We start from the raw sequence: 57,671 nt of genomic DNA, 5'->3' as shown, positions 1-57,671 counted from the left end.
CCTCGCGCGGCACCGCAATGCCCCAGGCGAGATCGCGCGTGATGCAGCGCTCGCGCAAATCGGCATTGAGCCAGCCCTTCGCGGTCGAGACCACGAAAGGCGGCCATCCGCTGCGGCTGTCGATCCATGCGCCGATCTTCTCCACGAGTTGCGACTGGCGCAGGAACAGATGATGGCTGTCACGGATCTCGAGCGCGCGGTCGCCTGACAGCGCCGAGCGCGCATCGATCAGCTCCGACGGATCAAGCAGCGTGCCGCAATGGTCGCATTGATCGCCGCGCGCCGAAGCGTCGCCGCAATGCGGGCAGGTGCCGAGCACGTAGCGATCGGGCAGGAAGCGCCGGTCGGTCGGTGAGAACACCTGCTGCGTCGTGCGCGCTTCGATCAGCCCGGTTGCGTCGAGCCGGCGATAGAAGTGCTGCGTCAGCGCATGATTGTGCGGCGAGCTGGTGCGGCCGAAATGATCAAAGGACAGACCAAAGCGCCGGTAGATGTCGGCCTGGATGGCGTGCTGCGCATCGCAAAACGCGCGGACATCCTGTCCTGCCTCCAGCGCACCGAGCTCGGCCGGCGTGCCGTGCTCGTCGGTCGCGCAGATGAACAGCACGTCGCAGCCGATCTGGCGGCGGAAGCGGGCGTGGACGTCGGCGGGCAGCAGCGAGCCGACAAGATTGCCGAGATGCTTGACGCCGTTGACGTAAGGCAGTGCGCTGGTGATGAGAATCTTGGTCATGGGTTGAGGTCTTTCGCGTTCGGTGATGCCGACCCCGGACCGTCAAAAAATCAAAAAGCCCTCCCGCATGATCGGAAGGGCTTGGGGCCGGCTCATGCCTGGCGCGCAGGCGCACTATCCCGTCCGGTCAGACTCCTTGCGGTCGGGCCGGGGCATTCGCGTCAGATGTTGCGCGCACACGAAAGTCACTGCAAATTCTCCTGTACAACGACATTTACCATCTCTGGACGGATGACGCCAGATCACATCGCCGGGAGGACACATGCCGATTGAGGATGAGGACCGGCCGCGGAAGAAAATCAGCCACGAGATCGGACAGGATCTCTCGCTGCTGTCGGTCGAGGAATTGACCGAGCGCATTGCGCTGCTCACTGCCGAAGTCGATCGCCTGAAAGAGGCGATGACGAAGAAGCGCGCCTCGAAGGATGCCGCGAACGCGTTCTTCAAGTCGTAGCCAGAGCGACATCAGCTCGTCGTCCCGGACAAGCGAGCAAAGCGAGCGCGATCCGGGACCCATAACCACCGCTGTTCTTCGTTGCGTAGGGTTGGCCCACAGCCACGCGCAGCGCGGGCACCGATGGTTATGGGTCCCGGCCTTCGCCGGGACGACGCGTGGGGACAAGCAAGGGCCCCTGTCCCAAACTAGGTCAATGGCCGACATGGCAAACAAAGCCTGAAGAAAACCGTTCATTTACGATCGGTTAAGCTTTCTCGATTATGACTGCATTGTCCTCGTTTGGACACCGAGTGGCTCCTGTCCACTCTGTTTGACGCCTCCCTGTTATCAACTTCAAAAGCCGCCGGAAACGGCGGCTCTTTTTTGTTGCGTCCGCGGCTGGAAACCATAAATCCGGTTGCGGCTGGACTCTTCGGCGCGCCCGCGCAATGATTTGTTCATCATAAGCTGGCGCGTGAGATGCCAGCGGGCGTTAAGATGGTGTGAGGGCGTTAACCATGGCCGATCGTTCCCAGAACGAAGCCGGGCTTGTGCTGTTCAGTGAACGGCTGACCAATTCTGCGGCATTCGGCGTGCTGTTCCGGGAAGGCATGGACCTGGTCGAGCAGACCGCCGCCTATCTCGACGGCGACGGACGTGCCGAGGCCAAGGTGCTGGAGCGGTCCGTGAGCCTGACCTATGCCACCGAAAGCATGCGCCTGACCACGCGGTTGATGCAGCTCGCGTCCTGGCTGCTGCTACATCGCGCGGTCAAGGAAGGCGAGATGACGCTGACCCAGGCCAATCGCGAGAAGACCAAGGTGAAGCTGTCGGCCGCCGATCCCGGCCCCGCCGACATGGTCGTGAAGCTTCCCGAGCAATTGCAGCAGCTGATCGCCCGCTCGATGGATCTGCAGGCGCGCGTCCGCCGGCTCGACACCACGATCCACGCACCGGCGCCCGATCGCTCCTCGATCGGCAACCCCCTGGTGCCGCAGCTCAACCGCCTCAAGGCCGCGTTCGAGCAGTAGGAATCGAACAGTCAAATCAGCATGACGCGCGGCGCGGCTTGGCCCGCCGCTGCAATCTGTGTTGATCGAACACGCGTCGCAGCCGTATCGCGGCTGCCTCCAACTCCTCCGGCTCGAAGCCGCCGAAGCCGAGCATCAGGCCCGACCGTGGCTCACTCTTGTACATCGGCGAGATCGGCCGCACGACGATGCCGTCGGCGAGCGCGACCTTCGCCAGTTGCACGTCGTCGAAGCGCTGCGGCAACCACAGCAGCAGATGCATGCCCTGATCGCTCGGCTGCAGCGTGACGTCGTCGGGCATGTGACGCGCAAGCGCCGCGATCAGTGTCGCGCGCCGGGCGGCGTAGACGCCGCGAATTCGCCGGATATGCGCTTCGAACAGGCCTTCGCGCATATGGGCCGCGAGCACATGCTGATCGGCGGTCGGCGAGTGCCGGTCGAGCAAGGCCCGCGCGCCGGCGAAGGCGTCGACCAGCGGCAGAGGCGCCACGACATAGCCGAGCCGCAGCGAGGGAAACAGCACCTTGCTCATCGTGCCCAGATAGATCACGCGCGATGGGGCGAGGCCCTGCATCGAGGGGAAGGGATGCCCGGCATAGCGCAGCTCGCTGTCGTAATCGTCCTCGACGATCCAGGCATTGCTGCGCCGCGCCCATGCCACCAACGCGTTGCGGCGGGCCATGCTCATCGGCATGCCCAGCGGATATTGATGCGACGGCGTCACGAAAGCCGCGCGCGCATTGGGACATGCCGCGATCGCGGCATCGACGTCGATGCCTTGCGCATCGACGCCAACGCGCGTGGTGACGAGATCGAGATCGTCGAGTACGGAGGTCATGCCGGGATAGGCGGGATCCTCGGCCCACACCCGATCGCCCGATGACAGCAGCACACGGCCGGCGAGATAGAGACCCTGTTGCGTGCCGGCGGTGATCACGACCTGCTCGGGCTCGCAATGCACCGCGCGGGATTTGCGCACGTAGTCGGCGATCGCCTGCCGCAGTTCCATCAGTCCGCGCGGATCGCCATAGCTCGCAGGCGCCGCCGCGCGCGATGCGCGCACCCGGTTGCCGAGCCGGCGCCAATTGTCGTCGGGGGCGACCGCGCCACCGGGGACCGCGATCGCAAACGGGATTTCGGGCATCGGCGTGAAGGCTGCCACCACTTTGGCGAGCCGCGCCGCGCGGGCAGGCAGCTGGATCGGCGCGGATTTTCTCGGGCTGCGATCGACGGCGACAGGCCGCGTCTGTTCGGCAAGCGTCGGGGCGACGCGGGTGCCGGCACCGACCTGCGATTCCAGATAGCCCTCGGCCTGCAGTTGCTCGAACGCTTCCGTGACCGTGCCGCGCGCAACGCCGAGCGAGGCCGACAGCGCGCGCGTCGACGGCAGCAATTCCCCGGCCTTCAATTCGCCCTTGGCGATCGCGGCGCGCAGGGCCTGCGCGAGTTGACGTCCGACCTGCCCGGCGGCGCGGTCGATCGCGCCGAGCGAGGGGATGCTGATGGTGGCGCGCAGGCGCGGCATAGTGGACCAATAATTATGATCGAAAGTGGCTCTTATCATAGGCCACTTCGGCGCTATGGTGCGAGCAGCAATTGATGAGGACGACCAAGAGGTCTGCCAAGAGGTCTGCAATGTACCTGCCGCCGCATTTCAAGATGGATGAGCTCGCCCCGATCCACGCCGCGATGCGGGCCTCGAAGCTCGCGACGCTGGTCACCGCGACCGCGGACGGCCTGATCGGCACGCCGCTGCCGCTGATCCTCAACGAAAACGAGGGCGATTACGGCACGCTGTACGGTCACGTCGCGCGGCCCAATCCGCAGTGGAAGCTGCCTGCCGCGGGCGAAGCGATGGCGATCTTCATGGGGCCCGACGCCTATGTGACGCCGTCCTGGTATGTGACCAAGGCCGAGCACGGCAAGGTGGTGCCGACCTGGAATTACGTCGCCGTCCACGCCTATGGCCCGGCCGAGTTCTTCGAGGACGCCGACCGCCTGCTTGACGTCGTGACCCGGCTGACCAGATTGCACGAGAGTTCGCGCAAGGAGGTCTGGCAGGTCAGCGATGCGCCCGACGATTTCATCAAGGCGCAGCTGCGCGGCATCGTCGGCTTCCGGATGCCGATCACGCGGATCGACGCCAAGAAGAAGATGAGCCAGAATCGCAAGCTTGAGGATCGCGCCGGCGTCATCGCGGGGCTCGGCGAAAGCGGCAATCCGGTCGACGACGCGGTCGCGGCGATGATCCCGGCGAACTGAGATGCTTGAACAAATGCAGCCCGTCATTGCGAGGAGCGGCAGCGACGAAGCAATCCATCTCTCCGTGCATGCGGTACGATGGATTGCTTCGCTACGCTCGCAATGACGGGTAGAGAGAGCGGCGCCTCGGATGGAATTGTACCTCGCCTTCGCAATCACGACCGCGACCTTCGCGCTGATCCCAGGTCCCGCCATGCTCTATGCCGCGGCCCGCACCTTGGCGGGCGGCCGGCGCGCGGGGCTGATGGCCTCGCTTGGGCTACATCTCGGCGGCTACGTCCATGTCATCGCCGCGGCCGCCGGGCTCGCTCTGCTGTTTCACGCGGTGCCGCCGCTATTCACGGCGATGAAGCTCGCCGGCGCGGCCTATCTGGTCTGGCTCGGGCTGTCGCTGTTTCGCGATCGAGATAACACCAAGCGCCCCGAGCTTGCGCCGCTCTCCGCAGAGCGCGCTTTCGCGCAAAGCATCGTCGTCGAGGTGCTCAATCCGAAGACTGCAATCTTCTTCCTGGCGTTCCTGCCGCAGTTCGTCGATACGTCGGCGAGCCTGCCGGTCTGGGCCCAGCTGTTCCTGCTCGGCACAACGGTCAATTTGACCTTCTCGGCGGTCGATATCGTCTGCGTGGTCTTCGCCAGCGCCGTGATGGCGAAGCTGCGGCGCTCCCGGAGGTCGCAGCGGATCATGCAGCGGATCGGCGGCAGCATCCTGGTCGCGCTCGGCGCGCGGCTGGCGTTCGGGGATCGCTAGCGGTACGGCGGTCTCGCTGCCAATGTTCGCTTTTCGCGAGAACGCGAAGTTGTATCGCAACCTCAACTGTCATCGCCCGGCTCGACCGGGCGATCCAGTACGCCGCGGCCTATCGATTCAATAACGACTGCCTCTGGAATACTGGATCACCCGCCTTCGCGGGTGATGACGCCGAACAACCGAGCGTGCCACACATTCAGTGTCGTCCCGGGCTCGACCCGGGACCCATAACCACAAATGGCAGTTGGTGCCCGACGCTGGGGCCACAGCCCTCTTCAACAATACAACCCTGTGATTATGGGTCCCTGCTTTCGCAGGGACGACGATTGTGGGTGCGACCGTGCCACATGTTCTCTGTCGTCCCAGAGCCGCCCGCCAAAAACAAAAACGCCCCCGCGAGGGAGGCGTTTTGCGTTCGATCGCGCGGACGATCCCGAAGCGGACTTTAGTCCTTCTTGAGGAAGCCCGAAAACTTCTTCTGGAAGCGCGAGACGCGGCCGCCGCGGTCCATCAGCTGCTGGGTGCCGCCGGTCCAGGCCGGATGCGACTTGGGGTCGATGTCGAGGTTCAGCGTGTCGCCTTCCTTGCCCCAGGTGGAGCGGGTCAGGTACTCGGTGCCGTCGGTCATGACGACCTTAATCGTATGATAATTCGGATGAATATCGGCTTTCATGACAGTTCCTTTGGCGCGCCGGCGCCCATCTCAAGACATTCAGGTACGGGATTTGGGCGGCTCTATAACCCATGGAGCCCCCCAAAACAAGCCAGGAAAGGGCTTAAGCCCATCACCGGATTGGGACTTTACCGGATTTGCCAGCCGGGGGTCGGCGGGCCTATGTGGGGGGCGATAGAACCGGTCTAGATTGATGAGCGTAGCTGAACAGCTTGAGACCCCTCGCGGCGCCCCGCAGCCTCCGCGCGACGCGTTGCTCGATGAGGAAGCCTTCATCGAGAGCCAGATCACGGAGCCGGCCAAGAGCCGTGCCCGCCTGCGCCCCCTGCTTGCGCTCGCGCCCTATGTCGCGCGCTACAAGGGGCGGGCGATCCTTGCGCTGATCTCGCTGACGATCGCGGCGATCACCACGCTGATCGTGCCGGTCGCGGTGCGGCGGATGATCGACCTCGGCTTCACGCCCGAAGGCATCGCGATGATCAACAGCTATTTCAGCGTGATGATCGCGGTCGTCGCGGTGCTCGCCGGTGCCAGCGCCTCGCGCTATTACCTCGTGATGACGATCGGCGAGCGCATCGTCGCCGATCTCCGGCGCGACGTGTTCGCGCATCTGATCTCGTTGTCGCCCTCGTTCTTCGATTCCGCGCGGTCGGGCGAACTGGTATCGCGGCTCACCGCCGACACCACGCAGATCAAGTCCGCGGTCGGCGCCTCGGTGTCGATCGCGCTGCGCAACCTGATGCTGTTCTTCGGCGCCGCCGCGATGATGGTGATCACGAGCCCGCGGCTCTCCGGCTTCGTGCTGCTGGCGATTCCGATCATCGTGATTCCGCTGGTCGCGTTCGGCCGCTGGGTACGGCGGCTGTCGCGCACCGCCCAGGATACGCTGGCCGATGCCAGCGCCTATGCGAGCGAGCTGGTCAACGCGATCCGCACCGTGCAGGCCTATACCGGCGAACGGCTCGCCAGGACGCGTTTTGCCGGCGAGGTGGAACAGGCCTATCAGGCCGCGCGCAGTTCGACCAAGGCGCGCGCGGTGCTGACGCTGATCGTCATCTTCATCGTGTTCGCCAGCGTCGTCGTAATCCTGTGGGTCGGCTCGCACGACGTGCTGGTCGGAACCATCAGCCCCGGCCGGCTCGGCCAGTTCATTCTCTATACGGCGTTCGCCGCGAGTGGCCTCGGCCAGCTCAGCGAAGTCTGGGGCGAAGTCTCGGCCGCATCGGGCGCCGCCGAACGGCTGTTCGAGATCCTGCGCGTCAGGCCGCAGATCGCAGCTCCCGCTTCGCCGCGCGCGCTGCCGCAGCCTGCGCGCGGCGATGTCGGCTTCGACGATGTCAGCTTCGCCTATCCGACCCGGCCCAATGCGCTCGCAGTCGACGGCGTGTCGCTGAAGGTCGGCTCGGGCGAGAAGGTTGCGATCGTCGGCCCCTCCGGCGCCGGCAAGAGCACGCTGTTCCATTTGCTGCTGCGCTTCTACGATCCGAAATCGGGCACCATCTCGCTCGACGGCGTGCCGATCCGGCAGGCCGATCCGGCCGACGTGCGCGCACGGATCGCGCTGGTGCCGCAGGATTCGGTGGTGTTCGCCGCCTCAGCCCGCGAGAACATCCGGTTCGGCCGGCCCGATGCCACCGATGCTGAGGTCGAGCGCGCTGCCGATCTCGCGCATGCCACCGAATTCCTGCGCCGTCTGCCGGAAGGCTTCGACGCCCAACTCGGCGAGCGCGGCGTGACGCTATCAGGCGGCCAGCGCCAGCGCATCGCGATCGCGCGCGCGATCCTGCGCGATGCGCCGCTGCTGCTGCTGGATGAAGCGACCTCGGCGCTCGACGCCGAGAGCGAGACGCTGGTGCAGACCGCGCTCGAGGAATTGATGCGCCATCGCACCACGCTCGTCATCGCGCATCGGCTGGCGACCGTGCTGTCCTGCGACCGCATCCTGGTCATGGACCAGGGCAGGATCGTCGAGCAGGGCACCCATGCCGAGCTGGTCGCCGCGGGCGGCCTCTATGCGCGGCTGGCGCGCCTGCAGTTCGAGGGGATCTGAACGAATCGGGACGCTGTGCGCGCCGCCTATGCAATTCCTATGCGATCGGGCGCGCGCTCCCCTCGAAAACCTATTCCCGCGCAGGAATAGTCGCGCCGCGCCGGACCTCGCTCGACAGCCGAAGGAGGTCAGTCGCGCGGGGTGTTCGACTGATGCGCGAGGACGCGACTGAACCCGAGAGCAAGCTGCTCCGTGCCTGGCAGCTTGCCGTGCTGCGCTTCGCAGTGACGCTCGACGACGACGACCGGATACACGCGCTCGGTGTCGCCGGCGAGGTCGACCGGCTGGGCGGCGCGGCCGATGACGCATTCAACTTCTTCCGCAGGACGACTGCGGAACTCTGCCGTGTCATCACCGGCAGCGGCGCACAAGCCGAGGCCATTGTCCTGCGCTTCCTGACACAGATCGACAATCCCAGACTGCGGCGCGCATTCGAGGCGGCGATCGCGAACGACCGGACTCCACCGAAGATCGTCTCCAGCCGAAGCAGGCCGAACGTCGACCTCTGGCGCGGGCTGCCGTCGCGGCGTGCAACCGGAACGTAGCGAGGAGCTCTCTGCAATCGGCAGCATGGCGCGGCGGATATTCCGCCAGAGCATGTCGCCACAACCCTGACCGGGTTGCCGCGATGCGTGCGATGCGCTTCTCTGTGCCCGAAAAGAGACCGGTTGGTTTCGGAATGCGGGGAGTGGCGAGATGGGCGGTTTGGTGATCAGCGGCGGCCGAGTGGTGGATCCGGCCAGCGGGATGGATGCGGTCGGCGACGTCGCCGTCGTCGACGGCAAGATCGCCGCGGTCGGCGCCGGGCTCGGCGGCGCCGAGCGGCAGATCGACGCCACCGGGCTCGTGGTGGCGCCCGGCTTCATCGACCTGCACGCGCATGGCCAGACCATTCCGGCCGATCGGATGCAAGCGTTCGACGGCGTGACGACATCGCTCGACCTCGAGGCCGGCGTGTTGCCGGTGGCGTCCTGGTACAAGCGCCAGGCCGAGAAGGGGCGGGTGCTGAACTACGGCGCGGCCGCCAACTGGGCGTTCGCGCGGATCGGCGCGATGACCGGCTCGAATTCGGAAAGCTCGCTGGAATCGTTCGGTGCAGCGATGCGCGATCGCCGCTGGATCGAGAACGTGGCGACCGAGGGTGAGGTCGGCGGCATCCTCGAGCGCCTTGCCAATGGATTGAACGAGGGCGGCATTGGCATCGGCATTCTCAACGCCTATGCGCCCGGCGCCGGCGTGCAGGAATTGACCGCGGTGTGCCAGCTCGCGGCTAATCATGCGGTGCCGACCTTCACCCACGTCGCCTACATGTCGCGCATCGATCCGGAGAGCGCGGCCGAGGCCTATATCCGCCTGATCGGCTATGCCGGCGCCACCGGCGCACACATGCACATCTGCCACTTCAACTCGTCGAGCAAGACCGATATCGAACGCTGCGTTGCGCTGATCGCGAAAGCGCAGGCGCAGGGCCTGCCAATCACGGTGGAAGCCTATCCCTACGGCACCGGCTCGACGGTGCTGGCGGCGACCTTCTTCAGCGATCCGAAATTCGAGGAGCGTAACGGCCTCGGCTATGATTCGGTGCAGCGGGTGACCGACGGTCATCGCTTCGGCAGCCGCGAGGAGCTGCTGGCGGCGCAGGCCGCGGAGCCCTCGACGCTGGTGCTGTGGCATGTGCTCGACATCGAGAACAACGCGCATCATCGCGACCTGCTCGACATGGCGGTGCTGTATCCGGGCGGTGCGATCGCGTCCGACGCGATGCCATGGACGCTATCGGATGGCCGCCCCTACACCGGCGACGCCTGGCCGTTGCCTGACGATGCCACCTCGCATCCGCGCTCGGCAGGCTGCTTCACCCGCTTCATCCGCGAATGGGTGCGCGAGCGCAAGAAGGTGTCGCTGCTCGAGGGCATCCGCAAATGCGCGCTGATCCCGGCGGAGATCCTGTCGGCGAGCACGCCGGCGATGCGCGCCAAGGGCAGGCTGCAGGCGGGCGCCGATGCCGACGTCGTGGTGTTCGACTTCGAGACGCTGAGCGACCGCGCGACCTTCTCGACGATGAATCGTCCGGCGGAAGGCGTACGCCACCTCGTGGTCAGCGGCCAGCCGCTGATCAATGATGGTGTCCTCGACGTTGCGGCACGTCCCGGCCGGCCGGTGCGCCGGCCCGTCGCTGGGGGCTGAGGTGCCGGTCCCGATCCTGCTGGTCGCGGGCTTTCTCGGGGCGGGCAAGACCACGGTCGTCAACCATCTGCTGGCGCATGCGCAAGGCAAACGCATCGCCGCCGTGGTCAATGATTTCGGCGCGATCAATATCGATGCCGAGCTGATCGCCGGCGCCGGTGACGGCGTGGTCAGTCTGAGCAATGGCTGCATCTGCTGCACGCTGGAGGGTGACCTGCTGCGCACGCTCGCGACACTGTTGCGGCGTGATCCGTGTCCCGAATTCATCGTGATCGAGACCAGCGGGATCGCCGATCCCGCCGATATCGTCCGCAACCTGATGGATCCGGTGATCTGGAAGGAGGCGCCGCTGGAGACGGTGCTGTGCGTCGTCGACGCAACGCAGCCGGTGGCCGCGCTGGATGATGCGTTGCTGCGCTCGCAGCTGCGGGCGGCCGATGTGGTGGCGCTGAGCAAGGTGGATCTCGCCGATGCAGCCGCGTGCGCCGCGATCCGCGATGCCGTGCGAGCGATGCGTCCGGCGGCGGTGATCGTCGATGCCCTCCATGGCGAGGTGCCGGCCGAACTGCTGTTTCCTGCTGATCTCGATCATGTGCCGGCGCCGCGTGAGACCGCGCCGCGACGGCCAGCGACCGATCGCTTCGAGACGCTGAGCTGGACCTCGGAGCATCCGGTGCGGCTGCCGCGCCTGCAGCAGGCGATCGGCAAACTGGCGCCGAAGCTGGCGCGGGCGAAGGGATTGTTCGAGACGGTGGAGCAGCCCGGGCGGCTGACGGTATTTCAACTCGCCGGCGGCCGCGCGACCTTGGCTGCGGGCGGCGTGCTGGTACCCGGCGTGCCGCGCACGCGGCTAGTGTTCATCGCCGAGATGGGCGTGTTGTCGCGCGCCGAGATCGACGAGATCATGGAGGGATGTGTCGAAGCAGAGTAATGCCAAGGTTCTCCGTCATCCTGAGGTGCGAGCCTCTTCGGCGAGCCTCGAAGGATGCACGGCCTGGCTAGTGGCCGTCGATCCTTCGAGGCTCGCTACGCTCGCACCTCAGGATGACGGGACAAGCATTCGAGTCGGACGCTGTGTCCCGATCGCAGCACAATCGCACAAAGCATGCGTGCGACAATCGCATCGAATTGACAGCTCTGCGTCCACCACCTATCGTTTTTCGCGACGGTTCCCTTCGGGGATCAAAAGGGAATGCGGTGCGAGAGTACTCTCAACGCCGCAGCTGTCCCCGCAACTGTAAACGGCGAGCCTTTCGTCAATTTGCCACTGGGCTATTCAGCTCGGGAAGGCGTCGACAGGCGATGACCCGTGAGCCAGGAGACCTGCCGTCAGTCGTGGTCACACGCGAGCACATCGGGCGGGGGCGTCCTGGTGGGATCGGAGCACTGCCTTTTGGGCAATGCGCCAGTCCGCGTTCGCGGTGACGTGCCACGTTACCGCGAGTCGTTTCATGTCCTCGTCTTCTTCCGTTGCGCGCAACTGGCGCCTCGGCCTCGTCTGCTCCCTGTCATCATTGCTGCTGCCGGCCGAAGCCGGCGCGCAAACAGCTCCACCCACCACGCTCGATCCGATCGAGGTCGCACCCTCGGCATCCGCGAAGCCCAAACCCGCGGCGCGAAGCAGCAACGTCGCGACGGCGCGGCAACGCGCCAGGCCGGCAACGGCCGCCGCCGCGCCCGGCGCGCCGCGTGCCGCAGCGTCGGGTGCATCGGGAGCGGCTTCGCCAACACTCAATGCCACCACGCCGGGCGGCACCGGCAGCCGCCTCAACCTGACGCCGCTGCAGACGCCGGCCAGCGTCGAGATCATCACGGCGCAGACCATCGCCGAACGCGGCCAGCACAATGTGCTCGATGCCGTCACCCAGAACGCGGCTGGGTTCATCGCAACGCCGGCGCCGGGCAATGGCGGCCTGTCGTTCAGCACCCGCGGCTTTGCCGGCAGCAACTCGGTGATGACGCTCTATGACGGCACGCGCTTCTACATCGGCTCCGGCACCCTGACGTTCCCCTACGACACCTGGTCGACGCAACGCATCGAGGTGCTGCGCGGCCCGGCCTCGGTGCTGTACGGCGAAGGCGCGATTGGCGGCGTCATCAACGTCGTTCCGAAGAAGCCGTTAGCCACGCCCTACAACGAGGCCGAGGTCTCGCTCGACAGCAACATGACGCGGCGGCTTTCGGTGGACAGCACCGGTCCGATCAATCCCAATGTGTCCTACCGCATCAACGCCACCGGCAACATGTCGGACGGCTGGGTCGATCGCGACAAGACCTCGAATGCGGTGGTCTCCGCCGCCGTGCGCGTGCAGGCTTCGGACAATCTCGCCTTCACGCTGTCCGAGGACTACGGCGATCGCAGCCCGTCGCGCTACTTCGGCACGCCGCTGATCAACGGCGCGATCCAGGACGCGCTGCGCTTCAAGAACTACAACGCATCCGACAGCGCGATCCGCTATCAGGACAGCTGGACCCAGTTCAAGTCCGAATGGGATGTCGCCGACGGCGTCAAGGTCAATAACACGCTGTATTATCTGACCAGCGAGCGGCACTGGCGCGACATCGAGAACTACACCTGGAATCCAAAGACCCAGCTGATCGATCGGTCGAGTTATATCGAGATCTTCCATGACCAGAAACAGGTCGGCAACCGGATGGATGCGACCTTCAGCGGTCATGTGTTCGGACTTGCAAACCAGTTCGTGGCCGGGTTCGACGTCAACCGGATCGATTTCACCCATACCAACAACTCGCCTTACGGCGGCGCGTCGTCGGTCAATCCTTACGTGTTCGATCCCGGATCGTTCTTCGCGACGACGACAGTGACCACGCCGGGCTTCAACGCGATCGTCAATCAATATGCGCTGTTCGCCGAAGATCGCCTGTCGCTGACCGATCAGTTGTCGCTCGTCACCGGCGTCAGGTACGATCGTCCCGAAGTCGATCGCACCGATTACAAGACGCCGGCGAACAGTTTTGAAACGACGCTGTCGGGCACCAGCTGGCGTACCGGGTTGGTCTATGAGCCGATCAAGAACCTCGCGTTCTATGGTCAGTACGCGGTCGGCGTCGATCCGGTCAGCAATTTGATCTCGCTGTCGACCTCGCAGAAGACCTTCCAGCTCGCGACCGGCAAGCAGACCGAGGTCGGGGTCAAGCAGTCGTTCTGGGGTGGCCGCGGCGAGTGGACGCTGGCTGCTTACGAGATCGTCAAGACCGGCCTGACGATTCCCGATCCCGGCAATCCCACCGCTGGCCTGGCATTGCAGATCGGCCAGCAGTCATCGCGCGGGGTCGAAGGATCGGTCGGACTTGCGCTGAACGATGGCTGGCGCGTCGACGCCAATCTTGCGCTGCTGCGCGCCCGCTATGACAACAACAGCCAGGTGGTCGGCGGCAAGATCGTCAGCTACAACGGCAATGTCCCGGTCAACGTACCGCAGCAGGTTGCGAACGTCTGGCTGACCTGGGATTTCGCGTCGAACTGGTCGGCCTATGGCGGCGTGCAGATCGTCGGCGCGATGTATTCGGATCTGGCCAACACCCAGTTGCGGCCGGGCTACAATGTGGTCAATGGCGGCATCAAGTGGAAGCCGGATGACCGCACCACGGTCGCGTTCCGCGTCTACAATCTGTTCGACAAGGTTTACGCTGTGACCTCGAACGGCACGGGGCAGTGGCTGCTGGGCATGCCGCGCACCGCCGAACTGTCCGTCAACGTGAAGTTCTGATCATGCGCAGGGCTCTGATCCGGCGAGGGCGGCGATGGCTCTATGTCGTCCATCGCTGGATCGGCATTGCGACGTGTCTCTTGTTCGCGATGTGGTTCATCTCCGGCCTCGTCATGATGTACGTGGCGTTTCCGCGCCTCACCGACGGCGAGCGCCTCGCTGCGCTCCCCGTCATCCTCTGGAACAAGGTGCAGGTCGCGCCTGACCGCGCGATGGCGATTGCGGGCGCAGAGCATTATCCGCGCGATCTCCGGCTCTCGATGATGGACGACGTTCCGGTCTATCGCGTGACCGGCTGGAAGGGAGCCGCCGTCACCATTTCAGCAATCGATGGTGGCGTGATCAACGGCATCACGCCGGATCAGGCGCTGACGATCGCCGCTCATCATCCGCACGCGGTGCGGCCGCAATTGCTCGACACTGTGACGCGAGACCAGTGGTCGGTCACCGCGCGGTTCGATCCGCTGCGGCCGCTTTATCTGATCGGCCTTGGCGATGCTGACGGCACCGAGCTCTACGTCTCCTCGCGCACCGGCGAGATTGCGCTCGACACCACGCGGCGCGAGCGCATCTGGAATTGGCTCGGATCGATCCCGCACTGGATCTATCCGACCGTGCTGCGCAAGGACGGCCCGTTGTGGCGGGACGTGGTGCTGTGGATCTCGGGCGTCTGCCTCGTCGTCGCCGTCACCGGCTTCTGGATCGGCATTCTCCGCCTGCGGCTGACGCGCCGTTATGCGACTGGCGCCGTCTCGCCCTATCGCGGCTGGATGGCCTGGCACCACATCGCCGGTCTGATCGGCAGCATCTTCGTCTTCACCTGGATGTTCAGCGGCTGGCTGTCGCTCAATCCCGGCGGCGCGTTCTCCGGCCGCGGGATCACGCGCGAAATCGCGACCGGTTATAGCGGCCACGACACGCCCGATATCGCGGCTGGCTTGCAGTCGCCGCCGTCGGTATCAGCCGTGGAGGCGCGCTTCGTCTGGATCGGCGGACACTCCCTGATGGTGCTCGACGACCGCAGAAGCCGTCGCAGCCTCGCCGATCCCGCGACCGGCGCGCCCGTGACGCTCTCGCAGGACGAGATCGTCGCGGCCACGCGGGGCGCGATGCCGGGAGCTGCGATGACATCGGTGCGACAGCTCGATGAGCCGGACGCCTACTGGTACACGCTGCACCAGCTGCGCGAGCTTCCGGTGCTGCGGATCGGCTTCGACGATCCCGCCGACACCTGGCTGCATATTTCTCCGGTTACCGCCGAAATCCTCGACCGCAGCGACGACAGCCGCCGGTCCTATCGCTGGTTGTTCAACGCCCTGCACAGCCTCGACTTCCCGCTGCTGCTGCGCATCTGGCCGGCGCGCGACGTCGTGGTGTGGCTGCTGTCGGTGGTCGGCACGGTCGTCTCGATCAGCGGTATCGTGATCGGCTGGCGCCGGCTGCGGCGGCGGAAGGTGCGATCCACGCTCGCCGCGCGTGTTAGCAGATTGTCATAATCTCTTTCTATGTTGCGCCTGCCGCTGACTTGACGAACGGCTGTATCGATCACCGATGGATCGTGCTGTTCCGCCGGGCTTGAGGATCAAGGCGGCGCCTCATGCACTTTGTTCAATGGGTCGGAAGATTGGGCTGCGCGCGAAGCATGATCGGATGTGGCAGCGCTTTCTCGCCCTGGTCATAGGCACTCTCGTTGCCGGGAATATCCAGACGGTAACGATGGCCGGGAGCCCTGAATCAGTTCGCACGCCGGCAACGGTCGATTTCGATATTGGGGGGCAACCCCTGGTCTCGGCGCTCGATGCCTACAGCGCGGCCACCGGCCTGCAGGTGGTGTACGACGCCACATTGGCCGGAGGACGCCGCGCGCAGGCCGTCAAGGGATCGATGACGCCGGACATGGCGTTGCAGGTTCTGCTCGAAGGAACCGGCCTGGTCGCGGTCTATGCCGCAGCGAACACCTTCACGATTGTGCCTGCGGCTGCTCCGCCGCAGACGGCGTCGATGCGCAGCTTCATGCCGTATCTGGCGGCCGTCCAGAGCAGCGTCGAGGAGGCGTTCTGCCGCTCCGCGCTGACCGCACCGGGGGGCTATCGGATCAAATTCAGGTTCTGGATCGGGCATGCCGGCGAAGTGCTGCAGCCCCAACTGCTTGGTTCGACCGACGACGGCGCGCGTGACCAGGCGATCGCCGCCATGTTGCGCGCTGTGGTGATCGGCCGGCCGCCGCCACCGGACATGCCGCAGCCCGTCATGATGGCGGTTACGCCGCGGCCGCCTTCCGAGACCGGCGACTGTGCTGCCCGGGATCCGCGGCGCCAGGGACTGGTTGCGCGATGACGGAGACCACCTGGACGACGCTTCGGCAGGTGCTCGTTGAGCGCTACGACGAGCTTCGCCGCCGCCTCGCAAGGCGCCTCGGCGACGAAAAGGCGCGCGAGACCCTGCACGAGACGTGGCTGCATCTGCGCGACAAGAACGGCCCGGGCGTGGTGGACAGCCCGATCGGCTACCTGTTGCGCAGCGCGCTCAATCTTGCGATCAGCCGGGAGCGCCAGGAGACGCGCCGGATCAAGCGGTTCGAGGTGCAGCCGATGCTCGAGATCGTCGACGCGGCGCCCGGGCCGGAACGGGAGGTCGAATCGCGCGAGCAGATTGCGCATCTGGAGCAGGTGCTCGAGGAGCTCACGCCGCGCCGCCGGACGATCCTGCTGGCATCCCGCCTGGAAGGCACCCCGCTGCGGGAAATCGCCGAGCGTCTCGGGGTTTCCCAGCGGTTGGTGGAGCTTGAGCTGAAAGCCGCGCTCGAGCATTGCGCCAGGCGGTTTGGTAAAAAAGTCACAAGGCGTTTCGGTCCGGCACCGCGAGAAACGTCTTGATAGGAGAGAGTCAGAGTGTTGCGCAGTTGGATGGAAATGGTGCCGAGAGAAACGCCCGATCGATGACCCGTAGCGACGAACCGCCGGAGGAGCTGACCGCGATCGAGAGCGAGGCGCTTGCGCGCGTCCAGCGGCTCGGTTCGGGGCAGGCCACCCGGCGGGACATCGAGGACACCAAGCGCTGGGGCAGCCAGAGCAGCGCGCATTCGGAGGCGCTGGCGCAAGCCAGCCTGCTGTGGGATCAACTCGGCCCGGCCGGCGCCAACCTGTTGAGGCGGCGCGGCGATTCCATCCTGGCCGCGGTCAGGCCGCAGCCGCGAATGACGCGGCGGGCGATGCTCGGCGGCGCGCTTGCGACCTCGGCTGCCGCCTATCTCGTGGTGTCGCCACCCCTGCAGCTGTGGCCGTCGCTGCGTGACGTCATGGCGGACTACCGCACCGCTGCCGGCGAGCAGCGCAAGCTCACGATCGATGGCGACGTCAAGGTGACGCTGAACACCGGAACCAGCGTCAACGTTCAGTCGGGCGAAGCCAGCCAGGATCGTATCGAGATCCTGACCGGGGAAGCGGTGATCGCGGCGGTCTCCGCGAGCCGCGAGGTGCGTGTCGTTGCCGGCGACGGTGAGATGCGCGCGCGCCAGGCCCAATTCAACGTCCGCCACGAACCGCGCAGCACCTGCGTGACCTGCCTCGATGGCGAGGTGCAGGTCAGCCGTCACAGCGCGGTCGCGCTGCTGCGCGCCGGGCAGCAGGTCAGCTATGCGGCGCTTGGCCTCGCCGCGCCGATGGCGGTCGATCCCACCGAGGTGACGGCGTGGCGCGACGGAATGCTGATCTTTCATGACGCGCCGCTTGGCAACGTCGTGACGGAGATCAATCGCTATCGGCCGGGCAAGGTCATGGTGACGAATGCCGACTTGGAACGCCGTCTCGTCAACGGCCGGTTCCGCATCGACAATGTCGACGGTATCCTCAACATGTTCCAGCAAATTTTCGGCGCGAAGGCGCGACACCTGCCCGGCGGCATCGTGCTGCTGAGCTGATGTCGGGCGAGCCATGAAAGCGTGCATCGCGTGTGCGCGGGGATTGTGATGCAGCGTGCGATTTTGTTGTTCGGTCCCGCCGATCAAATGGCGTCCTTGGGGACGAGAAGCCCGGCATACGGTCTCGCCGTGTGACGAGCGCCTGCGCAGATCCGATCTGCGCAGCTTTCCGTCCGTTGTTCCCAGGGGACATCCCATGCCGTCTCGTCAGCGCGTTGCCCGCCGTTCCCGCCTCGATCAGCGCCGGGTCGCGCCGCTTCCTCCGCGCCAGCGGATCGGATTGGCATCCCGCTCCATGCTGCTCGCGGGAACAAGCACGCTGGCGCTGCTGCTGACCGGGCTGGAGGGCGTGTCCGCGCGCCCGTTCGGCAATTTCGCGACGACGACGTCAGCGCCGACGATCGCGAGCGACGCGGCTACCGCCGCGGCCCAGCAGGCGACCGAAGTCGCCCGGCAAAGCCAAGGTGCATTGACGCGCGCGACCCAGGCCATCCAGGCGCTGCAGGCTGCACAATCCGCCGCGCGCAGCGCGGCTGCCGCCTCGCAGCGGTCGACCACGTTGCCGCAGGTGGCGGTGCCGAACGGCCTTGCTGCAGGCGGGCTTCAGGTTGCGCCGGGCGCTGTGCCGGGCTCGGGCCTCTGGCAAGGCGCTGCGCTGCCGAGCCAGACCGCAAGCGGCGGTCAGATCACGGTCACGATCAATCAAACCGCGCCGCAGGCGATCCTCAACTGGCAGAGCTTCAATGTCGGCAGCCAGACCACACTCAACTTCAACCAGCAGGCCGGCAGCTGGACTGCACTGAACCGCGTGGTCGGCAACACCGGCCCGAGCCAGATCCTCGGCCGCATCACCGCTCCCGGTCAGGTGCTGGTGATCAATCAAAACGGCATCATCTTCGGTGGCGCCAGCCAGATCAATGTCGGCTCGCTGATCGCCTCCAGCGCCAATATCGCCGACAATCAGTTCCTCAGCAACGGCATCTACTCGACCACGACCGGCAGCGGCGCACAAATCGTCTATGCGCCGAGCTTCACCGGCGCCGGCGGCAAGATCGTGATCGAAAGCGGTGCGCTGATCACCACCAATGCGCCATCCTCAGTGACGGCGGGCGGCGGCTTCGTGCTGTTGATGGGCACCGAGGTCAACAACGCCGGCGCCATCACCACGCCGAAGGGGCAGACCCAGTTCGCGGCCAGCGACGATTTCATCCTGCGCGCCGGCTACGGCACCAACGCCAACCAGAACTCGACCACGCGCGGCAATGAGATCGCGCCACTGCTGCGCAGCGGAAGCACCAGCGGCACGGTCACCAATACGGGTCTGGTGCTGGCCCAGCAGGGCGACATCACGCTGGCCGGCCATGCCGTCACTCAGGACGGCATCCTCGTCTCCACCACCTCGGTCAATCAGCGCGGCACCATTCACCTGCTCAACTCGGCGTCCGATGCCACCGGCAGCGTCACGCTGACCAATAACGGCATCAGCCTGATCCTGCCGGAGACCGATGCCGCCGCTGCGCTGATCTCGGGCATCGATCCGAACGCGACCGCGTTCAATTCGCAGCGCGATGCGCTGATCGCGTCGGCCGGGCCCAATCTGCTAGCGACCGGCCAGTTCGATAACCTCTCGACGCTGTCCGATCGTCCCGACCAGTCGCGGATCGAGATCGTCACCGGCGGCACGGTCGACTTCAGGAACGGCTCGCTGACCATGGCGCAGGGCGGCCAGGTGTCCGCTTCCGCCGGCAAGCGGGTGTTCGCCGAAACCGGCTCGGTGATCGACGTCTCCGGCACGGTCGGCACCGTGCTGCCGGTGTCGGCGAATGCGATCAAGGTCAACGTCCAGGGCAACGAGCTGCGCGACAGTCCGCAGAACCGCGACAGCGGCACGCTGCTCAACAGCAACATGTGGATCGATGCCCGTGATCTGACATTGGTGCCGGCCGGCACCGGCGGCTATGCGACCGATCGCTACTACACCGCGGGCGGCCTGCTCGAGGTCTCGGGCTATCTCAACAACACCGGTCACAAGATCGGCGAATGGACCGCGGTCGGCGGCACCATCACGCTGTCGGCGCCGGAAGTGGTGGCGCAGCAGGGCGCGCTCTTCAACATTTCCGGCGGCGCCGTGCAATATCAGAGCGGCTATGTGCGGCAGACGCTGCTGCTTGGCAATGACGGCCGCATCTACAGTGCCGACAATGCGCCGGCCTATCTGACCTACGTCGCGGTGGCGAACGGCTTCATCGTTAATCACGCGCATTGGGGCGTCGTCGAGGTCTATCTCAGCCCGTTCGGCAAGGGCAGCAGCCGCTGGGAGAACGGCTACACCGTGGGGCGCGATGCAGGCAGCCTCATTCTCGCGACCCCGACCTCGGTGTTCGAGGGTGCGATCCTCGCCAATGTGATCGACGGCGAAGCCCAGCTCGCCAAGCGCCCGGCTGCCGTCACCGACGGCTACAAGCTGACACAGAACACCGCGCCGCTCGCCGGCACGCTGGCGCTCGGGCAGTACACCCGCTATGGCCTCGCCGGCGCCTACAACACCGATGTGACGTTCGGCAATGTGGCGCCGGTGTCGGGCAATCTCGGTTTGACGTCCGCGCTGCCATCCGACCGCACCAACACGGCCTGGTTCGATGCGCCGACGCTAAACAGCTTTGGCCTCGGCGGCTTCAACATCAACACCGCCAACAAGATCTCCGTCAACGCGCCGCTGCAATTTGCGCCGGGCGCGCAGGTCAAGCTGACCGCTCCGACCGTCGATATCGCGGCCGACATCACCGCGCGCTCCGGCAGCGTCACGGTCAGCAACATTCTCAATACGGCAAATGGCACGGTTACGTTGACGAACGCGACTGGAGGCGCGTCGCTGACGCTGGAGTCCGGCGCTGTCATCGATACGCGCGGCCTGTGGGTCAACGCGCTCGTCGATCCGAAGGATGCATCGGGCCTTGCCTTCATCGACGGCGGCAACGTCACCTTCAATTCCTTGCAGAACGTCACGCTCGCTGCCGGCAGCGTGATCGACGTGTCCTCCGGCGGAGCCATTCTTGCCAATGGCAAGACGCAGGGCGGCAAGGGCGGCAACGTCACGATCACCGCGGGTCAGACCCAGCAGGACGCCGGAACGCCGGGCGACGGGACTCTCGTTCTCGACGGTACGATCCGCGCCTGGGGCGTCACGGGCGGCGGTACGCTGACGATCTCGACGCCCGGCAATATCCTGATCGGTGACAACGCCGAATTGGCGGGCGGCATCTTGCCTGCCGGCATGCCGGCGCCGCTTGCCGTGAAGCTCAAGCAATCGCTCACAATTCCTGCAGGCCAGCCGCTGCCGACGGCGCTGACGCTGAACTTCACCACGCTGCTGTACGACGTGCCGATACCGGTTGACGTCAACATATCAGCCGTGCCGACGGTGCCGACCGGTGCGGATTGGGCGCTGCCGCAGGGCATGGATGGTCTCCAAAGCCGGGACAGCAATGGCCAGACCCATTATTGGGGTACAGGCGATGTGATCCCGGCCGGCACGGTCATCACCGGCTGGAGCGGTTCGGGCCACATTTCGGCGGGAATCGTGATTCCTTCCAATGTCTTCCCCGCCGGCCTTCCGATTACGCCCTATCAAGTCACCTACGCAGCAGGATCAATCCAATCCACGCCGATGACTTATCCGGTCGGAGCCGTCATTCCGGCCGGCGTGGTGCTGCCGCAGACCGCTCAGATCGTGCCGGCATCGGCGCTCAATCCTTCGTTCTTCACCGCCGGCTTCTCCAATTACGACATCAATGGCGGGCTCGGTGTCTTGGTGGCGAACAATACCGTGGTTGCGGCCGCGATGCCGGTCTACCGGTTCACGGCGAGCAGTTATACCGCAGCGACCGGCAGCGATCCATCGTCGGCGTTGACACCGTGGACTCCACCGCTGTTCACGGCGGATTCCGTCAAGGCTGCCCTGACCCAGCGCGGCGGTGCGAGCCTCACGCTGCGCTCGCTCATCAGATCCGGCACTGGTCCGCTCACGAGCGGCGGCGCGATCGTGGTTGGCGACGGCGCCTCGGTCAGCGTCGATCCGGGCCAGAGTATCAAGCTCGATGCCTTCGGTCAGATCAGCGTGTTCGGCAACCTCACCGCGCATGGCGGCAGCATCACTTTGGTCAATGATGCGTATGGTGCGCAAGTTCTGGCGGGTCTCAACTTCGACCTGAACGGCAACGGCCGCGGCGTTTCGATCTGGGTCGATGCCGCCGCCAAGCTCGATGTCTCGGGCCTTTCCTATCAGGCGTCCGATACGGCCGGACGTCTATTCGGGCGAGCGACCGACGGCGGCTCGATCACCATCGACGGCGGCGGTGCCTTCGTGATCGTGCGACCGGGCGCCGAGCTCAATGCCGACGGTACCCAGGTTGCGATCGATCTCGCGGCGGGCGGCGCGGCTCCGTCGAGCCGCCCTCAGATGGTCACAACGAATGGCGGCTTCGTTACGCTGGCATCGCAAAGCGGTCTCTATCTCGACGGTGATGTCCACGCCTTCTCCGGCGGTGCCGGTGCGTCCGGCGGCAACCTCTCGATCGCGCTCACCACGCCGAACTTCAAGGGGAACATCTTCCCCACTGGCTTCGCGCCGTCCAATGTGGTCGTTCCAAGCGTGATGACCGTGGTGCAGGGGCGTCCGGATTCCGCGTTGCCGGCGGATATCGCTCCCGGGACGGGTGCGTCGCATCTGGCGTTCGGCCAAGCGACCGTGAGCGCCGACATGGTCAAGGCCGGCGGGTTCGACAGCCTCACCCTCACGTCCGGCGACTACATGCAGTTCTCGGGCAATGTCTCGCTGGCGCTGGGCCGCAGCCTGACGCTGACGGCGGCAGCGTTCACCTCGGGTGCGCCGGTTTCCGGGCCGGTCGACTCCTCGATGCCAAGCACCATTGGCAGCGTGAAGTTGTCGGCGCCGTACATCTTGTTCACCGAACCGGCAGCCAATATCCCTGACGGCATCATCAGCGGCAGCATCCGCAATCCCGCCGGCGCAGCGTTGCCAACCACGGCCACGTTCGAGGCCGACGCAAATGAGATCGACATCCAGGGCCTCATTGGATTTTCGGCGCGCTCGCCGAACAACATGTATGCGCCGGGATTCCTGACGACCAAGCTCGTCAGCCAGGGCGACATCCGCTTCCTGTCGATGCCTGGAGCGGTCGCGACCCAGCTGTCGACCAGCGGCAATCTGGAACTGCTCGCCGCGCAGATTTATCCCGCGACCAATGCCGTGGCCACCGTCATCGCAGGCAGTGGAAATCCCGACCCGACGACCACGCTGACCATCGGACGCACCACCGGCGGCGTTCCGGATGCGCCGCTGTCCGTGTTCGGCCAGCTCGCATTCCAGGCGCCGGTGATCGAGCAAGGCGGCATCGTCCGTGCGCCGCTCGGGCTCCTCACCTTCGGCCTGGGCTATCCCGTCTTCACGCCCCAGCTCGATCTGCTGCCGGGCAGCCTGACTTCGGTCTCGATGGCAGGCCTGACCATTCCCTATGGCGGCACGATCGACGGCGTTACCTACAGCTATAACGGCAGCGCCATTCGTGCGGTCAGCCTGACCAACTTCAACAACAACGGGCCGCAAGCGGGCATCATCCTGGATGGCCAGTCGATCAGCGTCGCGAACGGCGCGATCCTGGATTTGTCGGGGGGCGGCACGCTCACTGGTGCGGGCTTCGTCTCCGGACGCGGCGGCTCGGTCAACGTGATCAACACGCCGCTCGTCAACGCGAACCCGGCCACTCCTGTCAGCAAGGCGACCGACAAGGTCTACGCCATCCTACCCGGCTATGGTTCATCCTACGCGCCGATTGCGCCCGAAAACGGTGCCGGCGATCCCGTGATTGGCCAGCAGGTCACCATTCCGTCCGGTGTCCCGGGACTGCCGGCGGGGACATATACGCTGCTGCCGTCAAACTACGCGCTGCTGCCCGGCGCATACCGCGTCGAGCTCGGGGCCAGCACCACGACCCCGGTTGGCAGCCCGATCACGATCGGCAACGGCACCTACGCCGCTGCGGTCACCACCGGCATCGCCAACACCGCGATCCAGGGCAGCCTGCCGGTGACGGCGCTGATCACCGCGGGCACGTCCGTTCGCAAATATTCGCAATTCAACGAGCAGAATTACAGCGACTTCCTGCTTGCCAACGTGACGCAATTCGGCGGCGTGCGTCCGCTGCTGCCGAGCGACGGCAAGACGCTCGAGATCCAGTTCGAGATGCCGAACGCCACCTCGATCGGAGCCGCGCTCACATTCGACGGCACCGCGCTGTTCCAGGGCGCGCAGGGCGGCAATGCCGGTCAGGTGGCGTTGATGAACGTCGGCGAGATCTATGCCGATGTGCCGACGCCAGGCTTCACCCATACCTCGGTCGGTGCCGCCGACATCAATGCGCTCAAGGCCCCGCGCCTGCTGGTCAACGGAACCGTCACGATCGCCAACGGCACGCTGTTCCTCAATCAGCCCTACAGCCTGTCAGGATATGACCTGTTCATCCGCGACGGTGTCTCGCTCTCCGCCGGCGAAATGTTCTTCATCGGCGGCAATATCAACGTCGGCAACAACGTGATGCTCAGCACGATCGGACAGGGCGCAGTCCCGTTCGATTCCGCATCCACCGGCATGAGCTATACGTCGAGCCAGCTCACGGTTCTGGCGCTGTCCAACGGCGACATCAACTTCCTGCCCTCCAATGTCGGCAGCGGCTCGATCACCGTCGGCGCCGGCGCGTCGCTCTACTCCGAGGGGACGCTGGCGCTGTCCACCAACGGCGCTTCGACGATCGATCCGACCGCCCACTTCGGATCGACCAACATCGCGCTCGCGGTCGGCACCATCAATATCGGCGACGCCGCCACGATTGCCGCGACCGGCGCACCGGCCGGCTTGCTGTTCGATCAGGCGCTGTTCAACACGCTGGTCCACGGTGATCCCCTGCATTACGCGCCGCCGTTGAAGGCCATCACGCTTGCCGCGGCGAACTCGATCAACCTGTTCGGCGGCGCCGGCCTCGACGCCACCGGCAGCGGCGTCAATTTGGTGCTGAATACGTCGGCGATCTACGGCTATGGTGCGGCCGGTGACAGCTCCATGATCGCCGCCAGCAAGATCACGTGGAACGGCATCAGCGGTGCGACGCCGCCGGCCATCGCGGCGGGCGGGCCGGGAAGCGGAGCCGGCACGCTCAACCTCGTCGCCGATGAGATCGATTTCGGCAGGTTTACTTCGCTCGACACCTCGACTGCGAGCCGCGTGATCTACGGCTTCGGCAATGTCAACATCACCGGCAACGCCCGGATTATCTCGGCCGGCAACAGCAAGCTGTTCGTCTATCAGTCGCCGAGCTCGGATCCCGCAGCCGTATTCGGCCAGAGCGGCACCGGCGGCAACCTGACGCTGACGACGCCGCTTCTCACCGGCACGCAGAAGTCGATCATGGCCTATGCCGCGGGCGGCACGCTCAATGTGGTTGCGCCTGCGGGTCTTGCCGCTAGCACGGCGAGCTCCACGGTGGCCGGCGCCGAGATCGACCTGACCGGCGGCAGTGTCGGGATCGGCAGCACGATCCTGCTGCCGAGCGGCAAGCTCGTCGTCAATGCGACTGATGATATCGTGCTCGGGCCCACAAGCCGTGTCGATCTGGCTGGTCGGCCGTCCACGATCCAGCGGGCAACCGTCTATGGCTTCGGCGGTACCGCGATCTTCAACAGCGCGCAGGGCGGTCTGACGCAGCTTGCCGGCTCCGTGATCGATGTTTCCGCGACCAACGCCGGTGCCGGGTCGATCAGCATCGCTGCGGCGAATGGACCTGTCGCGCTCGGCGGCGCGCTCAATGGTGCCACGACAAATGGCTACGCCAGCGGCGATTTCAGCGTGACGGCCGGCCGACTGTCCAGCACAGATTTCGCCGCGCTCAATGCGCTGCTGACCCAGGGCGGATTCTTTGATGCCCGCGGCTTTGATATCAGGAATGGCGACCTGGTCGTCGGCGACGGCGTGAGGGCCAGCAACGTCGCGATTGCCGTCGACAATGGCAGCCTGTTCGTCGCCGGTCGCATCGATGCGTCGGGCGCCGCGCCGGGCACCATCCGGCTCTCGGCCGACAACGGGCTCGCGCTTGCGCCGACCGCCGTTCTCGACGTTCACGGCACGGTGCGGCAGGTCGACAGCTACGGCCAGCCGATCGAGGCGAAGAACCGCGGCCATATCGAATTGACCGCGGCGGGCGGCGTGCTCACGCTGTCGCCGGGCGCGACCATGGATCTCTCGGCGCCGAACGGTGTTGCCTATGGCGATGTGGTGCTGAACGCGCAGCGCACCGGCGAGACCTCGGGCGATATCGCCATCAACGCGGCGGCTCCGCTCAACATCAGGGGCGCATACAGCATCGCGCTCAACGCATTCTGGACCTACGACCTGCCGGGCGGCAGCACCATCAGTCAGACGACGCTCGACGGCTACGACACCGCGAGCACGGCCTTCATCAACGCTGCGTTGGGCAACGCCGGGTTGGCGACGCGTGTTGCGGGCCTGTCTGCTTACGGCAGCGCCTACCACCTGCGGCCGGGCGTCCAGATCACGTCGAGCGGTGACCTGTCGACATCAGGCGACATCGACCTTGCTAAGTATCGCTACGGTGCGCGCGCGGATCGCGATCCGAGCTCTGCGAGCTACGGCGCCGGTGAACCGATGGCCCTGGTAATCCGCGCCGGCGGCAATGTGACGGTCAACGGAAGCATCTCGGACGGGTTCAAGTCGTCACCGGGAACGCCAGGGGTCTACAAGCTGATCGACATCCCTCATGATCCCAACGCGCAGCTGTGGTCGCCCAGCGATACCGGCCTGAACAATTCCAGTTACGTCTATTCCAACAGTGTGACACTGATGAATGACTGGACGGTACCGGACGATCAGTTCTACCAGTCTATGGTCTCGCTGTATGGGATCCCATTCGTCGACGTCAATGGCCATCAATATGGGCCGGGTAACACGATCCCGGCCGGCACGACGCTGAATCCCGGACCTTCGTTAGGTGGGAACGGCTTCTTGATCTTCGATATTGCTACGTTACCTCCGCTCGGAGCGGTGGTCACGCCTGGAATTCCCAGCGCAGCTGCCACGTCGGCTGCAGCGCCAATGCTCGCGCCCGGCTCGCTTTCCGCATCGATTCGGCTCGTGAGCGGTGCAGATCTTGTCGGCGCCGACCAGCGCGCCTTGCAGACAACGCAGGCGCTGCGCGGCAACCTGACCCTGAGCGATCCGGCCTACGATGCGTCGCGCAATGGCACCTTCTTCAGCGTCCTGCGCACGGGTACCGGCAGCCTCGATCTGATAGCCGGCGGCAGCTTCAGCGAGGCCACGCCATATGGCGTCTACACGGCCGGCACGCAGGCGAAGCCGATCCTGGCCGCTGACGGCAGCAATCCCTACGATCTCGTCGGGGTCACCAGCAGCGGCAACTCGCACGCATGGTACACCGAGCATGGCGGCGACCTCCTGCTCACCGCGCAACGGGATATCACCGGCAACATCCAGATCGCGGACAACAACACCCGCTTCGTCGATTCCAACCTCACCGCCAATTGGCTCCGCCTGCAAGGGGGCGGCGCCTCGGCCGATCCGGTCGCGTGGTGGATCAATTTCGGTACGCTCGCGAAGACCTACGCATGGAGCAGCGGCCAGCAGCTGATCGGCTTCCAGGGGATCGGCACGCTCGGCGGCGGCAACCTGACCGTGATCGCGGGCGGCAATGCCGGCGTCACCGGCAACGGCTCGACCGGCCTTGATCTGGCAGTCGCCTCGACCGGCCGCGTGCTGCCGGACGGCACGCTGGTGCAAACCGGCGGCGGCAATCTTGTCGTGAAGGTCGGCGGCGGACTCAATCCGGTGGCAGCGACCACGCCTTTCGGACCGGTGCCGGACTATTACGGCTCGATCACCAATCTGCGCGGCGACGTCACCGTCAGCGCCGGAGCCGTCGGTGCATTGGCCCCGAACACCTGGGCCTCCTATCTGGTGTCCTACGATCCGCGCGCCGTCGATCCCACTGTCTTCAAGCGCTCGCTCAAGACGCCGGGCCCGCTCGTCATACCGGGTGACGGTAGCGTCAGCATCGTGACGCGCGGCGACCTCGTGCTCGGCGGCGCAGGCGACGCCGGAATGGCGACGCCGGTCGATCTGAACGGGATCGCTTACACGGTCCGCAACGCGGACGGCACCACAATGCTCAGGAGCGGAGGGCAATCGAACTTCACGTTGTGGACGCCGCGAACCGCGATCGGTCTTTACGCCGCGGGCGGCGATGCAGCCGTGTTGGCCGGAATTTCCTTCAACAGCACCGGTTTCTTTCCAGGCACGCTGACTGTCGTGGCCGCCAATGGCGACATCCGGTTTGCAGAGCCTGGAGCTGGTGGAGGTAGTCCGGCCATTGAACTGATGCCGTCGCCATTCGGCCAACTCGCGCTGCTGGCGGCTGGCTCGATCTACGGGACGGATCAGGTGGTGGCGATGTCCGGCGCGGACATGAGCACGTTGGCGACGCCGTTCAATGCTGTCTTCAGCACCGGCACGGGTGGGGGTGGTGACAGCAATGCCTGGGCCAACGCCGCTTTCCGGGACAATTCGCTAAGTCCAATCGCCTTTGGCGAGGATCTGCCGATCTCCAATCTGCATGCCGGCGACAGCCAGCCGGCCCTGGTCTACGCCGGTGTCGACATCGCCGATCTGACGCTTGGACAGGCACCGCCAAAGACGCGAACGTTCTCCTCAGGTTTCACTCCCACCCACAGCATCTGGTACACCGCGGCCAAGCCGTTCGAGGTGATCGCCGGACGCGATATCGTCGGCACCGGTCCCGTGGCCAGCGTATTCCTGAACAACAGGCCGAACGACATCTCTTTGATGCAGGCCGGCCGCGATATCTTCTATCAATCGGTCATCGTTGCCGGCCCAGGTCTGCTGCAGCTGCAGGCCGGCCGCAACCTGTACCAGGGCTACTACGGCTCGCTGGTCAGCGTTGGCGATATCGTCAATCAATCCAACACCACGGGCGGCGCGGGCATCGTCACGATCGCCGGCGTCGGCGCCAGCGGCCCCGACTACACCGATTTCGCCAAGCTGTATTTCAATGCCGCGAACCAGCTCCCCGGCGACGGCCGGCCGCTCGCAGGCAGCGGCAAGGTGGCAAAGACCTACGCCGACGAATTGTACGACTGGCTGCGTGACCGCTTCGCGCCCAGCCGGAACTATTCGCATGACGGCCAGCTCTACGTCTTCACAGGCACGAAGGACGATGCGCTCAGCTTCTTCCTGGCGCTGCCGATTGAGCAGCAGGGCGTGTTTGTCCGCCAAGTCTACTACGCGGAGTTGAGGGAAGGCGGCCGCGAGTACAACAACAGGGATAGCAGTCGCCATGGCAGCTATCTGCGTGGCCGTCAGGCGATCGCCACACTGTTCCCGGATCAGGATGCGTCAGGCAATCCGGTCCCGTACTCGGGCAACATCACCCTGTTCAGCGGCGTCGCCAAGAAGAGCGACGGCACGACGTATCTGGCCGATGCCGGCATTCAAACGCAGTTCGGCGGCGACATCCAGATCCTCAATCCCGGCGGACAGATGATCATCGGGGTCGAGGGCGTTACGCCGGGGCCCGGCGCGGGCCTGATCACGCAAGGGCAAGGCGATATCGACGTCTATTCGCTCGGCAGCGTGCTGCTTGGCCAGAGCCGCATCATGACGACGTTCGGCGGCAACATCATCGCGTGGTCGGCGACCGGCGATATCAACGCCGGCCGCGGCTCGAAGACGACGACGATCTTCACGCCGCCCAAGCGCACTTACGATCCCTACGGCAGCGTCAAGCTGTCGCCGAGCGTGCCGTCGACGGGCGCGGGCATCGCGACGCTCAATCCGATTCCCGAAGTCCCGCCCGGAAACATCGACCTGATCGCGCCGCTCGGTACCATCGATGCAGGCGAAGCCGGCATCCGCGTCTCGGGCAACGTCAACCTCGCGGCGCTGCAGGTGGTCAACGCCGCCAACATCCAGGTGCAGGGCACGTCCACCGGCATTCCGACGGTACAGGGGCCGCCCGTTGGCGCACTGACGGCCGCGTCGAACACCACTGCCGCCAGCCAGCAGGCGGTGCCGCCACCGCCGAAGAACAACGACCAGCCCTCGATCATCATCGTCGAAGTCATGGGCTACGGCGGCGGCAGTGGCAATGACGAGACCCAGCCGGAGGAGACGCCGGAGCAGAAGCGCAAGCGGCGTGAGAAGCGGACCTACAACGAGAACAGCGCTTTCCAGGTCATCGGCCTCGGCGACGCGACGGGCTCGTCCGGCAGGTGATGGCAAGGGGCGGGATCGCGGCGGGGGAAGATCGGCAGCGCGATGCAAATCTCGCTGTCGCGGGACCGCAACGGCTCGCGCGCAGCGCGGGCTTGCGATCGCTGATTACTTGACCGTCAGGCGCACATCCGGCGCCGGCCGGTCCGGGACCCATTCCAATGCAAAGCGCTGGCCGGCAATGATCTCATAGGTCGAGAGTTTCGATGCGACGGCATCGCGGAACCTGAGATAGGCGTCACGCTGCCGCCCGCCAGCGCGGGCCGCCGCCAGATTGAGCCATTTGTAGGCCAGCACAAAATCGGTCGGGACGCCGTGGCCCTTGTCATAGATCAGGCCGAGCTGGGCCTGCGCGAACGGATCGCCCTGCACGGCGCCGCGATAATAGAGGTCGGCGGCAGCGGCGTAGGCCTGCGGGACGCCGAAGCCGTGCTCATACATGAAGCCGAGCAAGCCGAGCGCTCTTGGGTTGCCGCGCTCGGCGGCGGGCTCGAGCTCCCGAGCCGCCCTGACATAGTCGCCGCGATGAAAGGCGGCCGCGCCGCGCGCGACGCCGTCGGCGCTCGCGACGGATGCGGTCATCGCCCAAAGCGCGACAGCAAGCGAGGCGCAGAGCGGCCTGCGCGATGTGAAAAGGCTGCGTGCGCTCATGCCCGGCTCAGTGATAGCTGGTGGTGATCGGCGCATTGGTCGTTGTCGTGGCGATGCTGCCGCGCAATTTCGAGCGAAGCTCCTCGGCCACGGTCTGGGCGTCGGAACCGTTGCGGATGATCTGCGGGCGGATGAAGATGATCAGCTCGGTGCGCTGGGTGCCGTTGCTCTGATGCCCGAAGGCGTCGCCGAGGCCGGGGATCTGGTCGAGCACCGGAAGCGCGTTGCGGGCGCCGCTCTGCTGTTCGCTGATCAGGCCCGCCAGCAGCACGGTCTGGCCGTTGGCGACCGAGATCTGGCTCTTGACCCGCCGCTCAGACACGGTCGGCGTCAGGTTCACCGTGCTGCTCTGCGGAACGTTGCTGATCTCCTGCTCGATGTCGAGCCGCACGGTGCCGTTGACACTGACGCGCGGCGAGACCTTCAGGATGATGCCGGTGTTGCGATAGTCGATGGTGTTGACCACCGTATTGCTGGTGGTCAGCACCGTCGCGCTGCCGGTCGACACCGGGACGACGTCGCCGACCTGCAGGGTCGCGACCTGGTTGTTGATCACGACCAGCGACGGATTGGAGAGCACCTTGACGCTGGTGACGGCATGCAGCGCATCCAGGATGAAGCTCGGCTGCGTCTCGGACCCGACCAGGAAGTTGAAGCCCGGGAAGGCCCGGTTGATGAAGGCGTTGGTGACCGAGCCGGCGACGGAGGCGACGCCGGTGGTCGCGTCCGTGGTGGTCGCGGGCGCCGTGGTGGCCTGGGTGCCCGTGAACGAGCCCATGTTCGGCTTCAGGCCGAGGCTCCGGCTGGTGAGATAGGTCTGCACGCCATAGGACAGGGTGTTGTTGAGCGTGACCTCGGCGATCGTCGCGTCGATCGCGACCTGGAGCTGCGGCTCGTCGATCTGCACCAGCGTCGCCTCGATGATGCGATAATTGGCCTGGTCGGCATAGATCAGGAGATTGTTGTTCACGACATCGGGCGTGATCCGCACGTCCTGCATGACGGGCTGGCCGTTGCCGGAGCCCGACGCGCCGCGTCCGGCATCCAGCGCGGCATTGTTGCCCTGGCCTTGATTGTTGGGATTGTTGGACTGTCCGCCGGCGCCAAATCCCTGGCCGAGGCCCTGGCCCGTCCCCGACGTGCCGCGGTTTGCGAAGCCGTTCATGCCCGAATTCGCGCCGTTGTTGTTGTTGAGCGACAGACGGTCGGCGACGCTTGAGGTCGACGAAGCGCCGGAGCCGGGCGCGAGCTGGCTGTCGGCGCTGTCGAGCAAATTGCCGGACGAGCCGCCGAGGAACATGTCGGTCAGCACCCGCGCGATCTGGCGCGCATCGCCGTATTTGACGCGGTAGACATGGACCGAGGTGCGCGCGGTGTCGTTGCGGTCGAGGCGCTTGATCCAGGTCGCGGCCGTGTGCAGCATCTCCGGCTTCTTGGTCACCACCAGCACCGCGTTGAGGCGCTGGATCGGCATGAACTTGATGACATTCTGGCTGAGGCCGTTCTCGCCGGAATCGACGATCTTCTCCAACTCGGCAATGACGGGCGCGGGCGACCCGCTCGAGATCGGGAAGATGCCGACGGACTGGCCGCGCATCCAGTCGACGTCGAAGCTGAGCACGGTGTCGACGGCGGTGCGGCGCTCGGCGCCGGTGCCCTGGATCAGAAGCAGATTGCGCGTCGTGTCGGCACGGACCGAGCCGGCCCTCGTGGCGAAGCTGTCGGTCAGCTTCAGCAGGGTCTGGGCCGACACATATTGCAGGGGGACCACCGAGACGCCGAATCCGGCCTCGGGATTGGCTGCCGCGGCATCGACGCGGCCGCCGCCGACAGCATCGCCGAGCGGCGTCAGGCGGTAGCCCGACGTATCCTTGAGCAACACGACGCCGCTCAGGCGGAGTGCGTTTTCAAGCACGAAGACCATGTCGGATTTCGGCACCGGGCGGACCGACACCAGGCTCACCGTGCCCTGCACCCGCGGGTCGATGGTGTAGCCGACATGCAGGATGTCGCCGAGCACGACCTTGGCGACGGTCGCAACCGGCGTGCTCTCGAAATTCAGGTCGAAGCCGTTGCCGTTTGACGAGGGTTGCGGCCGCGCATCCGCGATTCCAGTCACTTCGCTTCCGTCATACATCGCCGCGCGGACACTGCCGCTCTGGCTGCTGCCCGTCGCCGCCAGCGCGCTGACCGGTTGCGGCTGGCGCTGCGCCAGATCCAGCGAGCGCACCTTGTCGGTGACGTCGAGTTGAGACGCGTCGACGCTCTCGCCGACCGTCGCGGAATTGCAGGACGCCAGCAACCCCAATGACGTCAAGGCAAAAATGGCTGCGAGGCCGCCACGGATCGTCGGGCAGCGGCCCACTTTGCCTACGCGTTGCATGAAGGCCCTTCGCTCTGACTAACTGAAATTTCGATGGCTTGCGACGATCGGTCCTACCCCGGGAGGACTCTTAGCGATCGAACATGACAGAAATAAATTGGTTACATGATTGTCGTTCGAGGCCTGCCCATCGCATCGCACCAAAATCTGTGCAGCCGACGCCCCGTCGTCGTGTCCGCGAAGCCACGTCAAGGCTTCTTGAGCGAGGCGAACGATGCGGCTTCGCACAGCTGTCACACTTCGGATCGATAACCGCAAAACCGCCGGGAGCCGAACGCGACGGCACGTAGCGGACCTTGGCACGAGCTGATCCAGGATAGTGTGGCGGGATATAAGGAATGGCCAACGACCTGTCCGTTCGGTTCGTGGATTATCTCCGTCAGAACAATCACCTGACGCCGATCGACGGGGCGGCCGACCGGACCGGGCCGGGCGCCGATGTCAGGCAGCTCAAGCTGTGGGAGGTCACCAGTCTCTCGCCGACCGAATTCGCCGACGAGGCCGCGCGCTTCTTCGCGCTCGGCCGTCTGACGCTCCAGGATATGACCTCGGCCGAGCCGCTGGTCGGCTCGTTCTCGCCGCGCTTCCTGCGCGAGACCATGGTCTATCCGTGCCGGGCGGCCGATGGGACCACCGTCCTCGCGGTGGTTGACCCGACCGACCAGGCGACGCTGCGGGCGGCGCAGATCGTGCTCGGCGCCGGCATCGATGTGAAGGTGGCCTCATCTGAGGATGTCGCCATCGCGCTGAACAACTCGTCCAGCGCCGAGGAGGTCGAGGCCGCCGATACAACGGCGGCGCTGCCCCGGGAAGACGACATCGAAAGCCTGCGCGATCTGGCTAGCGGCGCCCCGGTGGTCCGCGCGGTCAACGATCTGATCGAGAAGGCGGTCGAGCTTCGCGCCAGCGACATCCATATCGAGCCGTTTTCGGCCGGCCTCATGGTCCGGCTGCGTATCGATGGCCTGCTGCGGCCGGTTGCGGCGCTGTCGGGCGTGCTGCCGCAGGCGGTGGTCTCCCGTATCAAGATCATCGCCAATCTCAACATCGCCGAGCGCCGCCTGCCGCAGGACGGTGCGGCGCGGCTGCGGGCCGGGCGCACCGACATCGATATCCGCGTCGCGATCATGCCGACGCAGCATGGCGAGTCCGCCGTCATCCGCATCCTGCCCAAGGATCGCGGCCTGCTGGTTGTCGAGAAGCTCGGCTTCTCCGCGACCGACGAAGGCAAGCTGCGGCGGCTCTTGAAGCTGCCGCATGGCATGGTCGTGATCACCGGGCCGACCGGCAGCGGCAAGACCACGACGCTGGCGACGATCCTGTCGATCCTCAATGAGCCCAGCCGCAAGATCCTGACCATCGAGGACCCGGTCGAATACGAGCTTCCCGGCGTCAATCAGTCCCAGATCAAGCCGGCGATCGGCCTGACCTTCGCCACCGCGCTGCGGTCCTTCGTTCGCCAGGACCCTGATGTCATCATGGTCGGTGAAATCCGCGATTCCGAGACCGCGCATGTCGCGGTGCATGCGGCGCTGACCGGGCATCTGGTGTTGACGACGCTGCACACCGAGACCGCGGCGGCCGCGGTGCCGCGTTTGCTCGATCTCGGGGTCGAAGGCTATCTGCTGCGCTCGGTGCTGCGCGGCGTGATCGCGCAACGCCTGGTGCGGCAATTATGCGAGCGCTGCAAGACGGCGCGGCCGCTGGCGACGGCTGATTTCACCGAGGATCCCCGGCTCGCCGCGCTTGGCTTCCGCGCCGAGGAGATCATCCAGGAGCCATGCGGCTGCGAGCGCTGCGGCGGGACCGGCTATCGCGGCCGTCTCGGCGTGTTCGAACTGCTCGAACTATCCAATGAATTGCGCGAACTGATCGGAGAGCGAACCGACGGGCTGAAGATCGATACGATGGCGATCCGGGCGGGCATGACCACGATGCTCGATGACGGGGTCGCCAAATGCCGCGCCGGATTGACCTCGCCCGCCGAGATCCTCCGCGTTGCGACGGTGCGGTGACGCCGTGCCGAATTATCGCTATCGCGCTTTGACCCAGGCCGGCGAGATCGTGAACGGCACGATCTCCGCCCCGACCGCGGCCGAGGTGGCGCGGCGGATCGAATATCTCAAGCTGCTGCCGATCGAGACCACCGAGGACAAGCGCGCATCGAGCGCCGCCGGCGGCCGTAGCCTGTTCGGCGGGCCGAGTGCCGCCGAGGTCACCACCTTCACGCGCGACCTCGCGTTGCTACTCAAGGCCGGCGCGCGTCTCGACGATGCGCTGGAGCTTTTGTCCGGCGATGCCGATGTCGGCCGGATGCGCCCGGTGGTGGCCAAGATCCGCGCGGCCCTGCTCACCGGCGAGAGCTTTGCCGATGCGGTGGCGGATCATCCAACCTTGTTCCAGCCGATGTACATCGCGCTGGTCCGGGTCGGCGAAATCTCCGGCACGCTCGACTCGGTGCTGGAGATGCTCGGCACCGAGCGCGCGCGGTCCGAGCAGATGCGGCGCAAGCTGACCGACGCCATGCAGTATCCGGCGTTCGTGCTGGTCGCGGCATCCGGCGTGATGCTGTTTTTCCTGCTGTTCGTGCTGCCGCAATTCTCGACCGTGCTCGGCGATTTCGGCGGCAAGTCGGATACCGCGCTCGCCAGCTTCATCGCGCTGTCGGATTTCCTGCGCGCCAACGCTACGGCGGCAAGCCTGATCAGCGCGGCGACGATCGCGCTGGCATGGTGGCTGCTGCGGCAGGCGCGGGTGCGCGCCGCGCTGGTCAACGCCATCTCGCGGGTGCCGGGCATCAGCAGCGCCTTCCAGTTCTATCGCGCCAGCCTGTTCTGCCGCAATCTGGGCGTCCTGCTCGGCAGCGGCGTCAACCTCACGGCCGCGCTGCGCATCCTCGTCGACATCATGGCGGTGACGGGAAGCGAGGCGAACTGGACCGCGGCCGCGGACCGCGTCCGTCATGGCGGCAAATTATCCGAGGCACTCGCGGTGGCGGACAGCCTGCCGCCGATGGCGGTCCGCATGCTGCGACTCGGCGAAGAGACCGGGCAACTGCCGGTGCTGGCCGGGCGGGTCGCGGAATTCTACGAAGCCAAATTGCAGCGCAGCCTGGACCGTGTCGTCGGCATCGTCGGTCCGCTGGCGATCATCACGATCAGCACCGTGGTCGGCGGGCTGATCGTCTCGGTCATGACGGCGCTGCTCTCGGTCACGCAGCTCGTCGGTTAAAGCAGAGGTCATCGGTCATGATATCGCGCAACAGGATCATCGAAATTCTTTCCATGCGAGCGGGACGCGATCGCGCCCAATCGCAAACGCCAAGGCGTTCGGGCGAGGCGGGCTTCACCCTGGTCGAGATGCTGGTGGTGATTGCGATCATCGGCCTCATCATGGGGCTGATCGGGCCGCGCGTGCTCAACTATCTCAGCGAGTCCAAGGTCAAGACCGCGCGCATTCAGCTGCAGAGCTTCTCCAGCGCGCTCGACCTGTTCTATCTCGACGCCGGGCGCTTCCCGTCCACGGCGGAGGGGCTCGCCGCGCTGGTCCGGCGCACGCCTGGGGTCGCGGCCTGGAACGGCCCGTATCTGAAGGGCGGCAACGTGCCGAACGATCCCTGGAATCACGCCTACATCTATCGCTCACCCGGCGAGCACGGCCCTTATGACATCGTCTCCTACGGTTCTGATGGCCAGGAGGGCGGCAGCGGCACCTCGGCCGATATCTCGCTCGAGAAAACGACAGCCGCCAACACCGACCAGTAAGGATGCATGGCTCGCATGAATGAGGCGGCGCAGCGCGGTTTCACCCTGCTCGAGATGGTGTGCGTGCTCGCCATCATCGCGCTGCTGGCAGCCGTGCTGCTTCCGTTCATTCCGCACCAGACCTCGCGGTCGCGCTTGCAGGCCTATGCGCTGCAGACCGCGACGCTGCTGAAGGCCGATCGCAACGCCGCCATCGAGCGCAGCACCAGCGTCGCGACGCTGGTCGATGCGCCGAGCCGGGTGATCCACTCCGGGGCGTCGCGCATGGCGGTGCGGATCCCCGATGACGTGCGGTTCGACGCCGTGCTGCCGCAGAGCTGTCAGCGCCGCGCGGCCCTGTCGACCATCCGTTTCTTCGCCAATGGCGGTTCCTGCGGCGGCTCCATCGCGCTGACGCGGCTCGATGCGGGATACGAGGTCCGCGTCAACTGGCTCACCGGAAGGGTTGAAATCGTTGCTCGCGACGTCGCCGCCAACTGACCGCGCTGATGCGGGGTTCACCATCATCGAAGTGCTGGTGGCGCTGGCGCTGGTGGCTGTCTCGATCGTTGCGATCGGCGCCGTCATGGGCGTCAAGACGCGCGGCGTCCGCGCCATGGAGCAGCACGTGGCGCTGATACAGGCGGTGCGGACATTGATGACGGTCGGTATTCCGCCGCGCGCCGAGTTGCAGTCGGGCTCGACGACGGGGCAGGCGGAGGGCTATCGCTGGACCATCGAGGTCAGCCCGCTCGGCGGCGACTGGAAAGTCCCTGATGGCAACGCGCCCTGGGCTCCGGAGCTGGTGCGGATTCGCGTCAAATCTCCAGGCGGTGCGCTGTCCGACATTCGCACGGTGCGCCTGATGCCGAGGTCTTCGGAAGGATCCGCGCAGTGACAGCACAGCGAACCAATGAGCGCGGCTTCACGCTGATCGAGATGATCGTCGCGCTGGCGCTGATGGGGCTGTTGCTGTCGGCGCTTGCCGGCATCACGGGGGAATGGCTGCCGACCTGGAACAGGGGGCTCGACCGGATCCAGCGCAGTGAATTGATCGGGATCGCGCTGGAACGGATCGGCGCCGATCTCGCCGCGGCCGAGTTCGTTGCGGCGAACCGCGATACCCACAAGCCGCTGTTCGACGGATCGGAGCTATCCGTGACGTTCGTGCGCACCTCGGTGGGGCCGAATGCGGGCCCGGGGCTCGACGTGGTACGCCTTGGCGAGACCCGCGACCGCGGCGAGTTCGTCACGGTCCGTTCGCAGGCGCGGTTCACGCCGCTCGCCGACGGGGTGTCGCTATCGGAACAGGTGCATCTCGGCAGCCCCGTGGTGCTGCTGCGTGCGCCCTATCGGCTGTCCTTCGCCTATGCCGGTGCCGACCGCGCCTGGAAGAGCGCGTGGAAGGATGCCGACCGGCTGCCGGCGATGATCCGGTTGACCGTGCGTGACGCGGCGAGCCAGCGCGTCCTGTCGGTTTCGACCATCGCGCCGGTCCATGTCCAGATTCCGAGCGACTGCACCAAGCCGGACGGCAATTGCGGCGACAAGGGCAGCTCCAACGTTCCGACCGATCAGGGGAAGACGTGATGGGCGCGCCCGGCAACAGCGGCCGATCGCCGGCCGACCGCGGCTTCGTCATCGTTGCGGTGCTCTGGATCCTGCTGGCACTGTCGTCGCTGGCGATCATCTTCTCGGCCTATCTTGCCGCGTCGGCGCGCGCATTGGCGGCGAGCGACTTGTCGTTGCAGACCGAGGCGCTGGTCTCGGCCGGGCTCGAGCTCACCGCCTATCAGCTGACGCTGACGGATGAGAAGACGCGGCCGCAATACGGGGCGTTTCATTTCGGGCTGGATGATGCCAGCGTCAACGTAGGCTTCACGTCGGAAGCCGGCCGCGTTGACCTGAACTACGCCTCGAAGGAGATGCTGATCGGCCTCTTCGTCGTGCTCGGCGCAAGCAAGGATGCCGCCAGCGAATATGCCGACCGGATCGTCGGGTGGCGGACCCGGCCTGCGCCGGGCAGCGAGAATGTCGAGGCGGCGCGCTACAACGCGCTGGGCTATTCGCCGCGGCAGGCGCTGTTCACCCATGTCAACGAGCTGGCGCTGGTCGCCGGCATCCCCGAGGCCTTTGTCGATCGTGTGCTGCCATTCGTGACGGTGTTTAACGGCAGTCCGGATGTCGATCCGAAAATCGCCGCGCCGGAAGTCGTGCTGGCCATCGATAAGGTATCGGGCAAAGCACAGGACGGTTTCGGGGCGAGTGCTCTTGGATCGAATGTCCTCGGCTCGAATGCTCCCGGCTCGAATGCTGCCGCGCCGAACGGCCTCGCCGCTGCAGCGCAGGCCCCGAACCCGCAAAGTGCGGCTTCGACCGCGCAGAGCCCGTGCTACCGGATCGCGATATCGATCCGATTCCGCAATGGCCACCGCACCACGTCTGAAGCGGTGATCGCGCTCGGCGACAAGGTCGAGCCTTATCGTGTGTTGTCCTGGCAGAACGACCTTGAACCGAGAAGCCCGGTTCTGTTGCGCGGGAGAGGGTGATGGCAATGCTTGCCGAAGCACGGCAATGGTTCGAGCAATGGATCGGCGCGGTCGCGACTGCCGTTGACGGCGTCGCGGGCCGGTTCATGCGCCGGCGCAGGGTCGAGCTCGACGAGAATGGCGACGGCACCTTCACCGCCCGTCTCGCGGTGGCGAAGGATGGCTCGCCCGTGACGCCGGCGTCGTTCCGACTCGATCACGATGCGCCGCAGCCTCCGCTGCCGGCGGACTGGAAGACGGCCCTCGATGGCAGCCGCATCGAGGTGCGATTGCGATCGGATCATGTCGTCAGCCGCGTGCTCGATTTCCCGAACCAGGCAAGCGACTTCCTCGACGGGATGATCCGTGCGCAGGTCGACCGGCTGACGCCATGGACCGCCGCCGATGCAGTCTTCGGTTGGGGTTCGCCGCAGCCGATCTCCAACGACCGCATCGAAGTCGCGTTCAGCGCCACCGCGGCGGCCAAGGTCGATCCGTTGATCCGGATGGCAAGGCAGCTCGGCGCCGCCTCCATTGCGGTCACGGCGCCGGCAGTCGGCAGCGACGCTGCCCCGCAACAGGTGACGCTGCTCGACCGGTCGCTGCGCGGCCTTGCCGGGCCTGCGGTCCCGCGGCTGCTGCGTATCGGCCTGGCTTCGACGGCGGCCGCGGCCGCGGTCTGCCTGCTGCTTAACATCTATGTCGGCGGATGGCTGCAATCCGAGCAGGAGGATCTGCAACACCGCATCTCGCAGCGCCGTGCCGCGCTGCGTCTCGATGCCAATGGCGATACGTCCGGCCTCGGCCTGCTGGCCAAGCGCAAGCAGACGACGCCGTCGAGCGTCATGGTCCTGGAAGCGATCTCGCGCGTGCTGCCCGACACGACCTATGTGACGGAGCTCCGCATCGAGGGCAACAAGGTGCAGGTGGTGGGACTGACCCAGGATGCGCCGTCCCTGATCCGGCTGCTGGAGCAGTCGCCGCAATTCACCCGCGCGACGTTCTTCGCGCCGACGACCCGCGCCGCGAATGAATCGGCGGAGCGGTTCCACGTCGAGGCCAATATCTCTGCTTATTTTGGGTCCGGTTCATGAGCGCAACATCCCGATCGCTGACCGCGGTCAGCACCTCGCCACTGGTCGCGACTGCGAGCTATCTCGGCCTCTTCGTGCTGCTGCTCTTTGTCGTCATCTCGTCGCTCTCGGACATCATCGGCCTGCGCAGCGATGTCGCGGCATCGGCCGGCATGCTGGAGCAGCTGGAGGGACGATCGAAAGCTAAGACCGCGCCCGGAGAGGCGGCCATGCCGACTGGCTCCGCCTATCTCGAAGGGGCGACCGTCACGGTCGCCGGCGCCACGCTGCTGCAGCGCGTGTCGGCCGCGGTGATCAAGGCCGGCGGCAATGTGCTGTCGACGCAGCTCGACGTGCCGAACGCGCCGGCCAAGGCCGGCTTCATCAGCATGGTCGCGAGCAGCGAGATCGAGCAGGCGCAATTGCAGCAGGTGCTTTACGATCTCGAAGCCGGCATGCCGTTCCTGTTCATCGATCAACTCGTGGTGCAACCGGTCGCCGACGAAGCCGCCAAGGGCGGAGATCCCGGCAAGTTGCGCGTGCTGCTTGGTGTCTCCGGACAATGGCGAGGAGCCAAATGATGCGACGCTGCGCTGCGACCATCCTGCTGTTGGCGGTGTCGGCTCAAGCCGCATTGGCTGCCGTGCCTGACCGGTCCGGCGATGCGCTGGATGCCGGCTTGCTCGACGAGACCCGCCTGGGAGGACCGGTGCTGAGTTCGCCGCCGGCCTCCGAGCCGGTGACGTCGGTCCGCGTGGCCCCTGCACCCGTGCCGACGCCGCGGCCGCTCAGCGCAAATCCGCTGTGGGCCATCCCGCTCACCACGCTGTCCAACACCCGCGACCGCCCGGTGTTCTCGCCGTCGCGGCGGCCTCCGCCTGTCGCCGTTGCGGAGCCGGAGGTCAGCAAGCCGCCGCCGCCACCGCCGCGCAAGGTCGCGACCGAGCCGCCGCCGCTGTCGCTGGTCGGCACGATCTCCGGAGATGATGAAAGCTTCGGGATCTTTCTCGATCAATCGAACAAGACTGCGCTGCGGCTGAAGATCGGCGACGATTTCCAGGGCTGGAAGCTGCGGACCATCAAGGCCCGCGAAGCCACCATGGAGAAAGACGAGCACGCCGCGGTGCTCACATTGCCTCAGCCCGGCGGTGATGAGAGCGGCGAGGCCCGCCTCGTTCCGGTCAGCACCGAGCGCAAGCCATTGGCGGCGCGAATCCAGAGGTGATTGTGCGCTAGTTCAACGCGAGCCAACTCTGAAGGGCCGGCGTCAGGAGAAGCCCGAGCGCAAGAAACGGGCCGAACGGAATCGACGTCTGACGCTTCATCTCGTGTCCTGCGAGTTGTAGGCCGCCGGCCACCCCAAGTGCCGCGAGCGCCGCGATCAGCAGCAGGGTCGGGATCCCCGACGCGCCGACCCAGATCGATGCTGCTGCAAGAAACTTGACGTCGCCAAGTCCCAACCCGTCCACGTGCCGTAGCGCAAAGTAAAGGCGCTGCAATAGCCAAAACACGATGCCGACGAGGGCGGCGATCGCCATCGCACTGAAGGCGGCTGTTGCGCTCTCAGTGATGACGACGTTGGCAAGCCCGAGCGCTGCGATCGCAAGATTCAGCCCGTCGGGAATGATGCCGTGACGAAGATCGATCAGCGCAACGCTGCAGCAGAGCACGCAAAGCGCGCCGTAAGATGCAATGAAATAAAGAGCTTCGTGATCGATCTGCATGGTGACGGGACAAGTGTGACGCGTGGACACATTGTGTTGCAACAACTCGCGCGCGTTGAACAGTGCATTTTCATCGATCGGGCAGCCGCATGATGCGTTTGCGGGATTGTGATCGTCATCGCCGAAGACGAAACAGAAAAGATGCGACAAAAAGTCTGCGCTGTCACAAATCCGCATAGGATACCGACAATAGTTCGCACCGTTGCATGCCACGAGCCCTTCGCGGCAGATGAGTGGGTTGACTATGTACAAGATGCGAGTGGCGGCGTGCCTGGCTTTGCTGGCAGCGTCGGCAAACGTGCGCGCCGCGAATGCGGGCGCTCTTGAGGACGGCGCCGAGCATTATCGACCCTACCTGATCGAGGGCGTTGGCAGCGCGCTGGCGGGCGCGCGCGCGTTGCGTGAACGCGCCGCTGCCGCGGATTTGCCCGGTGCAAAGAAGGCCTGGTTGTCGGCGCGCGCCGGCTGGGAGCGCTCGGAAGTGTTCACCGCGGGCTTCGTGCCCGAGCTCGATGCGCAGATCGACGCCTGGCCGAACGCGGACAGCGGGTTTCATGCCATCGAGGCAAAGCTATTCGGCGCTGCCAGCACCGATGTTGCCGCCGATGCGACCGGCCTCGTCGAGCATCTGAACGACCTTCACGGCAAGCTCAAGGACATCAAGCTGACGCCGCAGGGGCTGCTGGACGGCACGGTGCGGCTCGCCTACGAAGTCGGCGAGAGCAAGGCCGATGGCGGCGAGTCGCGCATCAGCGGCACCTCGCTGGACGATATGCGCAACAATATCGCCGGCATCGACTTCGCCTATCACACGATTTTCTCTGCCGCGCTCAACACGGTGGACGGCAAGCTCGACGAGATGGTGACGAACCGCATCGAGCAGTTGCAGGCGATCGTCGCCACGCCCGACCTGCCTCACGTCAATATCGCCGATCTGCGCCGGACCAGCGAGGAACTGGTCGTCGCGTTGCAGAGTGCCTCGGCAAAGCTCGGGTTGCAGCGCCCGACCCTGGAGGCGCAGGCGCGATGACCTTGCCTCACCGGCGTCTGGCCGCGCTGCTCTCCGGCGTCGTCGCCCTTGCGCTGCTCGGACGCGCGGCGGCGTTTCCGGTCGACGGTGACAAGACCGTGCTACCGGTCGCGACCGAGCTGAACGAGGATGCGCTCGACAAGCCGCGCGAGGTGTTCCAGTCGGAGCGGACCGGAGCCAAGTCGTATCTGGTCAACCTCGGTGATCTCGCCTTCAATTCGCCGGGGCTGCTCGGCGAGGTGGCGCGGCAGGCCGGCGTGAGCTGCGGCACCTGCCACGTCAATGGCGCCAACAACGCCAAGTTCTTCATGCCGAAGATGTCGAGCCGGCCCGGCACGTTCGACACCACCGGCCCGCTGTTCAATCCGAAGGCCAATAATCTGGCGTTCGATCCGGTGCGGATCCCGAGCCTGCGCGGCGCGCGCTACCTTGCGCCCTACGGCGCCGACGGCCGGTTCGCCTCGCTGCGCGACTTCGTCCATAACGTCATCACCAACGAGTTCGCAGGACCCGAGCCGTCGCCGGCAACGCTCGATGCGATCGTGGCCTATCTTCACGATATCGATTTCCTGCCCAATCCGAGCCTCGGTCCCGCCGGGCGGCTGGCCGGCAGGATCACCGACGCGGAGCGCCGCGGCGAAGCGCTGTTCGCAAAACCGTTCCCGCACGATCCTGCGCTGAGCTGCGCGGGATGCCATGTTCCGTCGTCCGGCTTTGTCGATCACCAGCAGCACGATGTCGGTTCGGGCGGATTGTTCAAGACGCCGACGCTGCGCAACGCCGACTTCAACGCGCCGTATTTCCACGACGGCCGGTTCGATAATTACAACCAGGTGGTCGACTATTTCGACCGGACCTTTCAGCTCGACCTCTCGGCGCAGGACAAGGGCGACCTCGTCGCCTATCTCACGGCCGTCGGCGACGGCGTGCAGCCTTATGAGCGCGACGGCGCCGGTGCGACGCTGAAGGAGATCAACGATTTTTCGACGGTGCTCGCGACCGCGATTCCTGCCGGTGACAAGGACGTTGTCGCGCTGGCGGTCGATACGATCGGCCGCGAGCTGCGCGAATTGACCGAGCAATATCCCGATCGCAAGAACACCAGCGTGTCGGGCGGCGAGCAGCAGCGCGTGCTTGCGCGCAACGGGCTGAAAGAGCTCGTGCTGACGTTGCGGCGAATCGAGATGGCCGTTGCAGCGGGACGCTATGCGGACGCTGCGACCGAGTTCAGGAATTATCGCAACCTGATGGCTGCTGCGGTGCCTGCGCTGTTGGCCAGCGCCGAGCCGTGGTCGCTGTTCAATCAAGGCGTGCATGACCAGCATTACGCTGCACTTCGCGAGGTGATGCGCTCCAGGCACGTTTCGCATTGATCAGCTTGTATTGCGGTGCACTCGCGCAACGTGCCGTTGCGTGGATTGCGTCGTCAATTTTCGATCTTCAGTTGAAGAGTCGAATCGTGGAGACGCATCGCGCGACGGCAGATGTCTCCACGGGAAAATCTTTGAACGTTTCGAAATTTCTCGCGCGCTTTCACGTAAGCGAAAAGCATGCGTCATACTGTCGCACTAAGCAGGGCGTGTTGCTAACCGCAAACACCCTGAGGTCGACAATGAGTTTGAATTACAAAAAGCACTGGCGAACCAGCACCGCGCTCTGCATCGCGTCATCGGTGCTCGTCGCAACAGCCGCATATGCCGCTCACTATCCGGGCGGTCGCAGTGATTGGGACAAGCGTTCGCATCACAATCATCAGGCGCACGAAGAGGGCGATCGTGCGAAGCATGAGAACCATGGCCATCATGGCGACGGCGATCACGGCGCGAAGACCGCTTCGCCGATCAAGCACGTCATTATTCTGATCGGCGAGAACCGCGGCCTGGATCACACCTTCGGTATCTACAAGCCGAAGGGCAAGGGGCAGACCATCTCCAACCTGTTGTCGAAGGGTATCGTCAACGAGGACGGAACGCCGGGACCGAACTTCGCGCAGGCGCAGCAGGCCTCGGTCGCTGGCCAGCCGTTGTATTACATCGGTGCGCCGGCGATTTCGAAGTCGCCCTACAACGCGACCAACCTGATGCCGCAGCCGAACACCAACGGCACGCCGACCGCGCAGAGCGACACGGCGCCCCCCTTCAAGACGATCACTGAGGCCAACATCGAGACGGACATGGATCCGGCCGATCTCGACATCCTCACCACCGGCTTCAGCGGCCTGCCGACCGGTGTGCTGGATACCCGCGTTCCCGGCGCCGGCGGTCTGAACGGACCGTTCCCGCTGCAGGGTGAGCAGATCAGCGACGACGATTACACCGGCGACTCGACCCATCGCTTCTATCAGGATTGGCAGCAGGAAGACTGCAGCGCCGCCAACGCCACCAAGAAGAACAATTCGGGCTGCCTGAACGACCTGTTCCCGTTCGTGATGGCGACCTATTCGTCGTCGAACAAGAGCATGGCCAACTCGATGGGCTTCTACAACGCCCAGCAGGGTCAGGCCCCGGTCCTGAAGATGCTCGCCGACCGCTTCACCCTGAGCGACAATTTCCACCAGTCGTTCCACGGCGGCACCGGCGCGAACCACTTCATGCTCGGCACCGGCGACGCGGCCTTCTGGAGCGACGGCAAGGGCAATCCGGTGACGCCGCCGGCGAACCTGATCGCCAACCCGAACCCGGCCACGGGCTCGGTCAACCGCTACACCGTCGACGGCAACTGGAGCAACTGCTCGGACGTGTTCCAGCCAGGCGTGAAGCCGATCGTTACCTATCTCAACAATCTGCCGTACGCGGCGGAGCCGAACTGCAAGCCCAACCACTACTACATGCTCAACAACGTCAATCCGGGCTATCTGCCGAACGGCGCGCTGTCGGGCGGCAACAACGTTCCGCCGTCGTCGGTTCGCACGATCGGCGATGCGCTGATGGAGAAGAACATCTCCTGGGCGTTCTATGGTGGCGCGTTCAACGACGCCGTGGCGCTTGCCAATGCCGCGGTTGCCGCCAATCCGTCGAACCCCAACCTCAGCGCCGCTGCGCTCGCCGATCCGGCGCATGCTCTCGGCGTTGCCTACTGCCAGATCTGCAATCCGTTCCAGTATGCGACCTCGATCATGGCCAATCCGGCCGTGCGTCAGGCTCACATGAAGGACACTGCCGATCTGATCACGGCGATCCAGAACAACACGCTGCCCTCGGTGTCGTTCGGCAAGCCGGACGGTCTGCTCGACGGTCACCCGCAGAGCTCGAAGGTTGACCTGTTCGAAGCCTATGTCCTGAACGTGCTCAACGCGCTGGAGAACAATCCGGAGCTGAAGGCTGACACCGCCGTCTTCATCACCTGGGACGAGGCCGGCGGCTACTGGGACTCCGGTTACCAGCAGTCGATCGACTTCTTCGGCGACGGACCGCGCATTCCGACCCTGATCCTCTCGCCCTATTCGACGGGCGGCAAGGTCAACCACAACTACGCCGACCACGTTTCGCTGCTGAAGTTCATCGAACGCAACTGGAGCCTCCAGCCGCTCACGAACCGCAGCCGCGATAACCTGCCGAACCCGAGCTACTCGAAGAACAACGAGTACGTCCCGACCAACAGCCCGGCGCTGTCTGACCTGTTCGACGCGTTCGACTTCAGCAAGCCGGTCTCGTTGTCCTACACCGAGTGATCGAGCTCTCGTCCACGACAAGGTCTTGAACCCATCCAAGGCCGGCGCCGATCGAACCTTTGGTTCGGTCGGCGCCGTCATGTTCTGCCTGCCTATCAGTGAACAACCTGGGGTATGCGATGACGCGCGACGAAAAGACGTGCAAGGGACGGCGGCGCGCGGCGGCCTGCCTGTTCGCCGTCGCCATCCTGGCCGCCGCGCCGATAGAGGCCACGGCGCAGCAATTCTCCGCCGACCTCGTCGCGCGGAAGGACGATACGGCAACCGCGATGGGAACGCTGCGGGTTTCGGGCCGAAAAGCGCGCATCGAGACCACCGCGCTGCCCGACGGCTTCTTCCTGCTCGATGCGGCCAGACCCGCCGCCTATTTCGTCCGGCCGGCCGCACATGTCTACATGAATGCGATGCAATCGAGCCCGCTCACCCAGCTGTTCGTGCCGGTCGATCCCGACGATCCGTGCCGCCAATGGCTGGCGATGGCGCAGCTATCCGCGCCGGTCGATGTTTCGACCTGGCGCTGCCAGCACGATGGACAGGAAGCAATCGCGGGACGCAATACCGAAATCTATCGAATCGCCGGACCGTCCGGTTTGAGCTTTACCGGCTGGATCGACCGCGCGCGCAGCTTTCCGGTGCAGATCAAGACCGTGGACGGGACGGTGATATCAGCCGATCACATCCGGGACGAGCCCCAGCCGGCGCAAAGCTTCGAAATCCCCGCGGGTCTGCGCAAGTTCGATCCGCAGGCGCTGATCCGCCGGATCCAGCAGAGCGATGTATGGGTCGAGCCGCCGGCCTCGCAGTGATGGGCCGCGCGCTACTGCGATTGCCCGCTCGCCACCGGCAGCATCCGGCCGAGCGCCGTGTAGTGAGCTTGATGCACGTTGCCGTTGAACAGCGACCACGGCTCGGCCTTCTTTAGCGCAACGGGAACGTCGAAATTCACCAGCTGGGCGAATTTGCGATACTCCGTCATCGCTTCGTCGGTATGGCCGGCCGCGACTTCGAGGTCGATGCGGCGCAGCGTGAGGACGAGGTCCTTCAGGATCGCGCGCGCCGCCAGCCGCTCGTCCTTGCCGCCGATCGAGGTGTTCCTGATGTCGGGGATGTGCTCGGTCAACTCGCGCAGCTCGGCGCCGACCCCGGTCACGGCCAGCGACACCACCGCGGTATCGGCGGCCGGGATCGCGGCCTCGAGCACGCTCGACAATTCCAGCACCTCCTTCATCCGGAGCACGACGCCGTCCTTGTCGAATGGACGTTCGCCGTCGCCGACCGCATTCAGATAGGCGACGAGGTCCTGCATGTCCTGGGCCGACAGTTCGAGGTCGAACACACGGTCGAAATGCTCGACCACCTGCTCATACGTGTCGTAGCGGCCGTCGTGGAAGTACGGCGCATTGAAATTGGCGTTCAGCAGGGTCGGGGTCTTCACCAGTCCGCCCGATCCGACGTCGTGACGCACCTGGTCGTTGAAGGTTCCAGCCGGAAGATGGCAACCGGCGCAGCTCAACTCGGCCTGCTTCGGGAATGGTTTGAAGAACAGCGTCTCGCCACGGCGCTCGGCCACGCTCGCCCGCGTGCCGAGCCTGCCGCCGGGCGCAATCTTCGGATTGGGGAGGAAGTCGATGTCATTGATATAGGCGACGAGGCCGTCCACAACCTCGTCGCTTGGCCGCGGCCCGGAAAACTCGTTGACGATGACATTATAGACGAACTCACGCAGCGAGGTGATGCGCCCGTCATGTCCATAGGGGGCGAGGAAGCGGGCGCCGCGCAGGCTCGGAATCCTGACCGGATCGAGGATGCTGTTGAACGTCTTCGCGTTGAAGACGAGGCTCGTCGTGTCGAAGGTGCCGGGGCGGGACGATAGGCCCGGGACGAACAATTTCGGGTTCGATGCGCCGTTGACGTGGCAGGTGCCGCAGCTCATCTCGGCCTGACGCGCCTTGCCGCCGAAGATGGAAGGCGAGTTGAACGCGAGATCGCCGAGATTGACCAAATAGGACTTTCGCCCGCCCATCGCCTCGGAATGAAAGAGCTCGCGCGGCCGCGCCAGCGCGTCCTCGGATAATTCAGTGCCGGCCGGCAGCACGGTCTGATCGCCGCCGAGCGGAAACGCCAGCGCTTGCACCGGCAGCAAGGCAACAACGAGCGCCAGCAACGCGGTCCGCGCCGGTGTGACGCCGCGATCGCTAGATGCCGCACGACATTTTCCCGAGCCGGACGCCAGAATATCCCAAGCCATTGCGAGAAAACGCCCCTTGTCACAATGCATATGCGCCGCCGCAGGTCGAAGATGTCACGGAGGTGACAGTTTCCTGTCGGCAGGATCAACGACCGTCTGTTTGGATAGACGACTGTTGATTGCGGTTTGATGACGATTGATCAACGAGCCGCAGACCGGGCTGTATGTGACAGAAGGAAAAATTATCGGCGTGTGCGGGTCTTTTCACGCGTTTGTGCGCGCGTCGAAAAACAGTCATCCCAGCGAAATGTGTTTTGCATAGCGTGTAACTCCATTTCTATTTCTTTCTGAAATCAGGAGAGCACTATGCGGCTTTGGGGAGCCATTCCGGCGCTCGCAGTTGTTGCTGGCGCCGTTGCCATCTCACCGGTGGCAAGCGCCGAGAATTTGGTCGAAAAGATCGTTGATGAGTTCAAGCACGAGGTGCGGGACGAGCTGCGTGAGCTGCGTGACCGCGGCCATGAAGGCGTGCATCAGTACAAGCACATCGTCGTCATCTATCAGGAAAACCACAGCTTCGATAACCTCTACGGGCATTGGGGCGATGTCGGTCGTGACCGGATCAACGGCACGTCCGATGCCGATCAGGCCCATACGCTGCAGGTCCGCCAGGACAACCAGACCGTCTATGCCTGTTTGCTGCAGAACGACGTCAACCTGACCTCGCCGTCGCCGCAGCCGACCACCTGCACCGACAATACCGGCTCGGTCGCGATCCTGAGCGCGTTCAAGAACAAGCCGTTCGAAATCAACGACTTCATCCCGACCTCGGCGACCACCTGTCCGAAGCCGGTCGGCGCCTTCGCGCCACACGGCTTCCTCAACGGCACCGGCGCGCCCGGCGGCTGCACCGAGGACATCGTGCATCGCTTCTACAGCGAGCAGTATCAGCTCAACGGCGGCCGGCAGAACCGCTACGTGACCGGCAGCGACGCATCGGGCCTGGTGATGGGCTACTACGACACCAAGAAGCTGCCGATCTACGCCTATCTGCATAGCCACGGCGCCCCGAACTACGTCGTCGCCGACAGCTTCTTCCAGGGCGCGTTCGGCGGTTCGTTCCTCAACCACCAGTTCCTGGTCGCGGCCGCGGCGCCGCAGTTCGTCGGCGCCTTGAACGACGGCAGCGCCAACGACTTCCACTCGATCGTCGATGCGAACGGCATGCCGACCAGCACGCCGCTCTACACGCCGCTCTCCACGGTGAAGGACGCGCAGCTGACGGCGAAGTGCAACCAGACCGGTCTGCCGGCCGGCCTCGCCTGCGGCGATTACGCGGTCAACACCACGCAGCCGACCTATCAGCCCTATTCCCCGGGCACTCCGGACATCAAGCGCCTGCCGCCGCTGCACAATCCGAACATCGGCGATCGGCTGTCGGCGAAGCATGTTGACTGGGCCTGGTATTCGGGCGGCTGGTCGAACGCCAACGGCGATGTCGGCGCTTCCGGCTGGACCAACGGCAACGGCACGACCTGCACCGATCCGAATCATAACTCCAAGGCGGTGTTCCCGAACTGCCCCGACGTGGATTTCCAGTTTCACCATCAGGCGCTCAACTACTTCGCCAATTACGCGCCGGGAACGCAGGCCCGCAGGGATCACCTGAAGGACGAAGCGGAGTTCATCCAGGCGGCCAAGAACGGCCGGCTGAAGCAGGTCAGCTTCATCAAGCCGATCGGCGAGGAGAACGAGCATCCGGGCTACACCAGCGAGTCCGAAGGCAGCCAGCATCTCGTCGATCTCGTCAAGGCGATCGTCGAAGGGCCCGATGGCAAGGACACGCTGATCGTCATCACCTATGACGAGTTCGGTGGACAGTGGGACCACGTTCCGCCGCCGCCGTTCAACCGTCATGGCGCCGAGGCCAAGGCTGCGGACCAGTGGGGCCCGGGCACCCGCATTCCGGCGCTGCTGATCGCCAAGCGCTTCAACAAGTCGGGCGTCGCGCATGAGGACTTCGACACCACGTCGATCCTCAGGATGCTCGAGAAGCGCTTCGACCTCGATCCGCTGGTGACGCGCCCGGTGCGCAGCCTCTCGGCGGCGCTGAAGGCCGGCGAAGGCTGGCACTGATGCGAGAGATCATCCTGGCCCGCGCCAATAGCTGACGCGGGCCAGGACTTTCACCAGGCTTCAGGGCCCTTACAGGATCAGATCATGCTGCACATGCGTCACTTGATCTGAAATGACGGTGCCTCCGGTCTGTGCGGCGCTTTCCGGACTGGGCGCGAATGGCAGGGCGTGTGTCCCGGCGCTGGCGCCCTGGATGTCAACCTGAAGGCCGGTCGTGGCCGAATGGCCGTCCTTGTCAACGGCGGATACATCGAACAGAAGATCCGTGCTCGGAAGGCTCGTCTTCTCGTCGTAGGTGATGTTGTTGACCGTGAAGGTGGGGTGGCCGGCTTCCGCTCGATCATAGTCGATCTGGACCTGATTGAACGCCTTTCCGACGTAGAGCGTGTATGTCTGCGTCGCGTTGTCGAAGGTGTAGGTATTGATCAACGACGTGTTCGACGTTTCCTGCACCACGATGCCGGCGCAGCCGCCGGGTGGTTTGGGAACACAGATGCTGAAGTCGTGAACGCAGGTGCTGCCGTCGAGTACCTTGAAAGTCAGGGTAGCGGTGCCGCAATCCTGCCAGTGTGCGAGAGTGAAATCGACCTGTGACTGTTTCTCGGTGAATGCGAGATTCAACCGCTCGGAGGGGGCGATTTGCTGGTCGTCATCACCGACCGAGATGCCGTCGCTCGATGCCTTGACATCGAGGGGATGACCGGCGCAGTCAGACCCTGTGACAACGAGTTGTGCGTCCGGAGCCGTGAGTTGCGGCGAGCCGCCGTTCGAGGCGCCGAAATCGGAGCCGGTGACGGTGACGTCCTTCAACTGCTCGACCTTCTCGAAATTGAAGCAATAGGTGCCGTCCGGATTGATCAGGAGTGCAAAGAGGGGATCGCACAGCGCACCGCCTGAATCCGTACGGTAGGCGTCCAGTTCGACACCGCCACCGGCCGCATGGGTCGAATAGTAGAAAGTGTAGTCATCGCCGTGTCCGGTGACATGCACCGAGGTGACGCCATCGCCGAGGCTTGAGGTCGCTAGGTCATATCCCGTGCTGCCGACCTCGCCGTCGTGGATGGCGACGTGCATTGCGGCCTCACCATCCGCGCCGAAATTGACATCGAAAGTACCGGTTGCGGCTTGATAGTCGTGAGCGGCGATGTCGGTCACTGGGAAGCCACCAATTGTCGGACTGTCTTCCGTAATCGCCAACTGCTTGCCGAGATCAATACTCGCGCTCTGGAAGTCGCCGTCCTTGTCCGTGATCGTTGCAGTGAGGCCTATAATGCCGGCCGCAAGCGACACGCCTGCCGCGTCGTCGGGACCGGTGCAGAACGGCTCCTCCACCGCCCGATACTCGGTGAAGCTCACGCAGCCCGTGGCCGGATTGAGCGAGATGGTGAATGCCAACGCGCCGTTCGTGCTGCCGACATGGCCTTCGATTGTATTGCCCTTCAAGACCAGCACATCGGCGCAGCCGGTGTGCGAGTCGATCAGGCCCGACGGGGTGCCGTTGCAGCCGGCGATCGTCAACGCGTAGCAGATGGTCGCGCCGTCGGCGCCTTGAATCGACGTGAACGCCGTAGAGAAGTCGGCTGACGTCGTCGTCAGCGATGCATCCGGTGCCGAACCTGCGATGTGATCGTCCAGCGCCGTTGCCGTCAGATGCGACTCGCTCAACGACAGCGATGGCGCGGTCCCGTTTGCCTTGATGCTCGGGCCGTCGTCGGTGATGGTCAGCTGCTTGCCAAGGTCGAGGCTCGCGCTCTGGAAGTCACCGTCGTTGTCCGTAATCGTCGCAGTCAGGCCCACGATGCCGGTCGCGAGCGACACGCCTTCGCCGCTGTCCGGGCTGGTGCCAAACGGCTGCTTCACTGCCCGATACTCGGTGAAAGTCACAAGCCCCGTAGCCGGATCGAGCGCGATGGTGAATGCCAGCGTGCCGTTCGCCATGCCGACATGGCCCTCGATGGTGTTGCCGTTCAGAACCAATACGTCGGCGAGGCCGGTGTGGGAGTCGATCACGCCCGACGCGGTGCCGTTGCTGCCGGTGATCGTCAGCGCGTAGCGGATCGTTGCGCCATCGGCGCCTTGAACCGACGTGAACGCGGTCGAGAAGTCGGCGGCCGTTGTGGTTAGCGCGGCGTCGGGCGCCGAGCCCGCGATGTGGTCGTCGAGGGCCGTTGCGGTCAGATGCGTCTCGCTCAAGGTCAGAGACGGGGTTGCACCGCTCGCCTTGATGCTGGGACCGTCGTCGGTGATGGTCAGCTGCTTGCCAAGATCAATGCTCGCGCTCCGGAAATCTCCATCCTTGTCCGTGATCGTCGCCACCAGGCCTATTAGGCCGGCGTTCAACGCCACTCCTTCCCCGCTGTCCGGACTGTTGCCGAGCGGCTGCTTCACCGCGCGGTACTCGGTGAAGGTCACTCGTCCGGTGACCGGATCGAGCGCGATGGTGAACGCCAGCGTGCCGGTGGTCGTACCGACATGGCCTTCGATGCTATTGCCATTGAGAACCAATAAGTCGGCGAGGCCGGTGTGGGAGTCGATCAGGCCCGACGCGGTACCGCTGCCGCCCGTGATCGTCAGCGCGTAGCTGATCGTCGCACCATCCGCGCCTTGGACCGAGTTGAATGCCGTCGAGAAGTCGGCGGAGGTCGTCGTCAAAGCTGCGTTCGGCATCGAGCCTGCGATGTCGTCGTCCAGCAGCGTTGCCGTCAGATGGCTCTCACTCAGCGTGAGCGAGGGGGCTATTCCGCTGGTGCTGATGCTGGGGTCATCTTCGATGAAGGTCAACCTGCTGCCGAGATCGAGGGTCACATTCTGGGATAAGCCGTCCTTCACCACGGTCGCAATCAGGGTTACGATCCCGGTCGCCAGTGACACGGCTTCGTTGTCGTCGGTGTTGGTGCCAGGAGGCGCCATCGCCGACCGGTACTCGGTGAAGATCACGTACCCCGTGACTGGATCGAGCGTGATGGTGAATGCCAGCGTGCCGTCAGCCGCGCCGACGTGGCCTTCAACGGTGTTGCTGTTCAGAACCAGCACGTCGGCGAGGCCGGTATGCGAGTCGATCACCCCCGACGCCATGCCGTTGCCGCCGGTGATTGTCAGCGCGTAGCTGACTGTCGCGCCCGCTGCGTCCTGTGGGCTGGCGAATTTCACCGAGAAGTCCCCAGATACGGTCGTCAGCGCGACGTTCGGCGCGGAGCCGGCGATGTTGTCGTCCAGCTCCGTCGCCGTCAGATGGGTCGCGCTCAGCGTCAGTGACGGCGCTGCTCCGAAGGTCAGCTTGGGAGGTGTCGGTGGTGGCGGATTGAAAGTGATGATGAACTCGGGGAGGACCACCGGCAGAGGTGCGAGCTGATTTGGCGCCTGCGATGGGTCAGGCGCAATGAAATTGATCGGTTGCAGCAGGGGCGACCCTTGATATACGGGCGTGCTGGAGCCTTTTGGTCCCGCCTTCTCGAGATTGGCAAGCGTCTCCTGTTGTGCGTTCCGCAAATCCTCCATGTGGGCAGGGCTGTTCGAGACCTGGCTCACGCCGACCGACGACCCTCTTGTGGTCAGGACGACCGTGACGCCGGGGTCGTCGACGACGATATGCCGGGGGTTCGCCTCTTTCGTCACCAACTCGAACACGCCGTGGTGCATGTCCTTGTAGGTGATGGTGTCGTCGTCCAGGAGGGTGACGTTGGGCTCCGCGGCCTGGGCATCCTTCAGCAGCGAGAAGGTCAGCGCGGCGAACGACAGCAGGCCGAGGCCGCTGGCCCTAACGATGCCAACGGGCGTATCCGCGGTCAGGACGTCTGACCCGGCCAGCCGGCTGCCGATCAAGCGGAAGATGCTTCGGGCTTTCGCGAACAGTCCCGGCCGCAAGCTGCCAACCGGGTTCTCCGTCAGATCGCCCAATGCCAGCCGGGTGCCTGCCGGCAGGTGGAGCATTGCACCGTCGATCAAGCGGATTTCGACCCGCCCGCCGGCTGCGACCTCGATGACGTCACCCTGGCAAACCGGATCGCCGGCCACGACGGAGAGGGCGATGTCGCGCGCACGCACAATGGTGCCGCAACCGATCACCGTATCGACAACGCCAATCACCCGGGGCAGCCGGCCTAAAACGGCCGAACTCGCGCCCCCGAACGCTACGCCGGACGCGACTAACATTGGCTCTTCGCCTGCTGAACGGCTCAGGCGGTAGGTGCTGCCTTAGTTTTTGGTCTGGCTTGCGGTCTCTACGAGGTGAAAAGACCCCGCACCCGCAGCCATAGGCTCGCCCGCCGAAACGTCCTGATTGAAACTAAATTCGGTAGTGAAAATCGGCTTCCAATGCAGCGGAGAGCCATCGCGGAAACGGTAGAACTGCTACCAATTATCGCAAGTGCACCCCCACTAAATTTAGTGTATATTTACCAAGTGAATTGTCCACTTATTAATTTTTAATCGAACGACACCAGGCCCTTAAGGCCTGTTTTGCAGCAACTCGGTCGGCAGTAGAGGTCCTGCGGTCCCGGCCCGGCGGTCCAAATCACCATCGCGCCGCGACACGACAAGCTCTTCTCAACGGAGGGGATCGTGCGTAACCATTTGATTGTTCAATTACTTGCAAGCTTCGTTTTGGCGATCGTGACCCTGGCGCCTGGTCCAATGCTGGCGCAAACCGAGCGGGCCCAACCCGCGGTTCAAAATTCCTCGGCGAGCTTCATCGGGACAGTGGTGACCGCCACCGGCTCGGTCACGATCCAGCATCCGAGTGCGGTCGTCGTGCAGGCTGCCCTGTCCGATCAACCGCCGCAGGCGAAGGTTGGCGACCGCGTCTATTTAGGCGATGTGGTGCAGACCGGGGCCGATGGGCGGGTCGGGATCAACTTCACCGATGGCACCTCGTTCAATCTGTCGAGCGACGCCAAGATGGCGATGACCGAGTTTGTGTACGACCCGAACGGCAAGTCGAATTCGACCTTGTTCAAACTGGCCAATGGAACGTTCACCTTCGTTGCCGGCAACATCGCGAAGACTGGCGACATGAAGATCGACACTCCCGCTGCGACGATGGGAATTCGAGGCACCACGCCACGCATCGAAATTTCCGATGACGGTACGGTGAGGTTCGCGACGCTCGTGGAAGAGGGCAAGAGCAAGCTGCTCAGGAAGCCTGCGACACGCCCGGCGGCGCAACCCGAGCAGAACATCCACAGGTTCAATCCGAACATTTGTCGAGGGTGCTAGGCGAGCAGGGCGTCAGTCTTGAGCGGCTACTCACGGATATCGGCGACGACTGCGTCGTCAAAACCGGAGCCCGACATGAATCCTCGCGCAGGTTTCGGTGGGAGTGGCGGCCTGGCGGCGCTTTTCATCCTGCTGCTGCTCACACCGTCGGTTGGCGCGCAGAGCCCGACGCAGAGGAACAACTACCTGCGCAATATCGAGCTGTGCAGCGGCGCCGACCACACGGCGGCTGACGCGCGCATCGGTGCGTGCTCGGCGCTGATCGATGCGGGTCAGGACATGACGCCGGCCGGCCTTGCGATCGCCTACAACAACCGTGGCAATGCCTACACCGGCAAGGGAGACTATGACCGCGCGATCCGGGATTTTGACCGATCCATCGAGCTCAATCCAACCTACACCAAGCCGTTCAACAACCGCGGCGTGGCCTATTTCAGAAAGCACCAGTACGATCGCGCGACCGATGCGTTCGATCAGGCCATCAAGCTCAACCCAAACTACGGCGAAGCCTTTGCCAACCGCGCCGGTGTCTATCTGAAGAAGAACGACTATGCCCGCGCAGTGCAGGACTACGATCAGGCCATTCGCCTCGAGCCGAACCTCGATGGCGTGTGGAATGGACGTTGCTGGAGCCGGGCCATTCTCGGCAAGCTGCAGGAGGCGCTGGAAGACTGCAACAAGGCGCTGCAATCGGGGCCGGCCAACGCCGCGACCTACGATTCGCGCGGCCTGATCCATCTCAAGACCGGCGAGCTTGGCGCGGCGATCGACGACTATAGCTCCGCGCTTCGGATCGATCCGAAGCTGGCAAGCGCACTCTATGGACGCGGGCTGGCGAAGCTGAAGCAGGGCGACAAGGCCGCCGGCAATGCCGACATCGCGGCGGCCAAGGCGATTCAGGGCAGCATCGTCGACGACTTCAAGCGTTACGGCGTGCAATAGACGCGCTTGCCGGCGAGTCCGCAACCAGGGCGGCCGGCTTGACGCCGCTGCCGGCGCGTTCGGTCGGGCCGGCTAGAGCTTGATGAGATTAGGTTGAACTGGATCGACGGCGGAGGTTCACCTCTCCCTTGGGAGAGGTCGGCGCGTCGCGCCGGGTGAGCGACTATCTGGATAGTCAAGTTGCATTGACGTATGCGGCACGCGCATCGCGTGCTTTTGCGTTGAGGC

Annotated in this window: 39 protein-coding genes and 1 riboswitch (1 of these 40 running past the window's edge); of the genes, 31 read left to right on the top strand and 8 right to left on the bottom strand. The window is 65.0% G+C overall.

What is annotated here, in order from left to right:
- Nucleotides 1-733, bottom strand: the 5' end (the start) of a protein-coding gene (metG, locus tag QMZ05_RS09615) for a methionine--tRNA ligase (protein ID WP_353700544.1). The gene continues 947 nt to the left of window position 1, outside the view; the window shows 733 of its 1,680 coding nt (coding positions 1-733); its start codon is at nucleotides 731-733; its stop codon lies off the left edge, out of view.
- A gap of 262 nt (nucleotides 734-995) precedes the next feature.
- Here metG and QMZ05_RS09610 point away from each other — a divergent pair, with 262 nt between their 5' ends.
- Both QMZ05_RS09610 and QMZ05_RS09605 read left to right on the top strand, forming a co-directional pair.
- Nucleotides 996-1,187: a DUF1192 domain-containing protein gene (locus QMZ05_RS09610; protein ID WP_076865389.1), complete on the top strand. Its 192-nt coding sequence runs from the start codon at nucleotides 996-998 to the stop codon at nucleotides 1,185-1,187.
- 500 nt (nucleotides 1,188-1,687) lie between these two features.
- Entirely contained in the window at nucleotides 1,688-2,200 is a 513-nt protein-coding gene (locus tag QMZ05_RS09605) for a DUF1465 family protein (protein WP_353700543.1), read from the top strand.
- A gap of 16 nt (nucleotides 2,201-2,216) precedes the next feature.
- Here the strand turns inward: QMZ05_RS09605 and QMZ05_RS09600 are convergent, their stop codons facing one another.
- Nucleotides 2,217-3,725, bottom strand: coding sequence for a PLP-dependent aminotransferase family protein (locus tag QMZ05_RS09600; RefSeq protein ID WP_353700571.1), 1,509 nt, complete (start codon nucleotides 3,723-3,725; stop codon nucleotides 2,217-2,219).
- Nucleotides 3,726-3,835: 110 nt separating this feature from the next.
- Between QMZ05_RS09600 and QMZ05_RS09595 the strand changes: the two genes are divergently transcribed.
- Nucleotides 3,836-4,462, top strand: coding sequence for an FMN-binding negative transcriptional regulator (locus QMZ05_RS09595; protein WP_353700542.1), 627 nt, complete (start codon nucleotides 3,836-3,838; stop codon nucleotides 4,460-4,462).
- 130 nt (nucleotides 4,463-4,592) lie between these two features.
- A complete protein-coding gene (locus tag QMZ05_RS09590; RefSeq protein ID WP_353700541.1) occupies nucleotides 4,593-5,210 on the top strand; it encodes a LysE family translocator in 618 nt (205 codons plus the stop codon).
- 445 nt (nucleotides 5,211-5,655) lie between these two features.
- Here the strand turns inward: QMZ05_RS09590 and rpmE are convergent, their stop codons facing one another.
- Nucleotides 5,656-5,883, bottom strand: coding sequence for a 50S ribosomal protein L31 (gene rpmE / locus QMZ05_RS09585; RefSeq protein ID WP_016845230.1), 228 nt, complete (start codon nucleotides 5,881-5,883; stop codon nucleotides 5,656-5,658).
- 193 nt (nucleotides 5,884-6,076) lie between these two features.
- Here rpmE and QMZ05_RS09580 point away from each other — a divergent pair, with 193 nt between their 5' ends.
- The 10 genes from QMZ05_RS09580 to QMZ05_RS09535 all read left to right on the top strand — a co-directional run bounded on the left by QMZ05_RS09580 (nucleotide 6,077) and on the right by QMZ05_RS09535 (nucleotide 30,164).
- Entirely contained in the window at nucleotides 6,077-7,933 is a 1,857-nt protein-coding gene (locus tag QMZ05_RS09580) for an ABC transporter ATP-binding protein/permease (protein WP_353700540.1), read from the top strand.
- Between the two features lie 152 nt (nucleotides 7,934-8,085).
- A complete protein-coding gene (locus tag QMZ05_RS09575) occupies nucleotides 8,086-8,478 on the top strand; it encodes a hypothetical protein (RefSeq protein WP_353700539.1) in 393 nt (130 codons plus the stop codon).
- 151 nt (nucleotides 8,479-8,629) lie between these two features.
- Entirely contained in the window at nucleotides 8,630-10,120 is a 1,491-nt protein-coding gene (locus QMZ05_RS09570; RefSeq protein ID WP_353700538.1) for an amidohydrolase family protein, read from the top strand.
- Between the two features lies 1 nt (nucleotide 10,121).
- Nucleotides 10,122-11,051 carry a GTP-binding protein gene (locus tag QMZ05_RS09565; protein WP_353700537.1) on the top strand — a complete coding sequence of 310 codons (930 nt, stop codon included), beginning with the start codon at nucleotides 10,122-10,124 and terminating at the stop codon, nucleotides 11,049-11,051.
- 218 nt (nucleotides 11,052-11,269) lie between these two features.
- Nucleotides 11,270-11,466: riboswitch (cobalamin riboswitch) on the top strand.
- A 105-nt stretch (nucleotides 11,467-11,571) separates the two neighbouring features.
- The gene (locus tag QMZ05_RS09560) at nucleotides 11,572-13,851 is read left to right on the top strand and encodes a TonB-dependent receptor (RefSeq protein ID WP_353700536.1); all 2,280 of its coding nucleotides are present in this window, start codon (nucleotides 11,572-11,574) and stop codon (nucleotides 13,849-13,851) included.
- Between the two features lie 2 nt (nucleotides 13,852-13,853).
- Nucleotides 13,854-15,347: a PepSY domain-containing protein gene (locus QMZ05_RS09555; protein WP_353700535.1), complete on the top strand. Its 1,494-nt coding sequence runs from the start codon at nucleotides 13,854-13,856 to the stop codon at nucleotides 15,345-15,347.
- A gap of 55 nt (nucleotides 15,348-15,402) precedes the next feature.
- Entirely contained in the window at nucleotides 15,403-16,188 is a 786-nt protein-coding gene (locus QMZ05_RS09550; protein ID WP_353700534.1) for an STN domain-containing protein, read from the top strand.
- Complete coding sequence (locus tag QMZ05_RS09545) at nucleotides 16,185-16,727, top strand: sigma-70 family RNA polymerase sigma factor (protein ID WP_074130062.1); 543 nt, start codon at nucleotides 16,185-16,187, stop codon at nucleotides 16,725-16,727. The genes QMZ05_RS09550 and QMZ05_RS09545 overlap by 4 nt, the downstream gene beginning before the upstream one ends.
- 62 nt (nucleotides 16,728-16,789) lie before the next feature.
- Nucleotides 16,790-17,770, top strand: coding sequence for a FecR domain-containing protein (locus tag QMZ05_RS09540; protein WP_353700533.1), 981 nt, complete (start codon nucleotides 16,790-16,792; stop codon nucleotides 17,768-17,770).
- A 196-nt stretch (nucleotides 17,771-17,966) separates the two neighbouring features.
- Nucleotides 17,967-30,164 (top strand): filamentous haemagglutinin family protein, encoded by a 12,198-nt coding sequence (locus QMZ05_RS09535; RefSeq protein WP_353700532.1) that lies wholly within the window; start codon nucleotides 17,967-17,969, stop codon nucleotides 30,162-30,164.
- Between the two features lie 105 nt (nucleotides 30,165-30,269).
- On the opposite strand, the gene QMZ05_RS09530 is transcribed toward QMZ05_RS09535, so the two are convergent.
- Together QMZ05_RS09530 and gspD are read right to left on the bottom strand one after the other, a co-directional pair.
- On the bottom strand, nucleotides 30,270-30,743 hold the full coding sequence (locus QMZ05_RS09530; protein ID WP_353700531.1) for a tetratricopeptide repeat protein: 474 nt from the start codon (nucleotides 30,741-30,743) through the stop codon (nucleotides 30,270-30,272).
- A 76-nt stretch (nucleotides 30,744-30,819) separates the two neighbouring features.
- On the bottom strand, nucleotides 30,820-33,195 hold the full coding sequence (gene gspD, locus QMZ05_RS09525; protein WP_353700530.1) for a type II secretion system secretin GspD: 2,376 nt from the start codon (nucleotides 33,193-33,195) through the stop codon (nucleotides 30,820-30,822).
- Nucleotides 33,196-33,533: 338 nt separating this feature from the next.
- On the opposite strand from gspD, the gene QMZ05_RS09520 reads away from it, so the two are divergent.
- Genes QMZ05_RS09520 through QMZ05_RS09475 form a run of 10 tightly spaced genes read left to right on the top strand, consistent with a single transcriptional unit; the run spans nucleotide 33,534 to nucleotide 41,764 of the window.
- A complete protein-coding gene (locus QMZ05_RS09520; RefSeq protein WP_353700529.1) occupies nucleotides 33,534-35,210 on the top strand; it encodes a GspE/PulE family protein in 1,677 nt (558 codons plus the stop codon).
- A gap of 4 nt (nucleotides 35,211-35,214) precedes the next feature.
- Nucleotides 35,215-36,426, top strand: coding sequence for a type II secretion system F family protein (locus QMZ05_RS09515; RefSeq protein WP_353700528.1), 1,212 nt, complete (start codon nucleotides 35,215-35,217; stop codon nucleotides 36,424-36,426).
- A gap of 53 nt (nucleotides 36,427-36,479) precedes the next feature.
- Complete coding sequence (gene gspG / locus QMZ05_RS09510; protein ID WP_353700527.1) at nucleotides 36,480-36,959, top strand: type II secretion system major pseudopilin GspG; 480 nt, start codon at nucleotides 36,480-36,482, stop codon at nucleotides 36,957-36,959.
- 15 nt (nucleotides 36,960-36,974) lie between these two features.
- Entirely contained in the window at nucleotides 36,975-37,439 is a 465-nt protein-coding gene (locus tag QMZ05_RS09505; RefSeq protein WP_353700570.1) for a type II secretion system protein, read from the top strand.
- Nucleotides 37,414-37,836, top strand: coding sequence for a prepilin-type N-terminal cleavage/methylation domain-containing protein (locus QMZ05_RS09500; RefSeq protein ID WP_353700526.1), 423 nt, complete (start codon nucleotides 37,414-37,416; stop codon nucleotides 37,834-37,836). Before QMZ05_RS09505 ends, QMZ05_RS09500 begins: the two co-directional genes overlap by 26 nt.
- Nucleotides 37,833-38,528, top strand: coding sequence for a prepilin-type N-terminal cleavage/methylation domain-containing protein (locus QMZ05_RS09495; RefSeq protein ID WP_353700525.1), 696 nt, complete (start codon nucleotides 37,833-37,835; stop codon nucleotides 38,526-38,528). The genes QMZ05_RS09500 and QMZ05_RS09495 overlap by 4 nt, the downstream gene beginning before the upstream one ends.
- A complete protein-coding gene (locus QMZ05_RS09490) occupies nucleotides 38,528-39,487 on the top strand; it encodes a type II secretion system minor pseudopilin GspK (RefSeq protein ID WP_353700524.1) in 960 nt (319 codons plus the stop codon). The genes QMZ05_RS09495 and QMZ05_RS09490 overlap by 1 nt, the downstream gene beginning before the upstream one ends.
- Nucleotides 39,487-40,560 (top strand): PilN domain-containing protein, encoded by a 1,074-nt coding sequence (locus QMZ05_RS09485; protein ID WP_353700523.1) that lies wholly within the window; start codon nucleotides 39,487-39,489, stop codon nucleotides 40,558-40,560. Before QMZ05_RS09490 ends, QMZ05_RS09485 begins: the two co-directional genes overlap by 1 nt.
- The gene (gene gspM / locus QMZ05_RS09480) at nucleotides 40,557-41,120 is read left to right on the top strand and encodes a type II secretion system protein GspM (protein ID WP_353700522.1); all 564 of its coding nucleotides are present in this window, start codon (nucleotides 40,557-40,559) and stop codon (nucleotides 41,118-41,120) included. The genes QMZ05_RS09485 and gspM overlap by 4 nt, the downstream gene beginning before the upstream one ends.
- Entirely contained in the window at nucleotides 41,120-41,764 is a 645-nt protein-coding gene (locus tag QMZ05_RS09475) for a hypothetical protein (RefSeq protein WP_353700521.1), read from the top strand. The genes gspM and QMZ05_RS09475 overlap by 1 nt, the downstream gene beginning before the upstream one ends.
- A 7-nt stretch (nucleotides 41,765-41,771) precedes the next feature.
- On the opposite strand, the gene QMZ05_RS09470 is transcribed toward QMZ05_RS09475, so the two are convergent.
- Entirely contained in the window at nucleotides 41,772-42,413 is a 642-nt protein-coding gene (locus QMZ05_RS09470; protein WP_353700520.1) for an A24 family peptidase, read from the bottom strand.
- A 79-nt stretch (nucleotides 42,414-42,492) separates the two neighbouring features.
- Here QMZ05_RS09470 and QMZ05_RS09465 point away from each other — a divergent pair, with 79 nt between their 5' ends.
- The 4 genes from QMZ05_RS09465 (at nucleotide 42,493) to QMZ05_RS09450 (ending at nucleotide 47,769) form a co-directional block, all read left to right on the top strand.
- Complete coding sequence (locus QMZ05_RS09465) at nucleotides 42,493-43,293, top strand: EfeM/EfeO family lipoprotein (protein ID WP_353700519.1); 801 nt, start codon at nucleotides 42,493-42,495, stop codon at nucleotides 43,291-43,293.
- Nucleotides 43,290-44,666 (top strand): cytochrome c peroxidase, encoded by a 1,377-nt coding sequence (locus QMZ05_RS09460; protein ID WP_353700518.1) that lies wholly within the window; start codon nucleotides 43,290-43,292, stop codon nucleotides 44,664-44,666. Before QMZ05_RS09465 ends, QMZ05_RS09460 begins: the two co-directional genes overlap by 4 nt.
- Nucleotides 44,667-44,905: 239 nt before the next feature.
- Nucleotides 44,906-46,963: an alkaline phosphatase family protein gene (locus QMZ05_RS09455; protein WP_353700517.1), complete on the top strand. Its 2,058-nt coding sequence runs from the start codon at nucleotides 44,906-44,908 to the stop codon at nucleotides 46,961-46,963.
- 119 nt (nucleotides 46,964-47,082) lie between these two features.
- Entirely contained in the window at nucleotides 47,083-47,769 is a 687-nt protein-coding gene (locus tag QMZ05_RS09450; RefSeq protein ID WP_353700516.1) for a hypothetical protein, read from the top strand.
- Between the two features lie 11 nt (nucleotides 47,770-47,780).
- On the opposite strand, the gene QMZ05_RS09445 is transcribed toward QMZ05_RS09450, so the two are convergent.
- Nucleotides 47,781-49,211 carry a cytochrome c peroxidase gene (locus tag QMZ05_RS09445; RefSeq protein WP_353700515.1) on the bottom strand — a complete coding sequence of 477 codons (1,431 nt, stop codon included), beginning with the start codon at nucleotides 49,209-49,211 and terminating at the stop codon, nucleotides 47,781-47,783.
- Nucleotides 49,212-49,517: 306 nt separating this feature from the next.
- On the opposite strand from QMZ05_RS09445, the gene QMZ05_RS09440 reads away from it, so the two are divergent.
- On the top strand, nucleotides 49,518-51,287 hold the full coding sequence (locus tag QMZ05_RS09440) for an alkaline phosphatase family protein (RefSeq protein WP_353700514.1): 1,770 nt from the start codon (nucleotides 49,518-49,520) through the stop codon (nucleotides 51,285-51,287).
- 69 nt (nucleotides 51,288-51,356) lie between these two features.
- Here the strand turns inward: QMZ05_RS09440 and QMZ05_RS09435 are convergent, their stop codons facing one another.
- Complete coding sequence (locus tag QMZ05_RS09435) at nucleotides 51,357-55,439, bottom strand: DUF5801 repeats-in-toxin domain-containing protein (RefSeq protein WP_353700513.1); 4,083 nt, start codon at nucleotides 55,437-55,439, stop codon at nucleotides 51,357-51,359.
- 408 nt (nucleotides 55,440-55,847) lie between these two features.
- On the opposite strand from QMZ05_RS09435, the gene QMZ05_RS09430 reads away from it, so the two are divergent.
- Both QMZ05_RS09430 and QMZ05_RS09425 read left to right on the top strand, forming a co-directional pair.
- Nucleotides 55,848-56,501, top strand: a complete 654-nt coding sequence (locus QMZ05_RS09430; protein WP_353700512.1) for a FecR domain-containing protein — start codon at nucleotides 55,848-55,850, stop codon at nucleotides 56,499-56,501.
- A 75-nt stretch (nucleotides 56,502-56,576) separates the two neighbouring features.
- The gene (locus QMZ05_RS09425; protein ID WP_353700511.1) at nucleotides 56,577-57,443 is read left to right on the top strand and encodes a tetratricopeptide repeat protein; all 867 of its coding nucleotides are present in this window, start codon (nucleotides 56,577-56,579) and stop codon (nucleotides 57,441-57,443) included.
- Nucleotides 57,444-57,671 lie beyond the last annotated feature (228 nt).

It is taken from the genome of Bradyrhizobium sp. INPA03-11B (assembly GCF_040446015.1).
Taxonomy (GTDB): domain Bacteria; phylum Pseudomonadota; class Alphaproteobacteria; order Rhizobiales; family Xanthobacteraceae; genus Bradyrhizobium; species Bradyrhizobium macuxiense_A.
Note: the sequence above shows the minus strand (reverse complement) of the source record. Positions and strands in the feature narration are given on the sequence as shown.

Excerpts from the sequence above, each read along its gene's own strand:
- QMZ05_RS09490 (WP_353700524.1), top strand. The coding sequence starts at position 38,528 with ATGGGCGCGCCCGGCAACAGCGGCCGATCGCCGGCCGACCGCGGCTTC.
- QMZ05_RS09595 (WP_353700542.1), top strand. The coding sequence starts at position 3,836 with ATGTACCTGCCGCCGCATTTCAAGATGGATGAGCTCGCCCCGATCCAC.
- QMZ05_RS09540 (WP_353700533.1), top strand. The coding sequence starts at position 16,790 with ATGACCCGTAGCGACGAACCGCCGGAGGAGCTGACCGCGATCGAGAGC.
- QMZ05_RS09530 (WP_353700531.1), bottom strand. The coding sequence starts at position 30,743 with ATGACCGCATCCGTCGCGAGCGCCGACGGCGTCGCGCGCGGCGCGGCC.
- QMZ05_RS09560 (WP_353700536.1), top strand. The coding sequence starts at position 11,572 with ATGTCCTCGTCTTCTTCCGTTGCGCGCAACTGGCGCCTCGGCCTCGTC.
- QMZ05_RS09555 (WP_353700535.1), top strand. The coding sequence starts at position 13,854 with ATGCGCAGGGCTCTGATCCGGCGAGGGCGGCGATGGCTCTATGTCGTC.
- QMZ05_RS09535 (WP_353700532.1), top strand. The coding sequence starts at position 17,967 with ATGCCGTCTCGTCAGCGCGTTGCCCGCCGTTCCCGCCTCGATCAGCGC.
- QMZ05_RS09520 (WP_353700529.1), top strand. The coding sequence starts at position 33,534 with ATGGCCAACGACCTGTCCGTTCGGTTCGTGGATTATCTCCGTCAGAAC.
- QMZ05_RS09485 (WP_353700523.1), top strand. The coding sequence starts at position 39,487 with ATGGCAATGCTTGCCGAAGCACGGCAATGGTTCGAGCAATGGATCGGC.
- QMZ05_RS09465 (WP_353700519.1), top strand. The coding sequence starts at position 42,493 with ATGAGTGGGTTGACTATGTACAAGATGCGAGTGGCGGCGTGCCTGGCT.
- QMZ05_RS09475 (WP_353700521.1), top strand. The coding sequence starts at position 41,120 with ATGCGACGCTGCGCTGCGACCATCCTGCTGTTGGCGGTGTCGGCTCAA.
- QMZ05_RS09575 (WP_353700539.1), top strand. The coding sequence starts at position 8,086 with ATGCGCGAGGACGCGACTGAACCCGAGAGCAAGCTGCTCCGTGCCTGG.
- QMZ05_RS09505 (WP_353700570.1), top strand. The coding sequence starts at position 36,975 with ATGAATGAGGCGGCGCAGCGCGGTTTCACCCTGCTCGAGATGGTGTGC.
- QMZ05_RS09610 (WP_076865389.1), top strand. The coding sequence starts at position 996 with ATGCCGATTGAGGATGAGGACCGGCCGCGGAAGAAAATCAGCCACGAG.
- QMZ05_RS09460 (WP_353700518.1), top strand. The coding sequence starts at position 43,290 with ATGACCTTGCCTCACCGGCGTCTGGCCGCGCTGCTCTCCGGCGTCGTC.
- gspG (WP_353700527.1), top strand. The coding sequence starts at position 36,480 with ATGCGAGCGGGACGCGATCGCGCCCAATCGCAAACGCCAAGGCGTTCG.
- QMZ05_RS09605 (WP_353700543.1), top strand. The coding sequence starts at position 1,688 with ATGGCCGATCGTTCCCAGAACGAAGCCGGGCTTGTGCTGTTCAGTGAA.
- gspD (WP_353700530.1), bottom strand. The coding sequence starts at position 33,195 with ATGCAACGCGTAGGCAAAGTGGGCCGCTGCCCGACGATCCGTGGCGGC.
- QMZ05_RS09590 (WP_353700541.1), top strand. The coding sequence starts at position 4,593 with ATGGAATTGTACCTCGCCTTCGCAATCACGACCGCGACCTTCGCGCTG.
- QMZ05_RS09440 (WP_353700514.1), top strand. The coding sequence starts at position 49,518 with ATGCGGCTTTGGGGAGCCATTCCGGCGCTCGCAGTTGTTGCTGGCGCC.
- QMZ05_RS09425 (WP_353700511.1), top strand. The coding sequence starts at position 56,577 with ATGAATCCTCGCGCAGGTTTCGGTGGGAGTGGCGGCCTGGCGGCGCTT.
- QMZ05_RS09570 (WP_353700538.1), top strand. The coding sequence starts at position 8,630 with ATGGGCGGTTTGGTGATCAGCGGCGGCCGAGTGGTGGATCCGGCCAGC.
- QMZ05_RS09445 (WP_353700515.1), bottom strand. The coding sequence starts at position 49,211 with ATGGCTTGGGATATTCTGGCGTCCGGCTCGGGAAAATGTCGTGCGGCA.
- QMZ05_RS09600 (WP_353700571.1), bottom strand. The coding sequence starts at position 3,725 with ATGCCGCGCCTGCGCGCCACCATCAGCATCCCCTCGCTCGGCGCGATC.
- QMZ05_RS09550 (WP_353700534.1), top strand. The coding sequence starts at position 15,403 with ATGGATCGTGCTGTTCCGCCGGGCTTGAGGATCAAGGCGGCGCCTCAT.
- QMZ05_RS09435 (WP_353700513.1), bottom strand. The coding sequence starts at position 55,439 with ATGTTAGTCGCGTCCGGCGTAGCGTTCGGGGGCGCGAGTTCGGCCGTT.
- gspM (WP_353700522.1), top strand. The coding sequence starts at position 40,557 with ATGAGCGCAACATCCCGATCGCTGACCGCGGTCAGCACCTCGCCACTG.
- QMZ05_RS09580 (WP_353700540.1), top strand. The coding sequence starts at position 6,077 with ATGAGCGTAGCTGAACAGCTTGAGACCCCTCGCGGCGCCCCGCAGCCT.
- rpmE (WP_016845230.1), bottom strand. The coding sequence starts at position 5,883 with ATGAAAGCCGATATTCATCCGAATTATCATACGATTAAGGTCGTCATG.
- QMZ05_RS09450 (WP_353700516.1), top strand. The coding sequence starts at position 47,083 with ATGACGCGCGACGAAAAGACGTGCAAGGGACGGCGGCGCGCGGCGGCC.
- QMZ05_RS09455 (WP_353700517.1), top strand. The coding sequence starts at position 44,906 with ATGAGTTTGAATTACAAAAAGCACTGGCGAACCAGCACCGCGCTCTGC.
- QMZ05_RS09545 (WP_074130062.1), top strand. The coding sequence starts at position 16,185 with ATGACGGAGACCACCTGGACGACGCTTCGGCAGGTGCTCGTTGAGCGC.